Origin of the sequence: Serratia sp. Res13-Sevr-LER1-36-b, from assembly GCF_015673035.1 — a bacterium.
GTDB lineage: Bacteria > Pseudomonadota > Gammaproteobacteria > Enterobacterales > Enterobacteriaceae > Chania > Chania fonticola_C.
Window position 1 is genome coordinate 230,686 of the sequence record NZ_JADACK010000044.1, and the last position, 57,224, is coordinate 287,909.

General features: G+C 55.7%; 54 protein-coding genes. 17 read left to right on the forward strand and 37 right to left on the reverse strand.

The window, feature by feature from the left end:
• Positions 1–19: 19 nt before the first annotated feature.
• The 15 genes from IMQ33_RS24900 to IMQ33_RS24970 all read right to left on the reverse strand — a co-directional run bounded on the left by IMQ33_RS24900 (position 20) and on the right by IMQ33_RS24970 (position 16,026).
• A complete protein-coding gene (locus IMQ33_RS24900) occupies positions 20–1,231 on the reverse strand; it encodes an NAD(P)/FAD-dependent oxidoreductase (RefSeq protein ID WP_173408772.1) in 1,212 nt (403 codons plus the stop codon).
• Positions 1,228–2,169 carry a VOC family protein gene (locus tag IMQ33_RS24905; protein WP_065684510.1) on the reverse strand — a complete coding sequence of 314 codons (942 nt, stop codon included), beginning with the start codon at positions 2,167–2,169 and terminating at the stop codon, positions 1,228–1,230. The genes IMQ33_RS24900 and IMQ33_RS24905 overlap by 4 nt, the downstream gene beginning before the upstream one ends.
• A gap of 138 nt (positions 2,170–2,307) precedes the next feature.
• Complete coding sequence (locus IMQ33_RS24910) at positions 2,308–3,102, reverse strand: IclR family transcriptional regulator (RefSeq protein WP_021806232.1); 795 nt, start codon at positions 3,100–3,102, stop codon at positions 2,308–2,310.
• Positions 3,103–3,139: 37 nt separating this feature from the next.
• Positions 3,140–3,895 (reverse strand): SDR family oxidoreductase, encoded by a 756-nt coding sequence (locus IMQ33_RS24915; RefSeq protein ID WP_059201723.1) that lies wholly within the window; start codon positions 3,893–3,895, stop codon positions 3,140–3,142.
• Complete coding sequence (locus IMQ33_RS24920) at positions 3,892–4,935, reverse strand: aromatic ring-hydroxylating dioxygenase subunit alpha (protein ID WP_024484371.1); 1,044 nt, start codon at positions 4,933–4,935, stop codon at positions 3,892–3,894. Before IMQ33_RS24920 ends, IMQ33_RS24915 begins: the two co-directional genes overlap by 4 nt.
• A gap of 20 nt (positions 4,936–4,955) precedes the next feature.
• The gene (locus IMQ33_RS24925; RefSeq protein ID WP_024484370.1) at positions 4,956–5,264 is read right to left on the reverse strand and encodes a recombinase-like helix-turn-helix domain-containing protein; all 309 of its coding nucleotides are present in this window, start codon (positions 5,262–5,264) and stop codon (positions 4,956–4,958) included.
• 2 nt (positions 5,265–5,266) lie between these two features.
• Entirely contained in the window at positions 5,267–5,584 is a 318-nt protein-coding gene (locus IMQ33_RS24930) for a non-heme iron oxygenase ferredoxin subunit (RefSeq protein ID WP_021179759.1), read from the reverse strand.
• Between the two features lie 236 nt (positions 5,585–5,820).
• Positions 5,821–6,693 (reverse strand): 23S rRNA pseudouridine(2604) synthase RluF, encoded by an 873-nt coding sequence (rluF, locus tag IMQ33_RS24935; protein WP_065684511.1) that lies wholly within the window; start codon positions 6,691–6,693, stop codon positions 5,821–5,823.
• Positions 6,694–6,840: 147 nt separating this feature from the next.
• On the reverse strand, positions 6,841–7,761 hold the full coding sequence (gene speB / locus IMQ33_RS24940; protein WP_065684512.1) for an agmatinase: 921 nt from the start codon (positions 7,759–7,761) through the stop codon (positions 6,841–6,843).
• A 142-nt stretch (positions 7,762–7,903) separates the two neighbouring features.
• Positions 7,904–10,066 carry a peptidase domain-containing ABC transporter gene (locus IMQ33_RS24945; RefSeq protein ID WP_196062699.1) on the reverse strand — a complete coding sequence of 721 codons (2,163 nt, stop codon included), beginning with the start codon at positions 10,064–10,066 and terminating at the stop codon, positions 7,904–7,906.
• A 2-nt stretch (positions 10,067–10,068) separates the two neighbouring features.
• The gene (locus tag IMQ33_RS24950) at positions 10,069–11,325 is read right to left on the reverse strand and encodes an HlyD family secretion protein (RefSeq protein ID WP_370572923.1); all 1,257 of its coding nucleotides are present in this window, start codon (positions 11,323–11,325) and stop codon (positions 10,069–10,071) included.
• Between the two features lie 357 nt (positions 11,326–11,682).
• Positions 11,683–12,405, reverse strand: a complete 723-nt coding sequence (gene msrA / locus IMQ33_RS24955) for a peptide-methionine (S)-S-oxide reductase MsrA (RefSeq protein WP_196062700.1) — start codon at positions 12,403–12,405, stop codon at positions 11,683–11,685.
• Positions 12,406–12,425: 20 nt separating this feature from the next.
• A complete protein-coding gene (msrB, locus tag IMQ33_RS24960; protein WP_226906451.1) occupies positions 12,426–12,926 on the reverse strand; it encodes a peptide-methionine (R)-S-oxide reductase MsrB in 501 nt (166 codons plus the stop codon).
• A 227-nt stretch (positions 12,927–13,153) separates the two neighbouring features.
• Entirely contained in the window at positions 13,154–15,130 is a 1,977-nt protein-coding gene (gene speA / locus IMQ33_RS24965) for a biosynthetic arginine decarboxylase (RefSeq protein WP_024484363.1), read from the reverse strand.
• A gap of 749 nt (positions 15,131–15,879) precedes the next feature.
• The gene (locus tag IMQ33_RS24970; RefSeq protein ID WP_158006211.1) at positions 15,880–16,026 is read right to left on the reverse strand and encodes a hypothetical protein; all 147 of its coding nucleotides are present in this window, start codon (positions 16,024–16,026) and stop codon (positions 15,880–15,882) included.
• Here IMQ33_RS24970 and metK point away from each other — a divergent pair.
• The 3 genes from metK (at position 16,025) to IMQ33_RS24985 (ending at position 18,646) form a co-directional block, all read left to right on the forward strand.
• Positions 16,025–17,179, forward strand: coding sequence for a methionine adenosyltransferase (gene metK, locus IMQ33_RS24975; protein ID WP_021179751.1), 1,155 nt, complete (start codon positions 16,025–16,027; stop codon positions 17,177–17,179). The two genes, IMQ33_RS24970 and metK, sit on opposite strands and share 2 nt — an antisense overlap.
• Before the next feature lie 226 nt (positions 17,180–17,405).
• The gene (locus IMQ33_RS24980) at positions 17,406–18,326 is read left to right on the forward strand and encodes a LysR family transcriptional regulator (protein ID WP_196062701.1); all 921 of its coding nucleotides are present in this window, start codon (positions 17,406–17,408) and stop codon (positions 18,324–18,326) included.
• A gap of 122 nt (positions 18,327–18,448) precedes the next feature.
• The gene (locus IMQ33_RS24985) at positions 18,449–18,646 is read left to right on the forward strand and encodes a 4-oxalocrotonate tautomerase family protein (RefSeq protein WP_196062702.1); all 198 of its coding nucleotides are present in this window, start codon (positions 18,449–18,451) and stop codon (positions 18,644–18,646) included.
• 120 nt (positions 18,647–18,766) lie between these two features.
• Here IMQ33_RS24985 and IMQ33_RS24990 read toward each other — a convergent pair whose 3' ends face one another.
• The 7 genes from IMQ33_RS24990 to hrpB form a co-directional block, all read right to left on the reverse strand.
• Positions 18,767–18,922: a Hok/Gef family protein gene (locus tag IMQ33_RS24990; protein ID WP_080673338.1), complete on the reverse strand. Its 156-nt coding sequence runs from the start codon at positions 18,920–18,922 to the stop codon at positions 18,767–18,769.
• A 302-nt stretch (positions 18,923–19,224) separates the two neighbouring features.
• Positions 19,225–21,213: a Fe(3+)-hydroxamate ABC transporter permease FhuB gene (gene fhuB, locus IMQ33_RS24995; RefSeq protein WP_065684519.1), complete on the reverse strand. Its 1,989-nt coding sequence runs from the start codon at positions 21,211–21,213 to the stop codon at positions 19,225–19,227.
• Positions 21,210–22,115 carry a Fe(3+)-hydroxamate ABC transporter substrate-binding protein FhuD gene (gene fhuD, locus IMQ33_RS25000; protein WP_196062703.1) on the reverse strand — a complete coding sequence of 302 codons (906 nt, stop codon included), beginning with the start codon at positions 22,113–22,115 and terminating at the stop codon, positions 21,210–21,212. Before fhuD ends, fhuB begins: the two co-directional genes overlap by 4 nt.
• A complete protein-coding gene (fhuC, locus tag IMQ33_RS25005; protein WP_024484359.1) occupies positions 22,115–22,912 on the reverse strand; it encodes a Fe3+-hydroxamate ABC transporter ATP-binding protein FhuC in 798 nt (265 codons plus the stop codon). The genes fhuD and fhuC overlap by 1 nt, the downstream gene beginning before the upstream one ends.
• A 47-nt stretch (positions 22,913–22,959) precedes the next feature.
• A complete protein-coding gene (gene fhuA / locus IMQ33_RS25010) occupies positions 22,960–25,161 on the reverse strand; it encodes a ferrichrome porin FhuA (RefSeq protein WP_196062704.1) in 2,202 nt (733 codons plus the stop codon).
• A gap of 256 nt (positions 25,162–25,417) precedes the next feature.
• Complete coding sequence (gene mrcB / locus IMQ33_RS25015; protein WP_196062705.1) at positions 25,418–27,919, reverse strand: bifunctional glycosyl transferase/transpeptidase; 2,502 nt, start codon at positions 27,917–27,919, stop codon at positions 25,418–25,420.
• 220 nt (positions 27,920–28,139) lie between these two features.
• Positions 28,140–30,590, reverse strand: coding sequence for an ATP-dependent helicase HrpB (gene hrpB / locus IMQ33_RS25020; RefSeq protein WP_230326825.1), 2,451 nt, complete (start codon positions 30,588–30,590; stop codon positions 28,140–28,142).
• Positions 30,591–30,657: 67 nt separating this feature from the next.
• Between hrpB and thpR the strand changes: the two genes are divergently transcribed.
• From thpR to folK, 6 genes are all read left to right on the forward strand, one after another.
• Entirely contained in the window at positions 30,658–31,200 is a 543-nt protein-coding gene (gene thpR / locus IMQ33_RS25025; protein ID WP_065684523.1) for an RNA 2',3'-cyclic phosphodiesterase, read from the forward strand.
• Positions 31,197–31,904 (forward strand): DNA/RNA nuclease SfsA, encoded by a 708-nt coding sequence (gene sfsA, locus IMQ33_RS25030; RefSeq protein WP_196062707.1) that lies wholly within the window; start codon positions 31,197–31,199, stop codon positions 31,902–31,904. Before thpR ends, sfsA begins: the two co-directional genes overlap by 4 nt.
• Before the next feature lie 207 nt (positions 31,905–32,111).
• Positions 32,112–32,567 carry an RNA polymerase-binding protein DksA gene (dksA, locus tag IMQ33_RS25035; RefSeq protein WP_021179742.1) on the forward strand — a complete coding sequence of 152 codons (456 nt, stop codon included), beginning with the start codon at positions 32,112–32,114 and terminating at the stop codon, positions 32,565–32,567.
• Positions 32,568–32,640: 73 nt separating this feature from the next.
• The gene (gene gluQRS, locus IMQ33_RS25040) at positions 32,641–33,552 is read left to right on the forward strand and encodes a tRNA glutamyl-Q(34) synthetase GluQRS (RefSeq protein WP_024528316.1); all 912 of its coding nucleotides are present in this window, start codon (positions 32,641–32,643) and stop codon (positions 33,550–33,552) included.
• A 293-nt stretch (positions 33,553–33,845) separates the two neighbouring features.
• Positions 33,846–35,162: a polynucleotide adenylyltransferase PcnB gene (pcnB, locus tag IMQ33_RS25045; RefSeq protein WP_024484352.1), complete on the forward strand. Its 1,317-nt coding sequence runs from the start codon at positions 33,846–33,848 to the stop codon at positions 35,160–35,162.
• Entirely contained in the window at positions 35,162–35,656 is a 495-nt protein-coding gene (folK, locus tag IMQ33_RS25050; RefSeq protein ID WP_024528318.1) for a 2-amino-4-hydroxy-6-hydroxymethyldihydropteridine diphosphokinase, read from the forward strand. The genes pcnB and folK overlap by 1 nt, the downstream gene beginning before the upstream one ends.
• On the opposite strand, the gene qseC is transcribed toward folK, so the two are convergent.
• Together qseC and qseB are read right to left on the reverse strand one after the other, a co-directional pair.
• Positions 35,641–37,026 (reverse strand): quorum sensing histidine kinase QseC, encoded by a 1,386-nt coding sequence (qseC, locus tag IMQ33_RS25055; protein ID WP_065684525.1) that lies wholly within the window; start codon positions 37,024–37,026, stop codon positions 35,641–35,643. The genes folK and qseC overlap by 16 nt on opposite strands.
• The gene (qseB, locus tag IMQ33_RS25060; protein ID WP_098929829.1) at positions 37,023–37,685 is read right to left on the reverse strand and encodes a quorum sensing response regulator transcription factor QseB; all 663 of its coding nucleotides are present in this window, start codon (positions 37,683–37,685) and stop codon (positions 37,023–37,025) included. Before qseB ends, qseC begins: the two co-directional genes overlap by 4 nt.
• Positions 37,686–37,847: 162 nt before the next feature.
• Here qseB and panB point away from each other — a divergent pair, with 162 nt between their 5' ends.
• The 3 genes from panB to panD all read left to right on the forward strand — a co-directional run bounded on the left by panB (position 37,848) and on the right by panD (position 40,072).
• On the forward strand, positions 37,848–38,642 hold the full coding sequence (panB, locus tag IMQ33_RS25065) for a 3-methyl-2-oxobutanoate hydroxymethyltransferase (protein ID WP_186579084.1): 795 nt from the start codon (positions 37,848–37,850) through the stop codon (positions 38,640–38,642).
• Between the two features lie 58 nt (positions 38,643–38,700).
• On the forward strand, positions 38,701–39,555 hold the full coding sequence (gene panC, locus IMQ33_RS25070; protein ID WP_196062708.1) for a pantoate--beta-alanine ligase: 855 nt from the start codon (positions 38,701–38,703) through the stop codon (positions 39,553–39,555).
• A gap of 136 nt (positions 39,556–39,691) precedes the next feature.
• Complete coding sequence (gene panD / locus IMQ33_RS25075) at positions 39,692–40,072, forward strand: aspartate 1-decarboxylase (protein ID WP_024484346.1); 381 nt, start codon at positions 39,692–39,694, stop codon at positions 40,070–40,072.
• 32 nt (positions 40,073–40,104) lie between these two features.
• Here panD and IMQ33_RS25080 read toward each other — a convergent pair whose 3' ends face one another.
• From IMQ33_RS25080 to IMQ33_RS25090, 3 genes are all read right to left on the reverse strand, one after another.
• Positions 40,105–41,397, reverse strand: coding sequence for a polysaccharide deacetylase family protein (locus IMQ33_RS25080; RefSeq protein ID WP_065684529.1), 1,293 nt, complete (start codon positions 41,395–41,397; stop codon positions 40,105–40,107).
• Between the two features lie 175 nt (positions 41,398–41,572).
• Positions 41,573–42,343, reverse strand: coding sequence for an ABC transporter permease (locus IMQ33_RS25085; RefSeq protein WP_024484344.1), 771 nt, complete (start codon positions 42,341–42,343; stop codon positions 41,573–41,575).
• Positions 42,340–43,263, reverse strand: coding sequence for an ABC transporter ATP-binding protein (locus IMQ33_RS25090; RefSeq protein WP_024484343.1), 924 nt, complete (start codon positions 43,261–43,263; stop codon positions 42,340–42,342). Before IMQ33_RS25090 ends, IMQ33_RS25085 begins: the two co-directional genes overlap by 4 nt.
• A gap of 200 nt (positions 43,264–43,463) precedes the next feature.
• Between IMQ33_RS25090 and can the strand changes: the two genes are divergently transcribed.
• The gene (gene can, locus IMQ33_RS25095; protein WP_021179730.1) at positions 43,464–44,123 is read left to right on the forward strand and encodes a carbonate dehydratase; all 660 of its coding nucleotides are present in this window, start codon (positions 43,464–43,466) and stop codon (positions 44,121–44,123) included.
• 166 nt (positions 44,124–44,289) lie between these two features.
• Here can and hpt read toward each other — a convergent pair whose 3' ends face one another.
• Both hpt and cueO read right to left on the reverse strand, forming a co-directional pair.
• The gene (gene hpt / locus IMQ33_RS25100; RefSeq protein ID WP_071681992.1) at positions 44,290–44,826 is read right to left on the reverse strand and encodes a hypoxanthine phosphoribosyltransferase; all 537 of its coding nucleotides are present in this window, start codon (positions 44,824–44,826) and stop codon (positions 44,290–44,292) included.
• A 120-nt stretch (positions 44,827–44,946) separates the two neighbouring features.
• A complete protein-coding gene (gene cueO, locus IMQ33_RS25105) occupies positions 44,947–46,539 on the reverse strand; it encodes a multicopper oxidase CueO (protein ID WP_065684530.1) in 1,593 nt (530 codons plus the stop codon).
• 171 nt (positions 46,540–46,710) lie between these two features.
• Here cueO and IMQ33_RS25110 point away from each other — a divergent pair, with 171 nt between their 5' ends.
• The 3 genes from IMQ33_RS25110 to speD all read left to right on the forward strand — a co-directional run bounded on the left by IMQ33_RS25110 (position 46,711) and on the right by speD (position 48,896).
• The gene (locus IMQ33_RS25110; RefSeq protein ID WP_037375824.1) at positions 46,711–47,058 is read left to right on the forward strand and encodes a YacC family pilotin-like protein; all 348 of its coding nucleotides are present in this window, start codon (positions 46,711–46,713) and stop codon (positions 47,056–47,058) included.
• A 154-nt stretch (positions 47,059–47,212) separates the two neighbouring features.
• Positions 47,213–48,076 (forward strand): polyamine aminopropyltransferase, encoded by an 864-nt coding sequence (gene speE, locus IMQ33_RS25115; RefSeq protein ID WP_196062709.1) that lies wholly within the window; start codon positions 47,213–47,215, stop codon positions 48,074–48,076.
• 25 nt (positions 48,077–48,101) lie between these two features.
• Complete coding sequence (gene speD / locus IMQ33_RS25120) at positions 48,102–48,896, forward strand: adenosylmethionine decarboxylase (RefSeq protein WP_065684532.1); 795 nt, start codon at positions 48,102–48,104, stop codon at positions 48,894–48,896.
• Positions 48,897–48,932: 36 nt separating this feature from the next.
• Here speD and IMQ33_RS25125 read toward each other — a convergent pair whose 3' ends face one another.
• From IMQ33_RS25125 to yacL, 5 genes are all read right to left on the reverse strand, one after another.
• Positions 48,933–49,691 (reverse strand): DeoR/GlpR family DNA-binding transcription regulator, encoded by a 759-nt coding sequence (locus IMQ33_RS25125; RefSeq protein ID WP_065684533.1) that lies wholly within the window; start codon positions 49,689–49,691, stop codon positions 48,933–48,935.
• 13 nt (positions 49,692–49,704) lie between these two features.
• The gene (locus tag IMQ33_RS25130) at positions 49,705–50,718 is read right to left on the reverse strand and encodes a D-threonate 4-phosphate dehydrogenase (RefSeq protein ID WP_065684534.1); all 1,014 of its coding nucleotides are present in this window, start codon (positions 50,716–50,718) and stop codon (positions 49,705–49,707) included.
• Positions 50,678–51,949 (reverse strand): four-carbon acid sugar kinase family protein, encoded by a 1,272-nt coding sequence (locus IMQ33_RS25135; protein ID WP_196062710.1) that lies wholly within the window; start codon positions 51,947–51,949, stop codon positions 50,678–50,680. The genes IMQ33_RS25130 and IMQ33_RS25135 overlap by 41 nt, the downstream gene beginning before the upstream one ends.
• Positions 51,946–52,902 (reverse strand): 2-keto-3-deoxygluconate permease 1, encoded by a 957-nt coding sequence (locus IMQ33_RS25140; protein ID WP_065684536.1) that lies wholly within the window; start codon positions 52,900–52,902, stop codon positions 51,946–51,948. The genes IMQ33_RS25135 and IMQ33_RS25140 overlap by 4 nt, the downstream gene beginning before the upstream one ends.
• Positions 52,903–53,105: 203 nt before the next feature.
• Positions 53,106–53,468 carry a protein YacL gene (yacL, locus tag IMQ33_RS25145; RefSeq protein ID WP_021179705.1) on the reverse strand — a complete coding sequence of 121 codons (363 nt, stop codon included), beginning with the start codon at positions 53,466–53,468 and terminating at the stop codon, positions 53,106–53,108.
• A gap of 207 nt (positions 53,469–53,675) precedes the next feature.
• Between yacL and IMQ33_RS25150 the strand changes: the two genes are divergently transcribed.
• Positions 53,676–54,596, forward strand: a complete 921-nt coding sequence (locus IMQ33_RS25150) for a LysR family transcriptional regulator (protein WP_098929825.1) — start codon at positions 53,676–53,678, stop codon at positions 54,594–54,596.
• Here IMQ33_RS25150 and mdcH read toward each other — a convergent pair.
• The 3 genes from mdcH to IMQ33_RS25165 are packed head-to-tail and all read right to left on the reverse strand — an operon-like array spanning position 54,593 to position 57,117.
• On the reverse strand, positions 54,593–55,522 hold the full coding sequence (gene mdcH / locus IMQ33_RS25155) for a malonate decarboxylase subunit epsilon (RefSeq protein ID WP_196062711.1): 930 nt from the start codon (positions 55,520–55,522) through the stop codon (positions 54,593–54,595). The genes IMQ33_RS25150 and mdcH overlap by 4 nt on opposite strands.
• A complete protein-coding gene (locus IMQ33_RS25160; protein WP_186530209.1) occupies positions 55,522–56,145 on the reverse strand; it encodes a malonate decarboxylase holo-ACP synthase in 624 nt (207 codons plus the stop codon). Before IMQ33_RS25160 ends, mdcH begins: the two co-directional genes overlap by 1 nt.
• Positions 56,146–56,157: 12 nt before the next feature.
• The gene (locus IMQ33_RS25165; protein ID WP_024528335.1) at positions 56,158–57,117 is read right to left on the reverse strand and encodes an AEC family transporter; all 960 of its coding nucleotides are present in this window, start codon (positions 57,115–57,117) and stop codon (positions 56,158–56,160) included.
• Between the last annotated feature and the right edge of the window lie 107 nt (positions 57,118–57,224).

Below are 57,224 nucleotides of genomic sequence, written 5' to 3' on the forward strand. Positions count from 1 at the left end.
GCTCCCTTTGGGTCGGGCGTTATTTCAACGCCATCAGAGAAAATTCCACATCCGCCAGTTGCTGCGGATCCAGTACCCGGCCGCTGGCCAGCCAGCGTTTACCCAGCTTGATGGTGCGTGCGTCGTTAAACGCGACCAATTGCACCAGTTGCCGATCGGCATTCAGGGTGAAGAACAGTTGTGACTGCGGCGTGCGGCGCACTATCTGGTGAACGCCGCCGGTAGGAACGCCCAGGATTTGGATATTGGCGTCGTATTGATCCGACCACAGCCAGGCAACATCATCGTAAGGTGCGGCAAACGCATCCAACATGGCGCAAGCGGTGCTAATCGCCTGATTCTGTGCGTAGGCCCAGGATTGCAGACACAGGCCGAGGGTTGGATGGCGCGCAACATCGCCTGCGGCAAAAATGGCCGGATGGCTGGTACGCCCTTGTCCATCTACGACGATCCCGCCTTCAAGCTTCAGCCCTGCGCTGTGGGCCAGTTCCAGATTCAACTCAACACCGATACCGACAACCACCAGGTCGAAGGGCTGCACAGCACTGCTGGCACTGCCAATCCAGGCTTCACCATCGCGATCTTCAAGCGTGATCTCGCCGCAGTCGCAATGCACGGTGACGCCCTGCTGTTGATGCAATTCCAACAACGCCTGGGAAACGCTGGCCCCTACGCTGCGCATACACAACGCGGGTTGGCGCTCAAACACCGTCACGTCAACGCCCAACTTGCGGGCCGAGGCGGCAATCTCCAGCCCAATCCAGCCCCCCCCCACAATCGCCAGCTTTTGGCATTGTTGCAGGCCCTGGCGCAGGCGTGCCGCATCATCCCAGGAACGTAGGGTCATTACTCGCGGGTGCTTGGCCCAGTTGGCATCCGGCAGGCGTGGTCGGCCACCTGTCGCAATCAGCAGTTGATCGAACTGCAGTTGGCTGCCGTCGCTGAGCGTGACGATTTGCTGCTGTCCGTCGATGGCTTCGGCACGTAGCGGACGATGCCAATCGATATTCATCCCGGCCACCACTTCTTCACTGAACAGGCGGCTGAGTGGCGCACTACCATCCAACAGCGCCGCCTTGGAGAGCGGTGGGCGTTCGTAAAAATCATAAGGCTCGTCACTGATCACTGACAGCCTGCCGTTGTAGCCGCGATCGCGCAGCGTTTTCGCCGCCCAACCACCAGCTTGACCGCCGCCGATAATGACAATGCCTGCACGGGTTGGTTGGCTCATACCGCCCCCGGCTTCTTATGTTGGCGGCGGGTATCGTGATCGATACCGCCTTCGACCGCCCATTCGGTAAACGACACCAGCGAATGCTCCAGCTCACGCGGCTGCCAGTTTTCCGTCAGGTAGTCATCATTGGTGTAATACTCAAAGGCACCGCCGGTCGGGCTGTTGACGTACCAAAAATAGGCCGAGGAGATCGGATGGCGGCCTGGGCCAATAAAGGTGCTCCACTGCTCTTTATTCATCGCGATGCCGCCGCCGATCACTTCATGGATATCGCGTACGGTGAAGGCGACGTGGTTCAGGCCCCGTGGGCGGTTAGGCAGTTTCAGCAGGAACAGGTTGTGATGGCCACCGCGTGCCTGAGTGCGCAAGAAGACGGCGCGGTCGATATAGCGGTCGGAAACCTGGAAACCGAGCAGCTCGCAGTAGAAGCGCTCGGTAGCAGCCAAATCCTCAACGAAGAACACCACGTGGCCGATATTGACCGGCTCGGCTTTGGCATAAACCGGGCTTGGCTGGTCGATGCGGCGTACATCGCCCCATTGGTTGATCGGCGAAACGGGCAGTTCCACCGGTTGCTGCGCCGTAACGGCAAAACGCAGCGTCATACCGTTGGGATCGCGGCATTCCAGTTCTTCGCCAACGTGGCGAAAGCCTGGCATCTGCGCCAACAGGGGCTGCAACGCAGCCAGCGCCGCAGGGCTTTCAACCGCCCAGGTCATGCGGCGCAGGGTTGAACCCGCCTCAAACGCGGCCGGTAAGACCTCGCTGTCTTGCGGATACAGCACCACGCTAGCCCCGCTCAGCGTGGTAAATTCACGGCGCGGTTCGCCCCAATGCTGTAGCGTCGGTTGCAGACCGAAGTCCTGCATGAATTTTTCGCACGTTGGTAGATCTTCGACGCCAAATTCCAGCTTTTCGATTCCGGTTATGCTCATTATTGTGCCTCACGTTCTCGCTGAATGCGTTTTTCAGGCATGATCGACCCCGGCCCATGAAGCTCATGAGTCTTATCCCTGCCTGAGTGATTGGTAGTGGGCGAATAGCGTCGCCCAGATAACAAAGCGTTTGGCCGGTTAGCCGACGTTAGCCTGCGGTGGCGCGCCTAACAGGCCCGATATTTTCACTGCGGCATCCCGGACTTCCATACGCAACCGCTCACGATCCGCCTTTGGGATCTCATCGGACGGCACCATAATGCTGACCACCGCTTCCACCCGCTGTTCGCGGTTAAAGATCGGATAGACGATCGAGGAAATGCCGTGGCGGTAGAAGGATTCGCCAATCACATAGCCACGGGCCTTATCCTGCTGCACCATCTGCCACAGCGCTTCGCGATTGGCCGGTGTCCCCGGCGCCGCATCGGGCAAGGCTTCATGCGGGAACAGGCGTTCAAACTCTTCCCGGCTGGTGCTGGTCAGCAGCATCCGGCCAAGCGAGGTGCGGTGAACCGGTAAACGGGTGCCCACGCTGACCTGGTTGATCTGCGAGCCAGCCGCGCTGACGCGGGCGATATAGATCACGTCATGTCCATCGCGGATCGCCAGATGGCTGCTGCATTGGCTGCGATCGCGCAGCTGCTCGATCACCGGTTGGCCAGCCTGGGCCACGTCCAGCGAGGCGATATATTCAAAGCCCAGACGCAGTACTTTGATCCCCAACGCAAAAGTGTTGGTGCGTGGATTGCGCTCCAAAAAGCCCAGATGCTCCAGCGTTTGCACCACGCGGTAGGCGGTTGCCTTTGGCATATCGACCAGGCGATGTAATTCTGCAAAGGTCATTTCCTTATGCTGCTCGCCGAAGGCCAGCAACAGTTGTAACCCGCGATCCAGCCCCGGGATCAGATATTTACACGCTTGGTCGTCTGCCATGTGCTGCTCCTAAAATGTTTGCCTGTCCGTCAGGCGGTCAGTTAAACACGAAACCACCGTTGACCGGTATCAGTTGGCCGGTGACAAAATCCGCCAGCGGCGACAGCAGATAGAGCACGCTACCGGTCACATCGTCCGGATGCTGTGCACCTGCCAGTGCCCGGCCTTGCTCATACAGCTGATGCCGTTCGGCAGGGACATACTCAGTGGCTTCAACGCGCGTCAAGCCCGGTGCAATGGCGTTAACGCAGATCCCCTGCGGCCCCAGCTCACGCGCCATGGAGCGGGTCATCGAGATGATCGCCCCTTTGCTCGCCACATAGGCCATCAGTTTCGGCGCCCCCCACAAGGCGGTATCAGAGGCAACGTTGACGATTTTGGCATGCGGCGTTTGGGCCAATAATGGCACCGCCGCCTGGCTCACCAACCAGGTCCCCCGCACGTTGACCTGCATGACCTTGTCCCACAGTTCAATGTCGTATTCCATCATGGTTTTGCCACCGACACCGGTTGCCATCGCAGCGTTGTTCACCAGCCCGTCGATCGCGCCGCCCTTGGCAATCGCACTGAACGCCGCAGTGATGGATTGCGGTGAAGCCAGATCGATAACCTGAGCTTCAACCTGTGCCCCCTGCTCACGCAGGCTGGCGGCGCTGTCCTGCAACTCTTCCGCCAGGATATCGCACATCACCACGCTGGCCCCGGCCTGAGCCACCGCAGCGGCGAAGCTGCGCCCCAGCCCACGCGCCGCTCCGGTGACTACGATACGTTTCCCTGCCAGCAAGCCGCTCACTGTGCCGCCTCCAGCTCGCTAAGCGTTGCCAGCTGCTTTTGTGCCTCTTTCTGCATCATACGGCGCAGGCGGGAGAGGCCCACGTCATGTTGATACAGGTATTCACGACCACGCGCGTTCGGTGCCATGTTCTCCAGCACGATGCGATCCTGCTCCAGTACGTCCCAGTGCAGTTCTTCCAGACGGTTGCGGTACATAAAGCGCCATGCGTCACGCTGCCAGTCTTTCACTTTGCGGATACGCCAGAAGAATACCCGGCAGTGATCCTTATCTTCCGGCACCACCATGCCGATGATCCAGAAGTGGCCGCCTGGCCCAAAACGCTTTTTGTAAGGGATCGACAGACGCATCCAATAGGCACCGCTGCTACCAAATTCGACCCAGTCGAAGTTCACGCCAATCTGGCCGTTCTTTTTAAAGATGAAACCGCTGTCGGTGGGTTCCAGCGCCATATCGGCCTTGCGATCCCCTTCCGCCATCGAATGCGATGAGGAGTGCAGGTAGGTGCCATGCATCGGATCCATCACGTTTTCCAATGCGTATTGATAGTTACAGTCCCAGCTGGCGGTACACAGGAAGTTGCTGTAGTTGGCCTCATCCGCCAGCTCTTGCGGGAAGCTCAGTTCGGCAGGCTGTTCATCGGCAGTGACGCCGAAATACAGGAACACCGCGCCGTAAGCCTCTTTCGCCGGGTAGGATTTCAGGCATTTCTGCCCTACCAACGGGCAGCGGTCTACCGCTGGCACATCTTTAACCTCGCCATCGCCACCAACTTCAACGCCGTGATACCAGCAGGCAATGCGATCGCCAAGATTCCAGCCCATCGACAGGCGAGCGCCACGATGCGGGCAACGATCTTCCAGTGCGTGGATCGCCCCTTGTTTATCGCGCCACACCACGATCTGTTGTTCAAGACGGGTGATGCCCACGGGGTTGTTACCCACTTCCCAACTGGCCAATACCGGATACCACATACCGCGCAGGCCCTGATCCAGATAGTCTTGTACCGTCTGCGCGGAGGATGTTGTGTTTGCTGTCATTGTCCTTCTCCCTGTGCGGCTCAGAAACCGTTGACGTGTAGGAATTCGCGGAACGTGGCTTCATTCCATGGCTGACCACTGCGATCGAACAGGCGACGCTGATTGAGCGCACTGACGATCTGCTCCAGCTCCTCCGCCCCTTGCTCGAAGATCTCTTCCAGCGCGGCTACCAGTGAGGTTTCAAACCCGTCTGGCACGCGTGCCCGGGTTTGCCAGATCACATTCTGAAACTGGCCGGGTTGGTGGATTTGGCCGTTGCCTCCCTCACGCGCCGGGATCACCTGTTGGGTATCCGGCAGCCAAGGGTTGAAATCGGTAATGTGCTGCATGCTTATTCCTCCGCGATAAAGGTGATTTGGATTTGATTGTCGATCACCCGGGTAGGGTAGGTTTGCAGATCTCGGCCACCGGGTTCGCGCAGGCATTGGCCGCTACGCACATCGAACACCGCTTCGTGCAGTGGACACTCCACTTTTCCGTCATCGACAAACCCTTGGCTGAGCAAGGCATAGGCATGCGGGCAAACGTCTTCCAGCGCGTAATATTGACCGTCGATCAAATAGACGCCGACCTCTTTTCCCTCAATGTTGGCGGAGAAAGGAAAATCTTCTTTAACTTGAGACACTTCGCACACGTTCTTCCAGCTCATTGCTTCTGTCCTCTATCTGATTGTTTCATATATGAAACTCAGTTTCTTATTTAATACAGTCACTATAGATATGGCGAATCTTTCGTCAAGCCAGCAAAGGGAAGAATGTTAATGATTGGTTATTTTAAAGTTACAACTGCGGAGTGGATCACGAAAAAATGCAGCGGGGGTGAAAACAAAGCAAAACGGCCCCAGTCATCAAGACTGAGGCCGTTTAATTAGCAGAAAGCGCCGACTTAGCGCCCTTTCTTTTTGCGCCCCGGCTGAGCAAAACGCTTACGCGCCGGTGCGTGACTGCCCGCTTTATCCGCGGTTTTCTGCCCGCCGCTCGCCGGTTTTTTTACCGCAGGCTTGGGCTTGGCCGCTTTCTTCGCGGGTTTAGCCTCTGAAGACGAGTCTTCAATCAACTTAAACAGCTCAACCAGTTCATCGTCCGTCAAATCGCGCCATTCCCCTAACGGTAGCCCAGACAGGCCGACGTTCATGATGCGGGTGCGCTCCAGCTTGGTCACTTCATAACCGAAATGCTCACACATACGGCGGATCTGGCGGTTAAGCCCCTGTACCAGCACGATACGGAACACAAAGGGCGCTTCTTTCTTCACCTTGCATTTTTTGGTGACCGTGCCCAGCATCGGCACTCCGGCACCCAAACCACGAATAAAATCGTCGGTTACCGGTTTGTTGACCGTGACCAGATATTCCTTCTCGTGGTCGTTACCGGCACGCAGGATCTTGTTCACCAGATCGCCGTGGTTGGTGAGGAAGATCAGCCCCTGCGAATCTTTATCCAACCGCCCGATCGGGAAGACACGGGTGCTGTGGTTGACGAAATCGACAATATTGTCTTTCTCACCGTCTTCGGTGGTGCTGACGATACCCACCGGCTTGTTCAGCGCAATAAAAATCAGATTGTCTTCGTTACGGGGTTCAATAAGCTGCCCGTTAACCTTGACCACGTCGCCAGCGAATACCCGATCGCCGAGCGCTACGCGCTTACCGTTGATAAAAACATTGCCCTGTTCGATGTAACGATCGGCATCGCGACGCGAGCAGATGCCGCTCTCGCTAATATATTTGTTGAGGCGTATAGATGGTTTAGTCAGCACGGTTCCTCCGTAAACGCGAAATACACTTTATCTTCACGGCAATATTTTCATGATGAGTTGACGGGTAAGGGCCGCTGCCAAGCGGGCGCAGCATACCGCGCCCCTACGGTCGACTATGTGCGACCCCTACCCATTCAGCAAACTGATTTAGCCCTGCTTTTTGGCCGCTTGCAGATACAACATTTCCAGGCCCAGCGTTGCCGCTGCCAGTGCGGTGATCTCAGACTGGTCGTAAGCCGGAGCTACTTCTACCACATCCATACCGACAATGTTCAGCGATTGCATACCACGCACCAGTTTCAGGGCGCGATCGGAGGTCAGGCCGCCGATCACCGGGGTGCCGGTGCCTGGTGCGAAAGCCGGATCCAGGCAGTCGATATCGAAGGTCAGATAAACCGGCATATCGCCAACGATCTGTTTGATCTGCGCCAGCAGATCGTCCACGCCACGATCGTTAACCTGCGCAGCATCCAGTACGGTGAAGCCGTTGTCACGATCGAACTCGGTACGGATACCGATTTGCACGGAGTGATTTGGATCGATCAGGCCTTCGTTCGGCGCATGGAAGAACATGGTGCCGTGGTCAAACTTGCTGCCGTTGGCATAGGTGTCGGTATGGGCATCGAAATGCACCAGCGCCATTTTACCAAAATGCTTGGCATGCGCGCGCAGCAGCGGCAACGTAACGAAGTGGTCACCGCCGAAAGAGAGCATGCGCTTACCGGCTGACAGCAGTTTTTCTGCGTGCGCCTGCAGCTTGTCGCTCATATCCTGGGCATCACCAAAGTTAAATACCACATCACCGCAGTCGACCACGTTCAGACGATCGCGCAGATCAAAGTTCCACGGCCAGCGCGCCCCTTCCCATGCCAGATTGGTAGAAACCTGGCGGATCGCCGCAGGGCCATGACGCCCACCGGCACGGCCGGAGGTAGCCATATCAAAAGGAACACCGGTGATCACCCACTCTGCATCGCTATCGTAAGGCATAAAGTTCAGCGGAAAGCGCAGGAAACCAAAGGCGTTGGACACTAAGGAATTATCGGGCTGATGGCCTAAGGTACTCATATTTACCCTCATTTTTCAACGGTTCGCCCGTAGCCGGACGCTTGGGCGGTAGCAAAAAAAAATCCCTCCCGCGTCGTTAGCCCGACGAGAAAGGGATTTATTCGATGTCTGTTTCTATGGGTAGATTATCGCCGCAATTGGTTCACTCTTCAAGGTGCCCGTTGTCAGCAGATGCACAAGAAGGAACAACCAACCTGCCAGCATCGAGTTCGACTACGCGATCGGCAGAGGCTATCGTCTCAGGCCGGTGAGCAATCAGCAGGATGGTTAAGCCCAGGTTGCGCAAAGTGCTGCCGATCAGGATTTCATTGGTGACATCAAGATGGCTGGTTGCCTCATCCAGGATCAGTAACCGTGGGCGTTTATATAATGCCCGGGCCAACAGCAGGCGCTGCTTTTGGCCCCCAGACAGCGAATTACCCATTTCCCCAATCAACGTCTGGTAGCCCATCGGTAACGCGATGATATCCTCATGCAGCTGTGCCAGTTGAGCACAGTGTTGCGCCCAATCCAGATCGCTGTGTTGAGAGAAAAAGGTGATGTTGTCGAGTATTGCCCCACGGAATAGTCGATCCTCTTGCATCACCGCGCCGATCATTTGGCGAACCTGCCGATAGCCCGCATGATGATGATCGATGCCAAACACCTGCAACCGCCCAGCAGTTGGCGGGTAAAGCCCCAGCAGGATCTTCGCCAGGGTGGTTTTCCCGCAGCCAGAGCGCCCTACCAGCGCCACCACCTCTCCAGGCATGATTCGCAACGCCGCTTCTGCCAAGATATCGTTACCTCCCTGGCCGTAGCGGAAGGTGATGTTTTCCAGTTCCACAACTGGGCGATCCTCTCTCTGCTTGGGGAAAGCTACGGTAAGAGATTCTGCCGCCTGAGCACCGCCCTCCTTCTGGGTCAGCACAATATCTGCCAGCCGTTCGTTATAAACATCCAGCATTCGCCAGGCAAATGCCTTATCGATCAGGCCATTGATGCTGGCGGAAAAACGCCCTTGAAATGACATATACGCCACCAGCATGCCGATCGAGAACGAACCCGACAGCACCGCATTGGCACCAAACCACAGCACCGCCGCCCCCACCAGGCTACCAATGATCTGGTTAATGATGTCGTAGCCGATGGCCAGTTTATGCTCACGCAGTTGGCTATTGCGCCTGGCGATATTCAGGTTACGCCAAGCTGATTCCCGCTGGGCCAACGCTCCGTTAACCCGCAGGCTGAGTATGCCATGCAGCGTTTCCAGAAAGTGGCTTGATTCCAGAGTGCCCGCCGTCCAACTGTCCTCTGCCGCCCGGCGCAGGGTGCGAAACCATAGCACGCGTAATAAGCCATAAATCAGCGCTGCGCCTAGCGCCAGCATGGATAACGACACGCTGTAGAGCAACATCATGCCCAAGGTACCGACCACCAGCAATACGTCCAGCATCGCCTCAAGGATGCTGGTGGTGAGCGTATCCTGAATGGTATCGACCGCATCAAACTTGGCGCTGACGTTACCAATGTCACGCTTTTCAAACCAGTCGATCGGCAAACGCAGCAGGTGATGGAACACGTTGGCCGTCCACTGCATATTGAAATTGACCGCCATGGTAATGGTCGCCCATTGCCGGGCCAGGCCAATCAACGTCTGGGTCGCACTCATCAGCAGCATGGCAATGACAATCAGCACCAACAGGCTATCATCCAGCGCCACCAGGACTTCATCGATCACGATCTGATTGATCAACGGGCTCAGCAAGGCCAAGACTTCCAACGCCAGGGCAAAGCAGAAAATGCGCGCCAGCGCAGCCTTCAACCCTACCGTCTTGCCAACCAATTCCGTTAGCCGCACTTTCTTGCGTTCGTCACGCGGCTCAAAGTCATGGGTTGGCGTCAGTTCCAACGCGACACCGGTAAAATGACGGTTAGCCTGTACCAACGACATGTTAACCGCCCCGCGTGCCGGATCGTGCAGTTCGATCTCGTTGCCACGTACCCGTTTAAGCACCACAAAGTGGTTGAGATCCCAGTGTAAAATGCAGGGTACGGTCAGTTGGCTAAGCTCCTCCAGCTCTAAACGTACCGCACGACCTGTCAATTTCAGGATCTGAGCGTATTCCATCAAATGCACGAAAGTCATGCCCTGCGTCGAAACACTGAATCTTGCACGCAGGCTGGGGAGGTCAATACGGTAACCGTGCCAACCGGCAACCATTGCCAGACAAGCCACCCCACATTCCGCCGACTCGGTTTGACGGATCAACGGCAAGCGGCGGCGCCAATGCAAATTCAGGTGCAAATGCTCAGTCCATTCCATGGCTATATTTTTCCTTGCAGGCTCCATAACGGTTCCAGCAGCCATTCGTATAGCCGCCGCTTGTCCAGCTCGATATCTGCGGCCACCACCATCCCGGTGCGCAGTAATTCCTGGCGGCCATACACGGTCACGCTGGGTTTATCCGGCATGACAATCACCCGGTAATGCCCCTCATTTTCTTTCCACACCACCGGGTTATGTGGCATGACATCTGTCGGGCTGAGGCTGATGCGGGTCACCTCCCGCGTCGTGCCATACTGCACGCCAAATTTTTCATAGGGATAGGCCGCGAAACGCAAGCCAACCCGCTGATGGGGCTTGATAAACCCAACGGACTTGCTCGGCGCATACAGCTCAATCTGCATTTGGGCCGCCAGTGGCACCAGCGTTAACAGCGGCTCATTTTGGTTGACCGCTTGCCCCGCCTTGACCAACACCGCAGCAACACGCCCTGCCACCGGGGCAACCAGCGTGCTTTCCTCCTGCGATTGCAGCTCGATCTGTTGCTGCCGGATCCCTTGTAATAACCGGTCCAACTCCACCCGGCGGCTTTGCCCCTGCTGCAACAAACTCCCCTGATCCGTTTCAACCGAGGTCAACTCACGCTTCAGGCGCTGTTGTACCTGCCGCTGGTTTTCGACATAACCTTCCGCGGCCGCCAGTTCGATCTGCTTTTGCTGAAACTCAAGCTCGGAGACATACTTCTGCCGCACCAAACGTTGATAACGCTCCATCATCGAGCGGGTTAACTCCGCCTGGCGCAACGTGAGTTTCAGTGCCTCATCGGCGCTGCGCAATTCCTCTTTCAATTGGTCAACCCGCTGCCGTAATCCCTGTATTTGCATGTTATTGGCGGCAACTTCCTGATGCTGTTGCTGCACCAACATCTGATACTGCTGCGCCAGGGAGTTTTTTAGCGTCGCCAAGGTGGCCAAACCCTTGCCGTCATAGCGTTCACCACTTAGCCGATAGAGTAATTGGCCTGCTGCAACCTCATCGCCTTCGTTAATCAGCAATGCTTCAACCCGTCCTTGCGTACGCGCAACCACTTTGACTACTCCGGTTGAAGGCATCACGACACCTTCCAGTCGGGCTTTACGGGTATATTCACCACCGATTAAAAAAGCGATTAATGCAGCCACCAAGAGCACACTGGCACAGGCATAAAGCGTCATGTTCGGGCTGGGGGAAATCAAAATCCCCCCTTCGGCTCGCGTGGCCTGGGCGGCAAAATAGGCCTGGCGGTAGAGACGCGTCACGTGATTGGATCAGCCAATTTAATCGTCTTGACGGCGATATAACGTTGTTCTGGCAATCTATTATTAACCATATATATTACCGCTCCCTGTAAATGAAGTTAATAGCGATGATTACCAATCGACACTTGAGCATTAGTTATTTAATTAAAGGTGACAGACTGTTATTTACTTGATTTTCGAACAGAGATTTTCTTTAACAAAGAAATTACCAAAATAAACAGAATAACTCAACAATATCGTCAACCATTATTAATTGATTGATAACGTAAAATAAATAAGTAAAAGCCATCTCCGAGGAGATGGCTTGGGGCTATTGGCAAAACTCCACTGCCTAATATATTACAGCAAAGACTCTTATTAATTAACCAGCACCGGATCTGCACGATATTGCGTTGGGAACAGCTGCTGTAGCTGTTTTACCTTTGGCAAGTCATTCACCACGATGTAGGGTTGATCCGGGTTAAGCGTGAGATAGTTTTGATGGTAAGCCTCGGCAGGATAAAAATGACCATTGTCCTCAATGCGGGTCACCAGCGGTTTGGCAAAGCGCTTACTGGCATCCAGCTGTGCAATATAAGCCTTGGCAACCTGCTGTTGTGATTCCGTCAGAGGGAAAACGGCTGAGCGGTATTGTGGGCCGCTGTCCGGCCCCTGGCGATCGAGCTCGGTTGGGTTGTGTGCTACCGAAAAATAGATTTGCAGCAGTTGCCCATAGGAAATCTGCTGTGGATCAAAGGTGACCTGCACCGACTCCGCATGGCCGGTATCCCCTCCGCTGACGGCCTCATAATTAGCCGTTTGTGCCGCACCTCCGGTATAACCGGATATGGCATTGGTCACGCCTTTAACGTGCTGGAAAACCCCCTGCACGCCCCAGAAACAACCGCCGGCAAAGATCGCGGTTTCCGTACGCGATGTCGTCGGCGCTTCGTCTTTTACCGGCGCAGGGATCGCTACCGCCGCCTCAGCCTCACCCAGTGGCCAGGCAACGCTTTGCAAACAGAACCCGGCAGCAACCAATATCGCGCCCCATATACCGTATTTACCTAGCGATGGCAGCGTTTTGTCTACGTTTCTCATGTTATTCCTCACTATTCTGGTTAGGCCGAGCTTGGCGTGAACAGCATGGCGATGCCATTCATGCAGTAGCGCAAACCGGTGGGTTGTGGGCCATCGTCAAATACGTGCCCCAAATGCCCGCCGCAGCGGCTGCAATGCACCTCTTCGCGGACCATGCCCAGCGTTCGATCCTTACGCGTCGCCACTGCCTGTTCGAGGGGTTGCCAGAAACTGGGCCAGCCGGTATGGCTGTCAAACTTGGTGTGGGAAGAAAACAGCGCCTGCTGGCAACCCGCACAGGCAAACTGACCATCGCGGTGCTCATCGTTAAGCGGACTGCTGTAAGGAGGTTCCGTACCTTCCTCGCGCAAAACAGCATATTGGCTGGCTGAAAGCCGTTGCCGCCATTGTTCTGCCGTATAGTTGACGGCAAACGACTCCGCCATCGCCGAACGAGAGAAAAGTGCAGGCAGCAGGCCTACGGCATAGGCCACAGAGAGTGCTCCACCACCCAGAATAAAATACCGTCTGTTGATCATCATCGTTACCTCTGGTGCTATTCACCGACAATGACAAACTACAGAGAAAGTCGTGACCAAATCCTCACGGAGAGTTCACAAATTTGTGATAACTGAGAACACGGCATTAAGACGTTGAAAGTTTAAATGGAATTTCTAATTTGGCGGGGTACGGGCTAAGAGGGAAAAATGAAGGGGCGCAGCCTCTGCCGCGCCCCTGGATAGGAAGTATGTCAGACTATCGGAATAGCTTACTCATCTTCTAAATAAGTATAGCCATACAGACCGGCCTCAAACTCTTCGACAAATTGCGCCTGCAACTCCGCGTCAAGATCGGTTTCTTTCACCTGATCGCGGAATTTCGCCAACAGCGCGATCGGATCGAGCTGCACGTATTCCAGCATGTCGGCTACGCTATCGCCTTCATCAGACAGTTCGGTTTCTACGCTGCCATCAGGGAATACAAACACATCCACCGAAGCCGTATCGCCAAACAGGTTGTGCATATTGCCCAGGATTTCCTGATAGGCACCAACCATGAAGAACCCAAGCAGAGGTGGGTTTTCCGGATCGTACGGAGGCATCGGCATGGTGGTGGCTACGCCGTCACCATCAATATAGTGATCGATGGTGCCATCGGAGTCACAGGTGATATCCAGCAATACCGCACGGCCTTCCGGCGGCTTGTCCAAGCCTTCCAACGGCAAGACCGGGAACAGTTGGTCGATACCCCAGGCATCCGGCATCGACTGGAACAGTGAGAAGTTGACGTAGAACTTGTCCGCCATCCGCTCCTGCAATTCGTCAATGATTGGCCGGTGCGCTCGATTGCTTGGATCGAGCTGTTGCTGGATCTTGTTGCAGATGTTCAGATACAGCTGCTCAGCATAGGCACGCTTGGTCAGATCCAACATGCCATGAGCATATTGGGTATGCACATCGTGCAGATCCATCTGGCTATCGTGCAGCCATTCACGCAACGAACGACGGTTTTCCGGTTCGTTCATTTCCTGCCAGGTTTCCCACATGCTTTCCAGCGCGCGAGGTGCATCTTCGACCGGAGGAACCGGCTCACAGAATTCGTTGCGCTCAACGCCAATGACGTTGGAAACCAGCACCGTATGGTGGGCGGTTACGGCACGGCCAGACTCGGTGATCACCGTTGGATGCGGCAGGCCATGCTCATTACAGGCATCACCGATCCCCCAAATCACGTTGTTGGCATATTCATTCAGGCCGTAGTTGACCGAACAGTCGGACTGCGAACGGGTGCCTTCATAATCCACACCCAAACCGCCACCCACGTCGAAACATTGAATGTTTACGCCCAGCTTATGCAGCTCGACATAGAAACGCGCAGACTCACGAACGCCAGTGGCGATATCGCGAATGTTGGCCAACTGAGAACCCAGGTGGAAATGCAGCAGTTGCAGGCTATCCAGGCGGCCCGCTTCACGCAGGGTTTCCACCAGCTTCAATACCTGAATGGCTGCCAGACCGAACTTGGATTTTTCGCCACCGCTCGACTGCCACTTACCTGCCCCTTGTGAGGCCAGGCGGGCACGTACGCCAAGGCGTGGGATCACATTCAGGCGTTCAGCCTCTTCCAGCACCATCTGGATTTCCGACATCTTCTCGATCACCAGGTACACTTTGTGCCCCAGCTTTTCACCGATCAGCGCCAGACGAACATATTCACGGTCTTTGTAGCCGTTACAGACGATCACCGAGCGGGTCATACCGGCATGGGCCAGTACCGCCATCAGTTCCGCCTTGGAACCCGCTTCCAGCCCCAGTGGTTCACCGGAGTTGACCAGTGATTCAATCACGCGGCGATGCTGGTTAACCTTGATCGGGTAAACCAGGAAGTAGCCACCTTCATAGCCGAAGGATTCACGCGCACGTTTGAACGCGGCGTTAATGGAACGCAGGCGATGCTGCAAGATCTGCGGGAAGCAGAACAAGGCTGGCAGGCGTTGGCCATCTTTTTGGCGCTCTTTCACCAACTCGGCGAGATCGACGCGCGCATGCGGAACGTCTGGGTCCGGGCACACGCTGATGTGGCCCAGCTCATTGACGTCAAAGTAATTGTTGCCCCAGTAGGCGACGTTATAAGTGCGCAGCATCTTGCTGGCATTACGATCATTCATGGCAACCTCCTGCATGGAGCGTAAAGATAAATTATCACCCGCTACTGACGGGCGTTGGATCGGCATATCTTCAGACATTACTCGCCTCACCTTGCATACTGACGATATAGTCAGCCACTATCGCAGCTACAACCCGCGAGAACAACCCGGAAACACCCCATTTTAGCAGTGAATTCACCTGCCGTTCGTGGTCAGCGATCGGTTTATACCCAATAGATTTATTGTAAGACACCCTGTTCAAACCTCGTGAATCGGGTAAAGAATCATCCCACTGTTGGCTGCAGGCTACCCTTGTTCAGTGCTTCAGACAGCCGTTAACCGGCCCGAGGATCCTGAGTAGCGCCCAGAGGTGTGTAACATCGGGTAGATGGTGTAGAGACAAGACGGGAAATAGCACAAGAATGCGCGCCAGAACGGCACTGCTGTTGAGAACCAACAACCAGTAGACAACGGATCATTAATCCAACCACCTCCACGCATGCCGCTCGCGATGAACGACAAAGCCTCTATATAGTATAAGAACGTGAACGTTCAATGAAGCGGCGGCCCCATTAGTGGGTACCTACGGTAGATCATGGCGCGGCGTTGCCGGGGTTTACAGAAAGTTTCAATTTTCTGCAACACGCTGTGCACCAAATGAACCGCGCGCGCAGTTTATACCGGACCCCCGGGCAAAATGCAAAATGAAAATTCGCCAGAAACTGTTTCAAGCGATGAAAATGGCGGCAAGCGGTTTGCCCAAAAGAGCGTTAGGGCAAAAAATTACTGGCAATCCGGCTAAAGGCTGACCTAAAATAGACGTCCAGATGTTAATCCATCTATACCGATTAACTGATAAACTGCTTAACGGCTTTGCCTGAGGGGCGTTGCAGGATGCATCTCGCCATCAGCGGAAGACCCTTCGCTTTGATGCCCGGATCTCCAGCGCTGTGCAGTAATTTCCAACCCGTCTTTTGCAAGGTAAAGAACACCATGGCTAAACACCTCTTCACGTCCGAATCTGTTTCAGAAGGACATCCGGATAAAATTGCCGATCAGATCTCGGATGCCGTTCTTGATGCCATCCTGGAACAGGATCCAAAAGCCCGCGTAGCCTGCGAAACCTACGTGAAAACCGGCATGGTGCTGGTTGGCGGCGAGATCACCACCAGCGCCTGGGTCGATATCGAAGAAATCACCCGCAAAACCGTGCGCGAGATTGGCTACATTCATTCCGATATGGGCTTTGATGCCAACTCCTGTGCCGTATTGAGCGCCATCGGTAAACAATCACCGGATATCAACCAGGGTGTTGACCGTAGCGATCCGCTGGAGCAAGGTGCTGGCGATCAGGGCCTGATGTTCGGTTATGCCTCTAATGAAACCGACGTGTTGATGCCTGCACCAATCACTTATGCCCACCGTCTGGTTCAACGCCAGGCCGAAGTGCGTAAAAATGGCACCCTGCCTTGGCTGCGCCCAGATGCCAAAAGCCAGGTCACGTTCCAGTATGACGATGGCAAAATCGTCGGTATTGATGCCGTGGTGCTGTCTACCCAGCATTCCGATGATATCGCGCTGAAAGATCTGCAAGAAGCGGTGATGGAAGAGATTATCAAGCCGGTACTGCCAGCCGAGTGGCTGACCGCAGGCACCAAATACCACATCAACCCAACCGGCCGTTTTGTTATCGGTGGCCCAATGGGTGACTGTGGTCTGACCGGCCGTAAAATCATCGTTGATACCTACGGCGGCATGGCCCGTCACGGTGGCGGCGCGTTCTCCGGCAAGGATCCTTCCAAGGTTGACCGCTCTGCCGCTTATGCGGCGCGTTACGTGGCAAAAAACATCGTTGCCGCAGGCCTGGCAGATCGTTGTGAGATCCAGGTGTCCTACGCTATCGGCGTAGCGGAACCGACTTCCATCATGGTGGAAACCTTCGGTACCGAGAAGATCTCAACCGAGCAACTGACCCTGCTGGTGCGTGAGTTCTTCGATCTGCGCCCATATGGCCTGATCCAGATGATGGATCTGCTGCAACCGATCTACCGTGAAACCGCAGCTTACGGCCACTTTGGCCGCGAACACTTCCCATGGGAAGCGACCGACAAGGCAGCCCAGTTGCGTGAAGCGGCTGGCTTGAAGTAAGCCTGGGCGGTAGACCTAACAACGGCGAGCCTGAGGCTCGCCGTTTTCGTTTGTAGACTAAACATAGTCAACCGGATCGATAACTCACGGAGTCTTCTGAACTGCACCACTCAAGGTTAACTGTAAATTTACTTTCATGTTATCCGAGGGAGAAAAATGAGCAACGCTGTTTTGAATAACGGCTTTGCGCTACAGTAGCCCTCCAATTTCCAGCCGGATGGATAACATGCCAACCGTGATTTCTACCGAATCTTTCAGCAGCATCATCCATTTTGTGACGGCTGCAAATTCAAGTAGCTTTACTCAAGCTGCGGAACAGCTAGGTGTGTCCAAATCAGCAATTGGAAAAAGTATTCAGCGTCTGGAACATAACCTCGGTACTCCTCTATTCCATCGCACCACGCGGAAAATCAGCCTTACAACAGAAGGAGAAGCATACCTGGCAAGCTGCCAGAGTGCGCTAGAGACATTACAGATGGCCGAGATGGCGTTACGTTCGAAACTAACGGAACCCGTAGGCACAGTAAGAATTGATCTTCCTGCTGCCTTTGGCCGTTCGGTCATGATGCCGGTGTTGATGGACATGACGAAACGCTATCCCCACCTGAAACTGACCATTACCTTTAATGACCGGATCATCGACCCTCTGGATATAGGTTTTGATCTCGCCATTCGTTTCGGGGCGGTTAAAGATACCACCGACCTTGTAGCCCGCAAGCTGAATGAGCAGCACCTGATTATCTGTGCATCGCCAGCCTATCTTTCTGCCTATGGCACGCCTGAAACCTTAGCCGAACTGAGTATCCATCGCTGTATTTTAGCCTGGCGCGGCGGAGCACCTTTAAGCTGGTTGATTCGGAATGGTGAAGGGAAAGACGTCAGACTTAAACCCGCACCTTTTCATCAAATCAGTGATGGCGACGCTATGATAGATGCCTGTATCGCCGGAGCCGGTGTGATTCAATTTCCGGAGGCGTTACTAAGACCGCATATACAGAGTGGTAAATTAGTGCCAATACTTGAAGCATATAACCCCTCACCAACCGAATTGAATGTCATATGGCCTCGAGCCCGTCATCTGCTACCAGGAGTACGCTTTATCATTGATGAATTAATCGCGTTAGCCTCACAAAAAACCTTCGGCTAATTGTAGATTTTTATTCTACGCTGTGTGCTCTTTTAGACAGTTTATCCACTTTCTCTACCCTAGTAGGATCCCTCCAACGTCAGATTACCTGACATATCATCCATTCTTATAGGGGTTCTAAAATGCCAGTAGTCAATATTCAGATGTTCGAGGGCCGTGACGACGCTAAACCTGCAATTGCTAAAGCGGTAACCGACGCTATCGCCACACACGCAAAAGTTGATCCGCAGTATGTGTATGTCATTTTCAATGACGTAAAGACAGACAACTGGGCAATTTCCGGTGAACTCTTTTCCGAAACGCTTAAAAAGTTGAGCTGATAGTTACTGTTATAAACGACGGGCCAGAAGCCCGTCGTTTTTGTTTGTAGAGAATGGGTGCTCATAGATCTGCACGCTTACAACCAACGGGCGGGAGCAGGCCCCCGCCGTTGGGTTGCCTTACCGTTCGGATTCGTAGGCCAAAATGGCCGCAACCTCCGTGTTGCCCGATCGAATACGCAGCTCGCAAAGTTTGCTGCGCGTTATCCATACCAACAAGATAACCGTGGTACAGATAATGACCAGTTTTACGATATCTCCTCTGTTTGGCATCATGCCTCCTTATCCTTGCCTCGCGGCGAGTAAGAAGCTAACCTAACGTTGTGGAGCGTTAGAGTTGGCCTCGGGTTGATATTATCGACTCGGGGCTTTTCTCTTTGTACCTTTCGCATTGGCTCCAGATACAAAGATCCAGAGCACCCATCCGCAGTATATTCACCTCTCCAGCCCGACTGGCGGCTGTTTAACGTCTAAAAACCAACTTTGCGCAATGCCACGCAATGCTTTGCAACTGCCTGAAAAACCAAGGGCCCAGCAATGCTGAGCCCTTGGTGGCAATGGTGGTAACCCGAGATAGTCTACGAAGTTTGCTTACGCAGCAGATAGACAAAGTACGGCGCGCCAATAAAGGTCGCCAGCAGCCCTGCGGGGATTTGGTAAGGGAACATCACCATCCGGCCACACCAGTCCGCAAACACCATCAGCAGGCCGCCTAGCAGCGCAGCAATCACCATCTGCGGCAGCGCCCGGCGGAATCCCAACATCCGGGCCATATGCGGTGCCATCAGGCCAATAAAACTCAGCGGCCCGACGGTTAGCGTCGCCATCGCCGTCAGCGTTGCCGCCAGCAGCAAAATGCTCAGCCGGGTCGGCGTCAGGGCAATCCCTACGGAGCGTGCTGTAGCGCCGCCCAACGGCAGAATTGTCAGCCAACGTCTACACAGCGGGGCCAAGACTATCAACACGCCAGCAATCGCCGCCGTACGTATTGCCTGCGGAGCATCCACCGAGTAGGTAGAGCCGGAGAGCCACACCAACAGCCCTCCCATGCGGGGATCGCCACTGGCCAACAGCAGGAAAATGGTCGTGCTAAAGGCGGTGCTGAGGGCGATACCCGCCAACAGCATGCGTTCGGTAGAGAATCCGCCACGTCCAGCCGCAATCATGATGATCAACAGCGTAGCCGCCGCCCCCAGACTCCCGGCGGGTAACAACCACATAAAAGCATCACCAGGGACGATAAACAGCATCATTACCACGCCGAAAGCCGCGCCGGAACTGATCCCCAGCACTTCCGGGCTGGACATCGGGTTACCGGTCAGTTTCTGGATCAGCGTTCCGGCTACCGCCAGCATCATCCCGGCCGCCAGGGCTGAAACCACTCGTGGCCAGCGCCAAGGCATCAGCGCCTGTAATTCACTGCCCACGCTCCAGTGCCAGCCGTGGGGGTTTTGCCCAAACATCAGCGCCACCGCAATCCCGGCCAATAGTAAAACGCTCCCCAGCAGGATCCATATCGGCAAGCGGCCACGTTCGACAGGCACTTTGTCGCCCAAATCCATCGGCGGCGGAGTTGCGCTGCTGCGTAAGCGTGGTAACAACCAAAGCAGCAACGGCGCACCAATCAGTGCCGTCGCCGCGCCGGTTGGGATTTCACGCCACACCAGCGTCAGCCAGATCATCACCTGATCGGTCAACCAGAGCAGCAATGCCCCCAATAGTGGAGCCAACATCATGCGGTGCGCCAGACGGCGGGCTCCTAGCATCTTGGCCATCAACGGGGCAAATAGGCCGATAAAACCGATCACGCCGACCGCATTGACCAACATGGCGCTGAACACAATCGCCACCGCCAACGCCGCAAAGCGCGACAATGCCAGGCCCAGGCCCAGATTACGTGCCACACCGTCGTCCAGCCCTAACAGCGTTAATGGGCGGATCAATAAGGCGGCCAGCACGGCAACCAACAGCAAGCGCGGCAGGATAAACTGCACGGTCCCCCAATCCTGCTGGTTTAGCGCACCAGTGCTCCACAGGAACAGGCCTTGCAGCTGATCGTAATTGAACAACGCCAGCAGGCTATTGACCGCCCCGCAGTACAGCCCAAGTACCAGACCGGCCAGAATCAACGTCACGGGCGACATCCGTTTGCCCCAGGCAACGCCGAACACCAGCCCACCGACCACAATGGCACCAACCATCGCCGCCAGCTGTCGGGTCAATTCGCCCCCAGGCAGCATCCACAGCGTGGCAATCGTCAAGCCTAGCTGAGCCCCGGCAGCCACGCCGAGCGTGGCGGGTTCCGCCAAAGGATTACGTAATACCTGCTGGAACAGTACGCCGACCAATCCCAACCCTGCTCCCACCAGCAACGAGACTGACAGGCGTGGCAACAGGCTGTAGTGGAACAACATCTGATCGACATTGTCGATGTCTGGTTGTACCAACGCCTGTGACCACTGCTCCCACGGCAGTTGATGCAGCAGGTTGAAGAGCGTCAGGCCCCCCGCCGCTGCCAGCAGTAACAGAATCAGCGCTATCGGCAAGATACGCAGGCGTGCACTCATGAGCGGGTCTCCTGCGCCTGCGCCAGCAATCGGCAAAAACGCATGGCCGAAAGCGTAGCCCCGTAGAACCACACCGCTGGCACCTGCCGCAGTTGGCCCTGGCGGATAAACGGCAAGGCCTGCCACAGCGGCGTCTTGCTGACCTTATCCATCATGGCTTGATTACCGTGATCGAGATAAATCGCGCGCGCATTTTTTATTGTCGCCAGGCGTTCGATCCCCACCACCGAGGTCCCCCAGAAGTTGGTTTCCCCCTGCCAGGCATTCTCAATGCCTAGCTGATCCATCACTTCCTGAAACAGGCTCTTCTGGCCAATCACCAACACGTGCCGAGGATCGAGCAAAGAAAACAGCAGCAGCGGCTGTTGCCGATACCCCGCCAGGCGGTTACGCGCCTCCAGCATGAAAGCATCAAACTGTTGCAGATGCTGGGTAGCCCGCGCCTCCAGACCTATCCGTTGTGCCAGCTGAAGCAACGAGTTTTTGCCCACGGTGAGCGGCTTACCGCTGCCGTCGTTAAAGCCAAACTCCATGGTCGGGCCGATAGGCTGCAGTTTTTGTGGCGAAGGGCCATAGCCTTTGGAAAGCAGGATCAGAGAAGGTTTGATCTGTTGCAACAGCTCCAGATTGGGTTCGGTACGTTGTCCGACATCGATCACCGAGTCCGGCAACCGAGGATCTTGCACCCACAGGTTGTAGTTGTGGATATCGGCAACCGCTTGCGGCATCACGCCCAGTGCGATCAGCAGCTCGACCGGTAGCCACTCCAATGCCGCGATACGGGTGATATCGGGCAAACCTGTCGCACGCGACGGTAAAGAGAACAACAGAGGCGATAATGCCATCGCCGTTAATAAACGCCGGCGCAGCGGATCATGATGAAAATCGGCAGAGGTAGGCATTAATAAACGAAGCTCACTGGTGCACCGCCACTTGGATGCGGCAATATGCCCATCGGGATGCCGTAGATCTGTTCCAGCACCGGCCCTTGCATCAGTTCGAGCGATGACCCTTGGGCAATCATTTCGCCGCCGCGTAACGCCACCAGATGATCGCAATAACGAGCCGCCATGTTGATGTCATGCAGCACTGCAATCACCGTCAGGCCACGCTCATGGCTCAGGCGTTGGATCAACGCCAGCACTTCAACCTGATGGGCAATATCCAACGCAGAGGTCGGTTCATCCAGCAACAAACAACGGCTATCCTGCGCGACCATCATCGCCAGCCAGGCCCGTTGACGCTCGCCGCCGGAGAGGCTGTCTACCAGGCGGTTGGCAAAGGGTTTTAACCCTACCAGCCCGATCGCCTCTTCTACCAGCTCGCGATCGCCAGCCTTGAAACGGCCTAACGCGCCGTGCCACGGGTAGCGGCCGATGGCGACCAATTCGCGCACCGTCATCCCTTCCGCTGCAGGCAATTGCTGCGGCAGATAGGCCACTTGGCGAGCAAAGGCTTTGCTATCCCATTGGCCCAGCGGTTGCCCATTAAGCAATGCCTGGCCAGAGGTAGGATTTTGGTGACGACCAAGGATTTTCAGCAGCGTGGATTTGCCGGAGCCATTATGACCAATCAATCCACACACTTTGCCTTGAGGAAAGGCCAATGACAGCGGCTGTAACAGCACCCGCCCTGGCACGGCAAAGCTCACGCGGTCGAGCTGGAACGTAGCATCGCGATTAAGGTGTTTATCCTGCATAGGCCCTGCTTGGCGGGGAGCGACCAAAGGCCGCTCCCGTTAGCCGATTAGAAACTGAAGGTTGCCGTGGCGACCACTTGACGTTCTGCCCCCCAGAAACAGCCATAGGTGGCGAAACAGCTAGAGACGTACTCTTTATCAAACAGGTTGTTAACGTTAAGCGCTACGGAAGAACCTGGCAGGTTGAAGCGCGCCAAATCATACTTGATCACGGTATTCCACACGGTGTAGTCCGGCACTTTGAAGGTGTTGGCTTCGTCGCCATAGGTTGAGCCGGTATAACGTACACCTGCGCCCAGCGTCAGGCCACTCAATGCGGTTTCGTGGAAGGTATAATCCCCCCACAAAGAGGCCATATGCTTAGGAATGATCGCTGGCGTATTGCCCTGGTTGGTGGTGTCTTCGGTGTATTCTGCATCGGTATAGGTATAGGACGCCAGCAGGTTGACGTTAGCCGTCAGCGCCGCTTTGCCTTCCACCTCTACCCCGCGAGAGCGGATCTCCCCGGTTTGCTGCTGGAACCAACCTTTATCGGCATGCTCAACATCCGTGACCAGGTTATTTGACTTGGTCAGTTGATAGAGGGCAATGGTGGCTGAGACAGGACGATCTTTTGGCATGTATTTCACGCCAGCTTCATACTGTTCGCCTTTGGAAGGCACAAAGGCCTTGCCGTCATACCCTGCGCCCACGTTCGGCTCAAAGGATTGCGCGTAGCTGACATATGGCGAGATGCCGTTGTCGAACAGATAGTTCAGGCCGATGCGATTGGTAGACTGGTGGTCTTTCTGCTCACTGTAGGGGATCGTAGCCATGTCGGTGCGATCCTCAACGGTGCTCTTAGCCCAGTCATAACGCGTACCGGCTGTCAGGATCCACTGGTTCCACTCGGCCTGTTCCTGCAGGTAAATACCCACCTGCCGTTGGCCATTGACCTTACTGGTTGGGTTTAACGTTCCCTTGGTATAATGACCAAACTGCGGGTTAGCCAGATCCAGTGGACTCGCCACACCCCAGCCGCCCTGAATATCGTTACTCATGCGCATAAAATCTACGCCAGCCAGCAACGTATGATCGACGCGGCCAGTAGCAAACTTGGCCTGGCCCTGGGTATCAACGCTGAAGTTATTCAGACGCTCATCCGAAGCGATATAGTTACGGTTCAGAGTCGTGTTGTCGGCGTTTACGCCGGTGCCATAGATATTGTTCTGGTTGGTATGCAACTGCATATAACGCAGGTTCTGGCGTACGGTCCAGGTATCATCGAAATCATGGGAGAAGCTGTAACCAAACATGCGCGTCTGGCGCGAATAGAAGTTACTCTTTTCACCTTCGTTGAAGCTGGTTGGCAGCTTGCCATAAGGCGCGTTGACCACCGTTCCCTGCATCGGCAACCAGCCGTAGTAGCCGAGGTTAGGATCGTTTTGCAGGTAAGAATACAGCGTCAGGTTGGTATGCTCATCGGGCTGCCAACTAAATGAAGGCGCAATGGTATAGCGTTTTTCCTTGGCCATCTCCTGCTGAGCGTCAGCGTCTTTGGCCAACCCGGTCAGGCGGAAGGAATACTTGCCGTCATCATCCAATGCATTACTGAAATCAAAGCCAGTCTGGAACAGGTTATCTGTACCCATTTTAAATTGGATTTCTTTCAGCGGTTCCGTGGTTGGGCGCTTGCTGATCAGCGAGATAATCCCACCTGGGCTGCTTTTACCGTAAAGCACGGAAGAAGGCCCGCGCAGCACTTCGGCCCGCTCAAGGAAATAAGGATCGATTACGGCCTCGTTAAAATAGTCGCCTTGCAGCTTCAAACCATCCAGATAGATATTCTGGTTGACCGAGCCAAAACCACGAATATAAACCGCATCATAGACGTTGGAGCTGCCGCGGCTGCCCACCATCACACCGGGGGTGAAGCCTAACGCTTCTTTCACCGAGGAAGGCTGCATAACGTCCATTTGTTCACGCGTGACCACCGATACCGATTGAGGGGTCTTCACTAGCGGCGTATCCGTTTTGGTGCCGGTCGCGCTGCGTTTCGCCACGATGGTGCCAACTGGGCCCCAGGCGCTTTCCTGTGAAGCACCGCCGTTGCCGCCCCCTACCACCGTAATAGTATCGGCATCCGCGGCAGCCGTCGTCTGGGCTGCAACCGCAGGTAAGGTTAGCGTAGCCGCGATCGTGGCAGCCAAAACGCTTACGGGGAACAAGCCTGATTTGGCCGGTGATGGGGAATAACGCTTGGTCGGCATGTCTGGTTTCTCTGATGTGGTTTGATAACGAATGTGAACGATAATAATTATTATAAGCGCGGCATTTTATGCAGAAGGCTAATGGAACTGCAAGCGTATTTCGGCCGTAAAAAAGCTATGGGATTGGCGCGGTAACCGCATTAACAGAGTGGAAATAAAACCAACAACAAAGAAAGGAAAGCCCGTAACAGAACGCTACGGGCTTGATAACACAGTAAAATCAAATGATAAATATGCTTAACATAACGGTTGGGGGTTATTTGCCAAACATATCTTTTATCCAGCCAGCAACGCCGTCAGCATCTTTCTGTTCTCCGGCTTGCTGTTGCTGAGTTTGTTGCTGCTCGGCCTGGCTTGCCTGACATAGACCTTGCGGGTTTTCAGTCCAAACCGGGATGGTGCGCCAACTGCTGCCACCACAGATAAAGTTACCGGCAGAATCAATACCCATCTGGCTAATACCTTCCGGTTGTTGCAGCTTCAGTACCAGCGGCGTCTGGTTTTCCAGATAGCGGCGATACAGCGTCAAGGCACCGTTGGCACCGGTCAGTTTGGCCGGGCCGTTATTGTCACGCCCTACCCAGGCAATCGCCACTTCCTTGCCGTCGATACCGGCAAACCAGCTGTCTCGCAGATCGTTAGTGGTACCGGTTTTAGCGGCCAGGTTGTAATTAGGGAACTTGACCGACAGCGAACGGGAAGTCCCGCGTGCCACACCCTGCTGCATAGCATACAGCGTCAGGTAAGCCGCCTGTGCAGGCACCATGCGTTCCGCCTGCGGGAAGCTCTGATACAACGCGGTACCGTCTTCCGCAATCACCGAACGTACGGCAGACAGTGGCGCACGGTTACCTCCGCTGGCGATGGTCTGGTATTCCTGTGCCACTTCCATCGGCGTCAGGCCGATGGCCCCCAGCAATATGGAAGGCACCGGAGTGATCGCCGATTTAGGAATACCCAACTTTTGCAGGGTAGCGCTGATCTGATCCAGCCCCACCGACATCCCCAGGTTGACCGTTGGCACGTTGAGCGAGTTGGCCAACGCATCCACCAGCATCACCCGGCCACGGAACTGGCGATCGTAGTTATTCGGCTGCCACGAACTGCCATTCGGCAGTTTGATTGACAGCGGCTGATCGGCCAGCCAGGTATTGAGCCGATACTTATCCGGTTCCGACAGCGCGGTCAGATAGGTTGGCGGCTTGGCCAGTGACCCTACCAGACGGCGCGCCTGCAGCGCACGGTTAAAGCCGGCAAACTGAGGATCGGCACCGCCCACCATGGCACGAACCTCTCCGGTAAAGCGGTCGACAATCACCATCGCCGCTTCCAGATCGTTCAGGTGACGCGCAGCACGCAGCGCCGGGATACCGTCTTCCACCGCCTTCTCGGCCGCATCCTGTGAAACCGGATCCAACGTAGTGAAGATCTTCACCCCGGAAAGATCGTTAACCTTGTCACCCAGCTTGGCCTGCAACTCCTGACGCACCAGTTGCATAAACGCAGGCTGCGGTGAAATCACCCCACCTTTCGGCTGTACGCCCAGCGGGCGAGCACTCAGCATGTTGTACAGCTCAGCGTCGATCACCCCCTGGTTCTGTAACAGCTTGAGCACCAGGTTACGACGCTCCAGCGCCAACTTTGGGTTACGCCAAGGGTTGTACAGCGAGGCCCCTTTCACCATGCCCACCAGCAGCGCCTGCTGATCCAGACTCAGTTCATCGACCGGGCGACCAAAGTAGTACAGGCTGGCCAACGGGAAACCACGGATCTGATCGCTACCGCTCTGGCCGAGATACACCTCGTTCAGATACAGCTCCAGAATACGGTCTTTGCTATAACGGTAATCCACCAGCAAAGCCATGTAGGCTTCGTTGACCTTACGCCACAGCGAACGCTCGTTGGTCAGGAACAGGTTTTTTACCAGTTGCTGAGTCAAGGTACTGCCGCCCTGCACCGCACGCCCGGCTGTCAGGTTAGCCACCACGGCACGGCCAATGGAGTAAAAGCTGATACCATCATGCTCGTAGAAATGGCGGTCTTCGGTAGCGATTAGCGTGTCGACCAGCAGATCAGGGAAACCAGAGCGCGGCACAAACAGGCGTTGCTCGCCATTCGGCGATTGCAGCATGGTGATCAGGCGCGGATCGAGGCGGAAGAAGCCAAAGTTACGCTGATTTTCCATGTTGACGATTTTCGCCAGGCCATTGTTTTGGAAATCGAGGCGAGCGTGGATCTGGCCTTCTTTGCCATCCGGGAAATCAAACGGGCGGCGCAGCATCTCGATGCTGTTGGCCTGCACGGTAAACTCTCCAGGCCGGGTCATGCGGCTGACCTGGCGATATTGCATCCCTTCCAGCAGGGCAATCATTTCTTTCTTGCTGTAAGGCATACCCGGCTCAAGGTTGACCATACGGCCATACACCGCCGCCGGTAGCTGCCAGACTTTGCCATCGATGCGGCTACGGATCTGGGAATCCAGATAAACTCCGTAGATCGCCAGCAGCACCGCAATCACCAGGAACAGTTTTATCAGCAGGCCGAGCCAACGGCGCTTTTTACGCGGCGACTTCGCTTTTACCTTGGGCGGCATGCGTTGTTCCTCTTCGTCGTCATCGTACTCATCATCGTCATACTCATCCTGATACTCGTCTTCTTCATAATCGTCGTCACGCTGACGACGCGCCGGTTTACGCGGCTGATTACGTTTTGGTTGTTTGCCTTTGCGCCCGATGGGCTCGCGGTCATCCCCAGCCATTGCGGTTCTTCTCCACGCTTGCAGCACTCTATACCCTATGGATTTCAAGCTGTAGCTAGGCGACAAGCTATCTCATCCCCAGGAGCTTACTTTTGGGTAAGTGACTGGGGTGTGATAGCGCAGGTAACAACGCTGCAGCTTGAAAGACGACGGGTCCGTTATTTTGTCGCTTAATCTGTCCCTAAGCCATCTGGCTGAACAGAAGAAACATCTGAATTCGTTACTGGTATTTCTTGGTGCGCCGGGTGGGGGCGGTATTGGCCGGGTCGTCTGGCCATACGTGCTTGGGATAGCGCCCCTTCATTTCCTTTTGCACCTCGCGGTACGCGCCTTGCCAGAAGGCGGCCAGATCGCCGGTGATCTGCAATGGCCGGTGCGCCGGAGAGAGTAACTCAAGCACCACCGGGATGCGACCCTCAGCCAACGTTGGGCTACGCTGTTCACCAAACATCTCCTGTAAACGCACCGCCAATACCGGCGGTTTATCGGCATCGTAGCGGATCGGCAAACGGCTACCGGTCGGCACAGCATAATGAGTTGGCAGGGCATTATCCAGCCGTTGCTTTTGCTGCCAGTCTAACCGGCGGGCCAAGGCTTCAGCGATATTGACCTGCTTTAATCCGCGCAGATCGCGTACGCCGCTCAATGACGGTAGCAACCAACTTTCCAGTGTGTCGAGCAACGTCTCGTCATCCACTGGCGGCCAGTCGGCCTCTGGCAACCAACGCTGGGCACAGTGTAAACGCAGGCGCAACTGTTCGGCAGCGATATCCCAATTAAGCACTGCCAATCCCTGGGCGCGGACCCAATTTATCAGTGCCTGTTGCAGTTCCTCTTCCGCCGGTTTGGCCAGCGGCTGAGCCCGCAGCGTTAAGCGGCCAATCTGTTGGCGCTTCCAGGCCCGCAGGGTGCCCTTTTCTTCATCCCACTCGACGGCGGTCTGGTTGCTGACAATCTCGGGCAACCTCGCCACCAGCGCATCAATTTCGATCGGTAACGCCAGCAGGATACGGGCATCCGGGCTGTTATGGCCTTGCAACAGGCTGGGAATAATCAACCAGGCAGCCCTGGAGAGCGCTTCGTCCTGATCCATCGCTGCGCCCAGGCCATTGGCCAACAGATAGCGCCCATCCTGCCCGCGCCGTTGGGCGATACGATCGGCAAATGCCTGCGCCAGCAAAGGAGCGGCCAGATCGGCATCAATCTGCCCACTTTTTTGCGGTAAGCGCTTGCTCAGCTGTGCCGCCCGGCGTTGCCAATGCGGCTGTGGGCGGCCTAGCCAATAGCCTATATCCATCTGCCCGCTGCGTGGCGGTTCCTCCAGCAAGGCAGCCAACATCGCCGCAGTGGCTAATCCATCGGCCCCCATCTTGGCACCGGCACACAGCATGGCCGCCAGCCTTGGTTCGCAACCTAATCCGGCCATTTGACGACCAATGGCTGTGAGCTTCTCACCGTCATCGATAGCCGCCAGAATATGCAATAAACGGCGGGCAGCAGCTAATGCGGCCAACGGCGGCCGATCGAGCCAGGTAAGTTGATCCACATCCACGCAGCCCCATTGCAGCAGCTCTAGCCAGAAGCTGGCCAGATCGCTTTGCAGGATCTCCGGTTCAGCATGTTCCGCAGCGCGCTCCGCCTGCTCTTTGGCAAACAGATGCCAGCAAATTCCGGGCTCCAAGCGCCCGGCACGCCCAGCGCGCTGGATCATCGAAGCCTGGCTGATGCGCTGGGTGACCAATCGCGTCAGGCCATTACGGACGTCATAACGCGCTACGCGCTCCAGCCCGCTGTCGACGACCAGGCGGATGCCTTCAATGGTCAAGCTGGTTTCGGCAATATTGGTCGCCAACACCACTTTACGCCGCCCGTGCTGCGCCGGTTGGATCGCCTTTTGCTGCTGTGCCAACGGCAATGCGCCATACAGCGGGCAGAGATCGGTATCCGCTGGCACCTCGCCAATGAGCCGTTCCTGCACGCGGTTAATCTCCGCCACGCCGGGCAAGAATAACAACAGCGAACCTGATTGCTCAGACAACAAGCGCTTCACCGCAGAGGCAACGCCATCTTCCAACCGCTGGTGACTAGGTAATGGCTGGTACTGCCGATCAACCGGGTAGCTGCGCCCTTCCGACATCACCACCGGCGCTTGCGGCAGCAGTTGTGACAGCCGCGCATTATCCAGCGTCGCCGACATGATCAGCAATTTCAGATCGTCACGCAGCCCCTGCTGAACATCCAGCAGCAGGGCCAACGCCAGATCGGCCTGTAAACTTCGCTCGTGGAATTCATCAAGAATAATCAGCGAGACGCCCTGCAGTTCAGCATCCTGCTGCAACATGCGGGTGAGAATGCCCTCGGTCACCACCTCCAGCCGCGTCTGTGGCCCGCTTTTGCTCTCGGCACGCATGCGATATCCCACGGTCTGGCCCGGTTCTTCACCCAGCTGTTGCGCCAAGCGATAAGCGACGTTTTTTGCCGCCAGCCGCCGTGGTTCCAGCATGATGATACGCCCCGGCAGCCCGGCTTTTGCCAGGATCTGCAACGGCAGCCAGGTGGATTTCCCGGCACCGGTGGGGGCATGCAACAACACCTGCGGGGCAGATTGCAGTGCGGCAAGCAGCTCATCAAGAACCGCGCTGACGGGCAGTGAGGACACAAAACTCTCCATGGGGTAGTTAATGGACAGCGCACATTGTAGCATTAGGCTCAACATTTCATTCATTTACCGGGGTTTCATGTCCAGCTCGCGCCGCCTGTTCTTCGCCTTGTCGCTACCCAATGCCTTGCAGCAGCAGGTGATCCGCTGGCGTGCCGAGGCATTTAAACCCGAAGATGGCCGCCCGGTAGCCGCCGCCAATCTGCATCTGACGCTGGCCTTTCTCGGCGAGGTCAGCGCACAGAAAGAACAGGCACTAAAAACGCAGGCAGGGCGTATCGCACAGACGGGTTTTAGCCTCAATCTGGACGATCTTGGCCACTGGCCGCGCCCCGGAGTGGTGTGGTTGGGCAGCAAACGCCCCCCACGCGCGCTGTTGCAGTTGGCAGAGTTGTTGCGTTCGCAAGCGGCCCGCAGCGGCTGTTATCAAAGCCCGTTGCCATTTCATCCCCATATCACGTTATTGCGGGCAGCAACCCAACCGGTCGCTATTCCTCCTGGCACGCCGGGGTGGCCGTTCAACGCCAACCATTTCTCTCTCTACCAATCGTCGTTTGAACAGGGCCGCACCCGCTATCACGAATTAGCGCAGTGGCCACTCGGCCCACAGGATAAATCATGATCTTTGACCCACCACTAAAACCGGCCACGCTCATCAAGCGCTACAAACGCTTTCTGGCCGATGTGATCACCCCTGAAGGCGAAACCTTTACCCTGCACTGCGCCAACACCGGTGCCATGACCGGCTGTGCTACGCCAGGGGACACCGTGTGGTACTCCACTTCGGGCAACGCCAAACGCAAATATGCCCACAGTTGGGAGCTGACGCATACCCTGGCTGGCGACTGGATCTGCGTCAACACCCTGCGGGCCAACACTCTGGTTCGTGAAGCCATTGAACAGAATATAATCAGTGAATTATCCGGTTACAGTAAAATCACCGGCGAAGTGAAATATGGCGGCGAAAACAGCCGTATCGATTTGTTATTACAGGCAGAAAACCGGGTTGACTGCTATATTGAAGTTAAGTCAGTCACACTATTGCAACATCAACAGGGCTACTTCCCCGATGCCGTAACGCTGAGAGGGCAGAAGCATCTGCGTGAGTTGCAAAACGTGGTTGAACAAGGGCAGCGGGCGGTGCTGTTCTTTGCCGTGTTACACAGCGGCATCGATCGGGTCACCCCAGCAAATCATATAGATGAGCATTATGCGGTGCTACTAGCGCAGGTTCAGCAGTTGGGAGTGGAAGTTGTTTGTTACGGGGCAAAATTATCACCTGACGGTATCTCGCTAAGCGCTAAGTTACCGTTTTTTATTGGCTAGCGGTGCCGGGCACAAATAAATCGACAACCGGATATTGCTTCGCCAAATACGCCTTCCTTCACACCATTGTCAAGCAGGCGACAGGAATAATTGCCATCCCTCTTCCCTTCTGTTATTTATAGCGGCCTGTTTTTCCCCCGTATTGGGGATTCGACATACCCTACTAGCATTAAAGGGTATAGTGCGTGTGTATGTAGGAGAAGCAATATGCAAGAAGGGCAAACCCGTAAAACCTCGTCCTTGAGCATTCTCGCCATCGCTGGGGTGGAGCCGTATCAAGAGAAACCGGGCGAAGAGTACATGAACGACGCCCAGTTGACGCATTTCAGGCGCATCCTTGAAGCATGGCGCAACCAACTCAGGGACGAAGTCGATCGTACCGTGTCGCATATGCAAGAAGAGGCAGCTAACTTCCCCGATCCGGCAGACCGTGCCACTCAGGAAGAAGAGTTCAGCCTCGAACTGCGTAACCGTGACCGCGAGCGCAAACTGATCAAAAAGATCGAGAAAACGCTGAAGAAAGTAGAAGACGATGATTTCGGCTTCTGCGAGTCTTGCGGCGTGGAGATTGGCATTCGTCGCCTTGAAGCGCGTCCGACTGCCGATTTGTGCATCGACTGCAAGACGTTGGCCGAAATCCGCGAAAAGCAGATGGCCGGCTAAGCAGTTGTTACCTCCTGCGGCGCGTGCCAATAACGCGCGCCGCACAGAGTTAAGGGAAGCAATCCCTTCAGATATGCTAGCAAGTCACTATGTGGGGCGCTTTGCCCCATCGCCTTCCGGGGATCTGCATTTCGGTTCGCTGATTGCCGCTCTGGGAAGCTACCTCCAGGCTCGTGCTCAACGCGGGCAATGGCTGGTACGTATTGAAGATATCGACCCTCCGCGCGAAGTCGCCGGAGCTGCCGGGCGTATCTTATCCGCACTCGAACACTATGGTCTCCACTGGGACGGCCAGGTCATCTATCAATCCCAACGCTCTGAAGCTTACCGTGCGACCCTTGATTGGCTACAACGCCAGGATCTCAGCTATTACTGCACCTGTACCCGCAGCCGCATCCAGCAGATCGGCGGTTTGTACGATGGCCATTGCCGCCAGTTACGGCTTGGCCCGCAGGGTGCCGCGATCCGCTTACGTCAATCAAACCCGGTATATGCCTTCCACGATCGGTTGCAGGGCGAGCTTCGGGCCGATCCAGCGCTGGCACAGGAAGATTTCATCATCCGCCGCCGCGATGGCCTGTTTGCCTACAATCTGGCGGTGGTGATCGACGATCATTTTCAAGGCGTGACCGAAATCGTCCGCGGTGCCGACCTGATCGAACCCACAGTGCGCCAGATTGCGCTGTATCAGCAACTACAGGCACCGGTTCCCACCTATGTGCATTTGCCACTGGCGCTGGGGAACAACGGCATTAAACTGTCGAAGCAAAATCACGCCCCCGCGCTGCCCACTGGCGATCCACGGCCAGTACTGGTTGCTGCCCTGAAGTTTCTGCGCCAACCGCTGCCGGAAAACTGGCAAGATCTTGATCTGCCGTTATTATTGAGCTGGGCGGTTGAGCATTGGCAGTTGGCAAATGTGCCACGTCAGCAAGCGATCCCGCAGTGTGAAAACACAACGGCATTCTCAAAACAGCTGGGGTAAGCTATGATTAGCCGCTATTTTTTTGTTAGCGCCATTTTTATCCGTCACTATCGAGGTGTACCATTTTTACCCGAGTAGCCAATTTCTGCCGTAAGGTACTAATCCGCGATGACAAGTTGACCCGCGAAGATGCGCCGGCCAGCGATAAAAACCAAGTCCGCGAAGAAAGCGCGCCTGCAGAACCGTTAGCCACAACGCCACCGCGCTCCACCGAGAGCGGCAGGGAGACACCTGCCCGCCGTCCAGCGCCGCGTAAACGCCCGCCATTTGTAGCCGCAGAGGGAACGCGCTCAATGACCGTTATCCCCCGCGATCAACATGCGATCTCGCGCAAAGATATCAGCGAAAATGCGCTGAAAGTGCTGTATCGCCTGAATAAATCCGGCTACGAAGCCTATCTGGTCGGCGGCGGTGTACGCGATCTGTTGCTCGGCAAAAAGCCGAAAGATTTCGACATTACCACTAACGCCACTCCAGAGCAGGTGCGCAAACTGTTCCGCAACTGCCGCCTGGTCGGCCGCCGTTTCAGGCTGGCGCACGTGATGTTCGGGCCGGAAATCATCGAAGTCGCCACCTTCCGTGGCCACCACGAACAGAGTCAGGAATCTGACAAGAACTCCTCCCAGCAGGCCCAGAACGGCATGCTGCTGCGCGATAACATCTTCGGTACCATCGAAGACGATGCCCAGCGCCGTGATTTCACCATCAACAGCCTGTATTACGGCGTAGCCGACTTTGCCCTGCGTGATTACGTCGGTGGCTTGCGCGATCTGCAACAGGGCGTGATCCGCCTGATCGGCGATCCGGAAACCCGCTACCGCGAAGATCCGGTGCGGATGCTGCGCGCGGTGCGCTTTGCCGCCAAGCTGGATATGACCATCAGCGAAGAAACCGCCGAGCCTATTCCACGCCTGGCCTCGCTGCTGCACGAAATCCCACCTGCACGCCTGTTTGAAGAGGCGCTGAAGCTGCTGCAAACGGGTTACGGTTACCAGACCTACCTGAAGCTGTGTGAATATCAGCTGTTCCAGCCGCTGTTCCCATTGATCGCGCGCAACTTCACGCCGAATCACGACACGCCGATGGAGCGCATTCTGGAGCAGGTATTGAAAAATACCGATCACCGCCTGCAAAACGACAAGCGCGTCAACCCGGCGTTCCTGTTTGCCGCCATGCTGTGGTACCCACTGCTGGAGCACGCACAGAAACTGGCGCAGGAAAGCGGCCTGGCCTATTACGACGCCTTTGCGCTGGCCATGAACGACGTGCTGGACGAAGAGTGCCGTTCACTGGCAATCCCCAAACGAATCACTACACTGGTACGTGACATCTGGCAACTGCAGTTACGCCTGTCCCGTCGTCAGGGCAAGCGTGCGCACAAGCTGATGGAACATCCTAAATTCCGTGCGGCGTATGATTTGCTGGCACTGCGTGCCGAAGTGGAAAACAACCCGGAGATGCTGCGTCTTGCCGAATGGTGGGATGAGTTCCAGGTGGCCACCGCGGCCCGCCAGAAAAACATGTTGAGCACGCTAGGCGAAGATCCGGCACCGCGTCGGGCTCGTCAACGCCGCCCACGCCGCAGGTCTCCAAATAACGAAGGAGCATAATGATCCGCGTTTATATCGCGCTGGGTAGCAATCTGGCGCAACCTTTGCAACAGGTGAATACCGCGTTGGAGGCGTTGGAGCATATTCCACGCACCCGTCTGATCGCTTGTTCGCCGCTGTACCGCACCAAACCGCTGGGGCCACAGAACCAGCCGGATTATCTCAACGCGGTGGTGGCACTGGATACCCAGTTGCCACCGGAACAACTGCTCGATCACACCCAGGCGATAGAACGTAATCAGGGCCGAGTGCGCAAAGATGAACGCTGGGGCCCTCGCACGCTGGATCTGGATATGATGCTGTACGGCGATCTGGTGATCGACACCGATCGTCTCACCGTGCCCCATTATGGCCTGAAACAACGTGAATTTATGCTCTACCCGCTGGCGGATATCGCTCCGGACCTGGTCTTCCCAGATGGTGAAACGCTGGCAGAATGCCTGCAACGTGTGCCAAAAAACGGCATGACGCTGTGGCATCAGCCCAAGGCTTGAATACCGTTCCCAGACAAGGTTATCGTTGCGATAAACCCACCCTCCTGCCGATTGGCAAAGCTAACACGTAGCCCATGCAGGCTGGCAATCCGCTGCACAATAGACAAGCCCAGCCCGCTTCCCGTCTGTTCTTGCCCCGGTGGGCGATAAAAGCGCTCCCCCAGTCTTTCCAGATGCTCAGCCGTGACGCCAGGACCATCGTCCTCCACCGTCAGTTGCCGCTGGCTAAGCGTGACCGTAACCGTGCCACCGGCCGGAGTGTAACGTACCGCATTGTCCACCAGATTGCGTACCAACAGCGATAACAGCAGCGGCTGGCCCGATAATGCAGGAGGTTCGCCCTGCTGCTGGTAACGCAGTGTGATCCCGGAGGTATGCGCCTGTCGATCCAGCTCCGCCAGGGTCATCGGCACCAATTGGCACCAGTCGACCAAGGCCAGATCGTGCAAATCGGCGAGCGAGTCCAGCCGGGACAAGGTGAGCAGTTGATCCACCAGGCGCGTGGCTCGATCGATACCTAGCGTCAGGTTGTTCACCGCATGTTCACGCATGGGCACATCGTCTCCCGCCAGTTGCACCACCTCGGTCTGTACCCGCAATGCGGCCAATGGGCTGCGCAACTCATGGGCAGCATCCGAAGTAAACCGACGCTCACGCACCAACAGGCTATTAATGCGCGTAAACAGCGTATTCAGCGCCTCGACCAGCGGACGCACCTCGCTAGGTACCTGGTGTACATTCAGCGGCGTAGCGTCGTCTGGGGCTCGTTTACGCAGGCTGGCGGCCACCTCACGCAGCGGTCTTAGCTCGCGGCCTACCATCAGGGCAATCAACAACATCAGGATCGGCAACGTCACCAGCCAGGGCAGCAACTGCCCCATCACCAACCCCAACGCCATATCATGCCGATAATCCCATTCCTGGCCGACCACAATGCGGTAACGTCCATCCGGACTGGTGAGCCATAGCAACCGCCAGCTGTCGCTATCTCCTTTGCGTTGACCATCGACAAACCCTTGCCGCTCACCGTCAAACTGAAAATCCTCACCGTTCTCACCGTCATTGAGCAGCATGCGTCCATCGTGGGAAAAGATGGCGAACGCCAACGCATCATCGTCCTGCTCTCCGCGTTTACCGTGGTTCAGCATCTTCTTGGTTTTCGGCAGACTGCGCACTTGCTGATTAGCCAGTAAATCCCCCAGATCGGCAGTCGCCAGCCGTTTGGCAAACAACATCTGCTGGGTGTCGAACACTTCGTTGATATTGTGGCGCGTCATCATCCACGCCACTACGCTGGCGGAGGACCAGGTCAGCAATGCCAGCAGGCTGAAGATCAGGATCAGCCGCAACCGCAAACTCAATGACTTCACGGCTCATCCCCCAGCGTGTAACCCACGCCATGTACGGTGCGGATAAAGCCGTTACCCAGCTTGCGCCGCAGATGATGGATATGAACCTCAACCGCGTTACTGCTCACATCATCATCCCAGTTATACAGTTTTTCCTGGATCAGCGGCCGTGCCAGCACGCGCCCCTTGTTGTGCAGAAACAGTTCCAGCACCGCCAGTTCGCGCGGGGTCAGCGTCACGGGCTCACCGTTGCAGCTCACGCTGCGCGATGCGGCATCAAACACCAGGTTGCCGTGGACCAGTTGGGGCGTCAGTTGCCCATGGCGGCGGCGGATCAACGCCTGTAAACGCGCGGCAACCTCCGTCAGGGCAAAAGGCTTGCACAGGTAATCATCGGCTCCGCTCTGCAACCCGTTGACACGCTGTTCCAACGCGTCACGCGCGGTCAGGATCAGCACCGGCACATCCTGCCCGGCCTGACGCCACTGGCGCAGCAAATCCAACCCGTCCAATCCTGGCAAGCTGAGATCGAGGATCACCGCATCATAAGGTGCACTGTCCAGGGCGTTCTTACCGACGATGCCATCGGTGAACCAGTCGAGGTTAAACCCCAGCTTGGTCAAGCCCGCCTTGATGCCATCACCGATCAGTTTATCGTCTTCAATCAACAGAATTCTCATGGGCTCTCCCTCTAGACAGACCATTACATCATAAGCTTCTTAAGAACATCTTAACCATCAGCATCGGAGCTACCCACCCCTGAAGGGTTACAGTAGAATGACAGCACTTTTTACCACCGTGCTACGGATCCAGGCTGCGCGGATATTTCAGGAGACGTCGTGATGAAACCTACCACCGTGAGCCATTTACGCCAGTGGAAGCAGGAGCAGCGCAAGTTTGCGACTATTACCGCCTACGATGCCAGCTTTGCCCAGCTGTTTGAAGAACAAGGTATTAAAGTATTGCTGGTCGGCGACTCGCTGGGGATGACGCTGCAAGGGCATGACTCAACGCTGCCGGTAACCGTGGCCGACGTGGCTTACCATACCCGCGCGGTACGCCGTGGGGCACCAGCCAGCCTGCTGTTGGCCGACCTGCCTTTCATGAGTTACGCCACGCCAGAGCAAGCCTGCCAAAGCGCGGCCGAGGTGATGCGCGCCGGGGCCAACATGGTCAAAATAGAAGGCGGCAGTTGGCTCTGCGATACGGTGAAAATGCTCACGGAGCGCGCCGTCCCCGTCTGTGGCCATCTCGGCCTCACGCCACAATCCGTCAATGTATTTGGCGGCTACAAGGTGCAGGGGCGCGATGAGTTGGCGGCCAAGCAACTGCTGATCGACGCCCAGAATCTGGAGCTGGCCGGTATGCAACTGCTGGTGCTGGAGTGCGTACCGACCGAACTGGCCCGCCAGGTTACTGAAGCCTTGTCGATCCCGGTGATCGGTATTGGTGCCGGCAATGCTACCGATGGCCAGATCCTGGTGATGCATGACGCCTTGGGGATCACCGGCGGCCATACCCCTAAATTTGCCAAAAACTTTCTGGCGCAGGGCGGCGATATTCGCGGCGCCGTGCAGCTGTATATTCGGGAAGTCGAGCAAGGTATTTATCCCGACGAAGAGCACTCGTTCAACTGAGTGACCGGCCACGATTGATAGCTAACTAGTTTATCCCTCAACACCGAGGAGTTATGGAATGGTAATTATCGAAACCCTGCCACTGCTGCGCCAACAGATCCGCCGCTGGCGGCAAGAAGGCAAGCGCGTTGCGCTGGTGCCCACCATGGGCAATCTGCATGAAGGCCATATGACGCTGGTGGAAGAAGCCCGCGCCCGTGCCGACGTGGTGGTAGTGAGCATTTTCGTTAACCCGCTGCAGTTCGAACGTGCAGACGATCTGGAGCGCTATCCGCGCACCTTGCAGGAAGACTGTGAAAAGCTCAATCGCCGTAATGTCGAGTTGATCTTCGCCCCTGCCCCGGCCGAAATTTACCCCAAAGGGCTGGAAGAGCACACCAGCGTCGATGTACCGGTGATCTCCACCATGTTGGAAGGCGCCAGTCGTCCGGGCCACTTCCGCGGTGTCTCCACCATCGTCAGCAAACTGTTCAATCTGATCCAGCCAAATCTGGCCTGCTTTGGCGAGAAGGACTATCAGCAGTTGGCGTTAATCCGCAAGATGGTGGCGGATATGGGCTATGACATTGATATCGTTGGCGTGCCGACGGTGCGGGCCAAAGACGGGCTAGCGCTAAGCTCTCGCAACGGCTATCTCACCGCAGAAGAACGCAAGATCGCGCCACAGTTGAGCAAAATCATGAACGCCCTGGCAGAGCAGCTCGGCAACGGCGAACGCCACATTGAAGAGTTGCTGGCGCAGACGGCCGAAAAGCTGCGCGCAGCAGGTTTCACCCCAGACGAGCTGTTTATTCGCGATGCAGACACGCTGCAACCGTTGGGCGTAGAAAGCCGCCGGGCCGTGGTGCTGATGGCCGCCTGGTTGGGTAAAGCTCGCCTGATCGATAATCAGCAGGTCGATCTGACGCAGTAAGCCATTTATTATACAGCCGTTGTCGTTCTTACCCGGTTGGCAGTAGACTGGCCGGGTTTTCGGTGACGATAAATAGTGCAAGGAAGCAGTTCTTCTTCAGCCGCCTGAAAAGGCCGATATTCAGTTAGGTAACGCTATGATACGTACTATGTTGCAAGGCAAGCTGCATCGGGTGAAAGTGACTCAGGCTGACCTGCACTACGAAGGCTCCTGCGCCATTGACCAGGATTTTCTGGAAGCCGCCGGGATCTTGGAATACGAAGCGATTGATATTTACAACGTGGATAACGGCCAACGTTTCTCCACCTATGCCATCGCCGCCGAACGCGGTTCGCGCATTATCTCGGTCAACGGTGCGGCCGCCCGCTGTGCCTGTGTGGGTGACAAACTGATCATCTGTTCTTACGTGCAGATGAGCGACGCCGATGCCCGCCAGCACCACCCCAAAGTCGCCTACTTCGAAGGTGACAACCACCTGCAACGCAAGGCAAAAGCCGTCCCCGTTCAGGTTGCCTAAAAAATCGGGCGCTTTCAGCGCCCGTCTTCTCTCTATTCTGTTACCGTCACACCCGGTAACGCGCCAGGCTTGTTGGCTATCCGCTCCGCCATGGTGGGGATGGAGTCAGTGCGCAGGATATACAGCCGTTTCAAAGTATATGGATTATCACCCGGCTTCACTTTCCCCTGCACCGTGGTCACGGCCAAATGCAGCCCGGCATCTTTTGCCGCCTGGATCGCCTTTTGGTTATAACCACCAAATGGATAGGAAAGGTACAGCACATGTGGATTAAACTGCTCTAACGCCCGTCTTGAGCGCTCAAAGTCGAATTCGATATTGTGCAGTGAACGGCTGAGCAGGATCGGCCGACGGTTGCCATCGGTACGATGTAGGAAATGGGTGTGTGACTGGATATCAAACACATCCTGGATCTCTTTCAGCTCTGAAATGCTCATAAACTGCAGTGAATCCGGATTCCATTTCTGCGGATGACGTTTGATACGCGAAGAGATGATAAACGCCGTAGCGCGGAAACCGTAATCCTTCAGTACCGGATAGGCATAGCGATAAACCGACTTCAACCCATCATCAAAGGTCAGCACCACCACTTTGCCCGGCAGGTTGATTTGATTATTCAGGTAGGCTTCCAGCTGATACATCGAGATGGTGTCATAACCCGTCTGCTTCAAATAGGTCATCTGGTTGCTGAAGGCCACGTCCGAGGTGGTGGTTGAAGTATTACGGAAACGTTTGTTCTCTTCGTTTTTCAGCAGGTGATGATAAGTCAGCACCGGAATGCCGTTGTCGACTTCGCAGTCCAACTCGCTGACAAATCCCAGACGATCGCCGATATTGACCTCATACCAGGTATTATTCAGCCGATCTTTCAGCTTGCCGATAATCGGATAGCGCAGGTTCTCTTCCAGTACGCCAAAGATTTCACTTTTGTTATCCGCCGCCGTATAGACGTTAATTGCACGCTGGGTGATCAGATTCTGATTGGTCAGCGGTTTGTTCAGATCCCCCAGATCGTCCTTCACCTTACGGGTTTTGCTGATGGCGCGAACGTCGTTTTTATCGATAAAGCCGGTGCCATAGCCAAACTTAAGCTCGTAATATTCCGCATCCGCCGGGAACATCTGGATCAGTTGCCCTTTTTTCACTTCACCGACCGGGATCACATGCTCACCGATCAACGAATAAACCTCGCTGTTACGCTGCACTTCCATGTATTGGGCTTGAATAGCGCTGTCTTCTGACAGCAAATCCGCCAACGCCGCCGGTGCCAACAACGACATAACAATGCCGAGTAGCCCTGCTGCTATCTTATGTTGAGGCTGCATGGTTTGTTCTGCTTACGAGTGCGTCATGAAAAAATGAAGAAAATGTGGAGCGCCAGCATAGCACGATTTAAATCGCCGGGAGAAAGGGCTTATTACCTTAATTCTATGGATTTAAGTGATGTATGTGCTAAATCAATAAACTCCCTCCCCCGGCAACGGGGGGAGGGAAATGACATCATGAACGCAAGCCGCGGCCACGTTCAATCAGATACCAGGCCAACCCGTAGAACACCGCAATGAACGCCACCAGCACCAGCATGGTCAGCGCTAACGGCACGTCGGAAATGCCCAGGAAACCGAAGCGGAAACCGCTGATCATGTAGACGATCGGATTCAGCTTGGAGACCGCCTGCCAGAAGGGTGGTAACAGCGTCAGCGAGTAAAATACCCCGCCCAGATAGGTTAGCGGCGTCAGCACAAAGGTCGGGATCAGGCTGATATCGTCGAATGTGTTGGCAAACACGGCATTAAGCAAACCGCCTAGCGAGAACAGGATCGCCGTCAATAGCAGCGTCACCGCGATCACCCACCAGGAATGGACTACCAGGGGAACGAAGAACAGCGAGATCACTGTCACCAGGATCCCCACACAGATACCACGCGCCACGCCACCGCCAACATAACCGGCAATCACCACGTGCGTCGGCACTGGTGCCACCAGCAGCTCTTCAATATTGCGCTGGAACTTGGCACTGAAGAACGACGCCGCCACGTTGGCGTAAGAGTTGGTGATCACCGCCATCATGATCAGGCCCGGCACGATAAACTGCATATAATCAAAACCGTGCATCTCACCAATACGCGACCCAATCAGGTTGCCAAAGATGATGAAATACAAGGTCATGGTGATCACTGGCGGTACCAGCGTCTGGATCCAGATGCGGGCGAAGCGGTTGATCTCTTTGGCCCAGATGCTTTTCAAGGCCACCCAATACAAATGCATCATGCTTGTTCTCCATTGCCGTTCACCAGGTTGACGAACAGCTCTTCCAGCCGGTTGGCCTTGTTACGCATACTCAGGACCTGGATCCCCTGCGCGCTCAGTTGGGTGAACAGACCGTTCAGACCTTGCTCACGCATCACTTCCACTTCCAGCGTGGAGGTGTCCGTCAAACGGCTGTGGTAACCCTCAAGATGGGGCAATGGGCTTTTTGCCGCCAGATCGAGGATGAAGGTTTCGGACTTCAGCTTGGCCAACAGCCCCTTCATCGAGGTGTTTTCTACCAGCTCACCGTTCTGGATGATGCCGATATTGCGGCACAGCATTTCTGCTTCCTCCAGATAGTGCGTAGTCAGGATAATGGTGGTGCCCTGGGCGTTCAGCTCTTTGAGGAAGCCCCACATCGAGCGACGCAGTTCGATATCCACCCCGGCAGTCGGTTCGTCGAGGATCAGCAGTTTGGGTTGATGCATCAGCGCACGGGCAATCATCAGGCGGCGTTTCATCCCGCCAGACAGCATACGCGCCCGCTCGTTACGTTTACCCCAGAGATCGAGCTGATTGAGGTACTTTTCTGCCCGCGCCATCGCCTCGCGGCGTTCCACGCCATAATATCCCGCCTGGTTGACCACAATCTGCAGCACGGTTTCAAACGGGTTAAAGTTGAATTCCTGCGGCACCAGCCCGAGCTGACGCTTGGCGTTAACGATATCCTTATCGATATCGTAACCAAACACTCGCACCGTGCCCGCCGTCTTGTTGACCAGCGAACTGATAATGCCGATGGTGGTGGATTTCCCGGCGCCGTTCGGCCCCAGCAGGGCATAAAAGTCCCCTGCCTCCACGTTCAGATTGATACCGCGCAATGCCTTGACGCCACCCGCGTAGGTTTTGGTCAGCTGCGCTATTTCCAGTGCATAATTCATAAGTTATGAGAGTACCTTGTGATGGAGTTGGCTGCCGAACTTGTCTAAGAGGGAGTTTATCATCAGCGGCCCGATTACCGAGTTGAATCCGTGCGCATATCCATAGGGCAGAAAATTGCTTAACTGTTCCGATTTCCAAATTGTGACGCTTGCCATATATTACATCAACGCAATTCGTTCATAACAGGCCAATAACCGCCATGCAAGAAATCGAAAGGCTTATCGCCAACAACCAAGCCTGGTCCGCTAACATCAACAAGGAAGATCCCGGCTTCTTTGAACGTTTGGCTCAAGCGCAAAAACCGCGATTCTTGTGGATCGGCTGCTCAGACAGCCGCGTGCCCGCCGAGCGCCTGACCGGCCTGGAGCCGGGTGAGCTGTTCGTTCACCGTAACGTCGCCAATCTGGTGATCCACACCGATTTGAACTGCCTGTCAGTGGTGCAATATGCCGTCGACGTGCTGGAAGTCGAACATATTATCATCTGTGGTCACCTGGGCTGCGGTGGGGTAGAAGCGGCAGTAGAGAACCCGGAACTGGGGTTGATCAACAACTGGCTGCTGCACATTCGCGATCTGTGGTACAAGCACAGTTCCCTGCTCGGCGAGTTGGAACCGGAACAACGTCTGGACGTACTGTGCGAGATCAACGTGATTGAGCAGGTGTATAACCTGGGGCACTCAACCATCATGCAGTCGGCCTGGAAACGCGGCCAGAAAGTGATGGTCCACGGTTGGGTGTACGGGATCCAGGACGGTCGTCTGCACGATCTGGAAGTCACCGCCACCAGCCGTGAGAGCCTGGAGATGGGCTACCGCAAAGCGATAGCCACACTCAAGCAAGAGAAAGGCCTGTTCTAGCGCCTTATATACCCTATGGATTTCAAGCTGCAGCTAGGCGACAAGCTTACTCATCCACAGGAGCTTACTATTGTAAGTGACTGGGGTGGGTAAGTGCAGGTAACAACGCTGCAGCTTGAAAGACGACGGGTATAGGGGTTCAGCGCCCTGCTGACCCCCGGCCGGATTATTCGTCCAGCATCACCACTTTGCCGATGTAAGGCAGATGGCGATAACGCTGGGCGTAATCGATGCCATAACCCACCACGAACTCGTCCGGGATCGGGAAGCCGACATATTCCACCGGTACTTCAACTTCACGGCGCTCAGGCTTGTCCAGCAGCGTACAAATCGCCAAAGACTTCGGCCCACGCAACGCCAGGATCTCGCGCACCTTGTTCAGGGTATTGCCGGAATCGATGATGTCTTCGACGATCAATACGTCTTTACCACGGATGTCTTCATCCAGATCTTTGAGGATTTTCACGTCGCGGGTGGTAGACATGCCGCTGCCGTAGCTGGAAGCGGTCATAAAATCGACCTCATGCGGCACCTCAATGGTGCGGCACAGATCGGCCATAAACATGAAAGAGCCACGCAGCAACCCGACCAGCACCATGTCACTGCCGCTGTCGCGGTAGTCTTCGGTGATCTGGCGGCCAAGTTCAGCAATACGGGTCTTAACTTCCTGCTCGGAAATCATTACTTCTACAGTGTGTTTCATAGTTTTCAGGTCAGTTGCCGGAAGAAGGGCGCAGAGTTTAGCATAGCTGGCGGGCGGTGGCGACGCGAGCGCGTCACCACTTTACACGCTGCGGCGTGGTTAGCCGCAGCCTGGGATAATTTAATCGGCTACGGTAAAGCCTAGCATCATCCCTGTATCTTCATGTTCCAGCAGGTGGCAGTGGGCCATATAGGCCTGATCGGCACTGGCCAGATGATTGAAGCGCACCAGCACTTCGCTGCGCCAACCTTCTACCAGCACCGTATCTTTCCATCCTGCCCGGTGGGCCGCCGGTGGCTTGCCGTTTTCCGACAGAATGCGGAACTGGGTGCCATGGATATGGAACGGGTGCAGCATCATGTCGCCTTCGCCGGAAATGGTCCATTTCTCGTATTTGCCACGCTTGGCCTCAAACGCGGGCTTGGTCATATCGAAGGCTTTGCCATTGATGGTGTTGGCATGGCTGAAATCAAACGGCTTGCTACCATGATCCATCTTGCTGTGGTCCATTCCCGCCATATTGCCGTGGTCCATACCTGCCATGTTGCCAGCGGCATTGCCGTGATCCATGCTCATCCCAGCCATCGCCTGGTGACCATAGCGATCCATCAGAGCCTGCATCCCCAGCATATCCAGCTTAGGATCCATCATCAGTTGCAACCAGCGTTCCTGCACCCCGGCCAGCGATGGCAGCGCAGGCAATTTCACCAGGCTGTCCGGCATGGATTTCACGCCCAGCGCCAACGAGGGCTGAATATGCAGCACCGGCAGCGGCTGGTCGAACGGGGCCAGCGTCATGCCCATCTGCTTCACCGGTAAGGTAACGATATCGAACGGTTTGCCATCGGAGGCATCGACCAACACTTCAAAGCGCTCGCCCATCAGCATCGGCAGTTCGGTCAGTTTCACCGGTTCGCCCAGGAAGCCACCGTCACTGGCAATCACGTATAATGGGCGATTGTCGCTGGTGGACAGGTTAAGCGAGCGGGCATTACAGCCGTTCAGGAAACGCAGACGCAGCCAGCCGCGTGGCGCGATGTGTTGCGGATAGGCAGCACCGTTGGTGAACATACGGTCACCAAACCAACCCACGGCCGCGCTCATGATGTCCAATTGATATTCGATTTGGCCGTCTTTGCCCAGGCGCTTATCTTGCAGGATCACGGGAATATCATCTGTTCCCCAGGTTTTCGGCAAGGGCAGTTGGCTGCTTTCTTCATCTTCCAGCAGCACCAATCCGCCCAATCCCATCATCACCTGCTGGCCAGTCTTGCCATGCGTATGAGGATGGAACCAGCAGGTAGACGCTGGCTGATCGGCAGTGAAACTCACCGTGCGGGTGGTGCCTGGTTGGATCAAGGCTTGTGGGCCACCGTCGACATTGCCGGGGATCTCTAAACCGTGCCAGTGTACCGTGCTGGCCTCTGGCAGTTTATTACTGATATCCACCGTCACCGGCTTACCCCGTTGCAAACGGACCGCTGGGCCAAGCAACGCACCGTTGATCCCCCAGGTGCGGGTAGCCATGTTAGGCAACCAGTTCATCTCACCGGTTTGCAGCGCCAACGCGATCTTTCCTTGCGCATCTGGCGTCAAAATCGGTGGGATCGGCAAGGCTGGGCGATCGGCTGCCCAGGCGGCACGGCTCCATAATGGCAAGGCGCTTGCGGCACCTATTGCGGCGGTCAGTTTGATAAAATCACGGCGTAACATCGCTGGTTCCCTTTTCTCAGTGATCGAAAGCTTAAGATCCGCAGCCTAAACCCTCCCCTTAGTGGAAGGTCAAGAGCTACTATTAAGGTATGTTAAGCCCACATAATTAATTTGGTGCCTTTACAGTCAAGTGTGGTAACGTCAGCAGATATTGAACAGGTCTATTTCATGATGAAAAAAACAACGTTGTTAATGCTATTGCTGACTATGCTGGGCTTTTCCAATGCCAGCCTGGCGCTAAATGAATCCGAAGCGGAAGATCTCGCCGATCTGACCGCAGTGTTTGTCTATCTAAAAAACGACTGTGGCTACAATGATTTGCCTAACGCGCAAATCAAACGCGCCATCGTGTACTTCGCCCAGCAAAACCGTTGGGATTTGACTAATTATAATAGCTTTAATATGAAATCCCTGGGTGAAGACAGCTACCGCGATCTCAGCGGCATCGCTATTCCTACCCCCAATAAGTGCAAATCTCTGGCGCGCGACTCCCTGAGCCTTCTGGCCTACGCCAACTAACTTCCCCCTGCTTTCTCTCAGCCTTGCCAACGATAGCTGGCAGGGTTTGCTATCGCCTATCTGTTGCCCTGCCGACAATGCTGTAATTTGCCACACGGAGGGTTTATGATGTTGCGCTCATTTTTCATGGTTGTTATTACGGAGTAACCCGCACATGACCCAGAAAGAGATTTGGTATGAAACGCTACATGCCAACTTTGGCCAGTACTTCTCAGTAGAGCAGGTGCTTTACCGTGAGAAAACCGAGCATCAGGATCTGGTGATCTTTGAAAACCCGGTGCTGGGCCGCGTGATGGCTCTCGATGGCGTGGTGCAGACTACCGAACGCGATGAGTTTATCTATCACGAAATGATGACCCACGTGCCGTTGCTGGCCCATGGCCAGGCCAGGAAAGTGCTGATTATCGGCGGTGGCGATGGCGCTATGCTGCGTGAAGTTTGCCGTCATCAGGACGTTGAACAGATCACTATGGTTGAGATCGACGCGGGCGTGGTGGAATTTTGCCGCCAATACTTACCTAATCACAACGCCGGTGCCTATGACGATCCTCGCTTCAAACTGGTGATCGACGACGGCGTCAATTTCGTCAGCCAGAGCGACGAAAAATTCGACGTGATTATTTCTGACTGTACCGATCCAATCGGCCCCGGTGAAAGCCTGTTTACCTCGGCGTTCTATGAAGGTTGCGCACGCTGCCTCAACGAGGGTGGCATCTTCGTAGCTCAGAACGGCGTCTGCTTCCTGCAGCAGGACGAAGCGGTCAACAGCCGCACCAAGCTCAGCCAGTATTTTAACGACGTCAGCTTCTATCAGGCAGCGATCCCGACCTATTACGGCGGCATCATGACCTTTGCCTGGGCCAGCCAAAATCCGGCTTTGCGCCAGTTGGATGTCACCACGCTGCAACAACGCTTTCATCAAAGTGGCTTAGACTGCCGCTACTACAATCCGGCAATTCACGCTGGCAGCTTTGCCCTGCCGCAGTATTTGCTCAATGCACTGAACGTTTCACGTTAAGCGAGAAGATAGGGGCTAAATCTAATTGCAAAAGATCAAACTGCACGGCTTCAATAACCTGACCAAAAGCCTGAGTTTTTGTATTTACGATATTTGTTATGCCAAAACCGCAGACGATCGCGATGGCTATATCGCCTACATTGACGAACAGTACAATGCCAACCGCCTGACCGAGATCCTCAGTGAAACCTGTTCGATCATTGGCGCCAATATTCTCAACGTCGCCCGCCAGGACTACGAACCACAAGGCGCCAGCGTCACCATTCTTATGAGCGAAGAGCCGGTCGATCCGAAAGACGTGGATACCTCTGAGCACCCAGGGCCGCTGCCAAAGACGGTGGTAGCACATCTGGATAAAAGCCATATCTGTGTTCACACCTATCCAGAAAGCCACCCAGAAGGTGGCCTGTGTACCTTCCGGGCCGATATTGAAGTCTCTACCTGCGGCGTGATTTCACCGCTCAAAGCGCTGAACTATCTGATCCACCAATTGGAATCCGATATCGTCACCATGGACTATCGCGTACGCGGTTTCACACGCGATGTAGCCGGTGTGAAGCATTACATCGATCATGAGATCAATTCGATCCAGAACTTTATGTCTGAGGATATGAAAGCGCTGTACCACATGATGGATGTGAACGTGTATCAGGAGAACATCTTTCACACCAAGATGCTGCTGAAGGATTTCGATCTGAAGCACTATCTGTTCAACGCCAGGCCGCACGAACTGAGCGAGGCGGAACGGAAAAGGATCACCGATCTGCTGTGGAAAGAGATGCAGGAGATCTACTACGGGCGCAATATTCCGCACCTGTAATGTTGAGATACAGGGCAGCCGAGGCTGCCCTGTCAGTCACACCAGATGCAAGGCTGCGGGTAAATCTGCCAATTGCTGCTGTGCTGTGGCAGGTAGCGCCTTATCGGTGACGATATCCGTCAGGCTGCCAAGCGGCGCCACACAGAATAACGAGTAGGCAGCGTATTTACTGCTATCAGCCAACAGCACCCGCTGGCGGGCATTGGCCATCAGATCCTGCTTCAGGCCCGCCTTTTCTTCGGTTGGGGTGGTAATACCGTTCTCAAGACTCCACGAGTTACAGCTGACAAACGCAATATCCGGGTAGATCCCTCGCAGCAACCTGCGCCCATGATCGCCGACGCAGGACTGGCTGCTGTCATCAATACGGCCACCAATGATGGTCACTTCGATCTGTTTAAATCCTGAGAGAAACAGTGCGATATGCAGATCGGCGGTGATCACCCGTAGCGGGAGGTGAGTCAAGTGCCGCGCCAGTTCCAGCATGGTGGTGCCTGCGTCCAGCACCACTGCGTCACCGGCTTTAACCATCGTGGCCGCATACAGGGCGATCGCCCGCTTCTCCTGCGGGTTACGCAGCTGCTTTTCGTTAGTGGTGGGCTGTGCGGGGATAAAACGGTTGAGGGCCACGCCGCCGTGGCTGCGATTGATGATCCCCTGCTCATCCAGCTTGATCAGATCGCGCCGGATGGTGGCAGGAGAAGCATCGATAGCGCTGACCAATTGCTCAACGGTGACCAGATTATGAGCTTTCAAGTATTCCAGAATCTGGTCCTGGCGAGTTTGTGGCTTCATGACGTCCGTGGTATCACGCCAACTGAGTGGCTAATTTAATCGAGATCGCCATGCTCTCAGACTTGGCTTTACCTGTCCAGGCAATATCAAACGCGGTGCCGTGGTCGGCAGAAGTCCGGATAAACGGCAGGCCCGCCGTGATGTTAACCCCATCGTAGAAGCCCAGCAGCTTGAGGGGAATATGCCCCTGATCATGATACATGGCGACCACCATATCGTACTGGCCTTCATAAGCCTGCAGGAAGACGGTATCCGGGGGGCACGGGCCTGAAACATCAATCCCACGCTGTTTTACTGCCGCAATCGCCGGGCTGACGATGTTGATCTCTTCATCGCCAAACAGGCCATGTTCACCCGCGTGGGGGTTAACGCCCGCGACCGCGATCCTTGGATGTTTAAAACCGACGCGCTTGAGGAAGGTATCCGCCATCGTCACCACCGTTTCGATCCGCTCGGCATTCAGCGTATCAAGGAATTTGCGCAGGGCGATGTGGGTGGAAACATGGATCACCTTCAGCTTATCGGTGTACAGCACCATCGCATAATCCCGGCTGTGGGTCAGTTTTGCCAACAACTCCGTATGGCCTGGATACAGATGCCCGGCCAGATGCAGCGCCTCTTTATTCAGCGGCGCCGTGGCGATGGCCATTACCTCACCCGCCATGGCCAGTTCGGTGGCACGCTTTACGCATCGGTAAGCCAGATCGCCCGCTTGTGCCTGCACTTTCCCTGGTGTCAGCGCTGCGGGGTCCTCTAGCGGCTCATCAATCACGTTGATAATACCGGGCGCGAAGCGTGCCTCCGAAACCTGCTGGATCGGCCTCAACTCGACCTTTGGCACGATCCCCAATGCCTGAATACGTTGCAACGTTTGCAGACAGCCCACCACAACCGCTGGCGTTCCCGCCAACTCACCTTCAGACAGCGCCTTAATGATAATTTCTGGCCCAATGCCTGCCGGATCGCCCATGGTGACCGCAATCGTGTTATTTGCCACTGTACATCTCCTCAATAAAATAAAGTGCATCCCGCAACGTTGAAGCACCGCCAAATCCGCCGGCCTTGGTGATCACCGGCAGATCGTCGATCTCGCTGTTGACGAAAGTGCCACAGGGCACACAAGGAACAACCTCACTGGTAATACGGTAACCTTCCGCCCCCAGCGCTCTCGCAACCGCAATGGCGATGTCGCCGCCGGTCAGGAACAAGCCACCAATCTGAGCCTGATTGATAATCGCCAAGGTGATGGAGCCTAATGCCTGGCTGATTTTGTCCCCCAACTGCTGGCGCGAAAGGTCATGCTTTTCGCACAACGTATCGATCATCCGGCGATCATCGGCATCTCTACAGGTGCGTAGCACGCAGTGCTGCCGATCCCGCAGGACGCTGGCTGCCTGGCGGATAATTTCGTCTACCGCAGCTTGGCTGTTCGGTTGCAACAAGGCTTCGACATCAATATCTAAAATACCCAGTGACTTCTCTTCTGCGGCAAACACAATCTGCTGCCGGGTGGCTTCACTCATCGAACCGGCAACCACCAGCACGGGCAGGCGTTGGCGAGCGGCCAGGTAGCTGCTGGCTGGCAACGCATTTGCCAATCCGGCCGCGCCCACCAGTAAATAACGGCAACTGAGTTGCTGGACGGCCTGCGCCAACTGTGCCAGATCGCCATCCGTCTCGGCATCCACTACCACAATCGCTGGCCCGTTGTGGCTCAGGAGCGGCAACTCGCGGCCTAGCTCGCCACTGCGTACACTCTGCAAATCCAACTCGTGGATCGGATAGGCCGTCTGTAAACCAATCAAGGTCTTGATATGAGAAGACACGATCGGCGTTTTCGGATCGCTGGCAAACTCGGTTTCCACCAGCGGGACGCCGTGAACCCGGCATTCGCCATTCAGCGTTACCCGACCCGCCGCGGGGATGGCAGCGGCCACGATAGCCAACTGCGCACCGCTGGCGACCATCGCCGCCTCGATCTCTGCCCCCACGTTACCGCGAAAGGTCGAGTCGATTTTTTTATACACCAGGGGCGGCGTATCGCTCTGGCAATACGCCCGCAAAGCATCACTCACCTTGGCGCTGGCCATTGCAGGAGATAACGCCCGGCTTTCGGTATTGATCACCAGCACATCCGTGCGCCGGGTAGACTGCGGTAGTTCGCTGAGCACCACGTCGGTACGCGCACCCTTTTTTGCCAATTGCACGCCGGTATCGTTAGCTCCGGTAAAATCATCGGCAATCACGATCATCTTCATGCTGTCTCCTTCAGCGCGACGCCCTTAGCGGCATTACGCTTCGCCACCCAAGAACTGAGAATCGGGGTCAGTATGGCGGTGGTGATCACCGAAGCGGCAATCAACGGGGCCGCAGCAGCCGCGACGCTAGCTAACGAAGGGTCCGCCTGGGCAATCGCCAATGGCGTCGCCACCGCATTTCCGGCAGTGCTCGATGCTGCCGCACCGGCAATACCTGAGCCCCCCACCAGTCGATCGGCGCGAATATTAAAGAAACCGCCGACAAAAGTGGTCAACACGCCAAGCAGAACCCCGGCCATACCGCCTTGCAGTAACATTTCCAGATTGATGCCAGCACCGAGCGCGAAGGCAAAGAATGGGATCAGGATTGGGCCACCCTTGGTGAGAAAGTCGCGCATCTGATGATCCAGATTACCCAACATCATCCCTACCAGCAGGGGAACCAACACCGCCACCAACGCCATCAATGGGATATTCGCCATACCTGCCGCACCCAGCGCGATCATGGTGAAGAACGGCCCGTCATTCAGGGATAGGATCGAAATCGCCCCTACGTCCCGCTCATTACCAAACTCGCCGACCAACGCCGCATACAGGCCACCGTTGGAGTTGCTCATTGCGGCAATGATCGCCACGCCGGTCAGGCCAAAAATACCTTCCGCCCCAAACAGATGCTCAACGCCTAGCCCCAGGGCCATGGCAACCAACAGTTTGGTCAAGGTAATGGTGCCGCCTTGCAACAGTGCCTGCGGAGCCGCCTTGAAGCTGATACCGGCCCCCATACACAGCAGGAAAGCACCAATCAGTGGAGCCGCACCGTTTTTGAACAGTGCCGTGGTGAAGCCGCCAATATCCAGCGCCTGTGGAGCAAAGGTGTTGATCATTGCGCCAAGCACCAGCGGGACGACCATCATCCCCCCAGGGATTTTCTCTATTGTCGCCTTAATTTTCATCCTACCCTCGTCATTGTGATTTATTTTAATCAAAATGATTATATAAAATCAAAAAAGAAAAAATCGGCGCTGTGTCGCAGATTAAAAAATCAGTAACATGATTATTTGATTTTATTTAATCATTACAGAAGGGAGGAAAGGCGGCAGAGAGTCGGCCACCTGGGACTCACAAGGGGAGCAGCATCCTGCCCCCGTCTGGATAATCAGTAGTTGAGCATAAACGAGCGGTAGGCTTTCAGCACCGTCAGGAAGTCTTCGATACCGCAGAAAGAGAGGCTCTCTTCGTCGTAGTAGTTCATCCCCTCTTCCATTTCGTCGCCTTCGAACTCCAACTGGTTGGCGCGGATCATCACCTCTTCACCGTCCATCAGCAACGTGTATTCATGGCCTTCCAACTGCCACTGACGCTCACTGCCCTTGACCCCTGCCGCACCGGCTTCGATACGGTCCAGCAGGTTAAAATCACCGTTGAGCTCTTCATTAATCCAATGGCCGATGGCCTCATGCCCCATCGAAAATCTGACCACCACCTGACCGGTTACGTCACGCAGAAATTCGTAATCCATAGCATGCCCTCCTGAGCTTTTTTATAAGTGTAACCCTTAATTCGCCACTATCTCAGTGGGCGCTCGCAAAGTTGATCGATTGGGCCAAATAAACTGCGGCGCAATATAACGGTTTATCCTTGGGCTTGGGAAGGCTCTCTGTGCCTGCTATGGACGGGCAATTGTTGTTATCATGGCTCTCATTAGCCCTTACCCAAGCCTGAGCCGATGATCGACAGCGAAATCACCCTGAAAAAATTGGAAATCTTTCTGGCGTTTATGGAGAAGGAAAACATCGGCCGAGCCGCAGAACAGCTTGGCTTGAGCAGCGTTAGCGTGCATCGTGCGTTACATACTCTGGAAGAGGGGTTTCGCTGCCCGCTGTTTATTCATAAAGGACGTAACCTGCTGCCCCTGCCCGCTGCGCAAACGCTGGCAGAATACGCCCGCGATATCGTGGATCTCACCTACAAAGGCATCGAAGAAACTCGGCTGAAGGCGGGGTTTGGCCAGCAACGCATGCGTATCGGCACGCTCTACTCACTGACGCTGGAAACCATTCCACGGTTGATCATGGGGCTGAAGGTACGCCGCCCGGCCATGGAGATCAGCCTGACGATGGGATCGAATGAGGATCTGCTGGCCCAGTTGGAGAACCAATTGCTGGATGCCATCCTGATTTCGGTTTCGGACAGCCAAATCGATCCGCTGCGCTTTGAGATCCTGCCACTGTTTGAGGATGATATCTATCTTGCCGCACCGGCAGCCTCGGCGCTAAACAGCGATGGCACGGCAGACCTGCAAGACTTTCGCAGCCAGAAGTTTGTCTCCCTGACCGAAGGCTTCGCCACTTATCACGGCTTTAGCGAAGCGTTTCAGATTGCCGGTTTTGAACCGGAAATCGTCACCCGGGTGAATGATATTTTCTCAATGCTCAGTCTGGTGCAGGCCGGGGTGGGCTACACGCTGGTGCCAGGGCGAATGAAGAAGATGTATGAACACACGTTGAAATTACTGCCGCTGTGCGAACAGTACCAAATGCGTCAAACCATCGCGCTGGTGTTCAACCGTAACCAGCAGCAGGATCCGAACCTGCTGGCGTTGACGGCGGAAGGCCGTATGTACGCACGCGGTGAAGGGCCGGTTTAATAGCGCCGATATTTGGCCACAATGCCGCAGACCGCGTTCAGCCCCAGTTGGCAACGGGACAGCGCTTCCCCCTGCTCCATGACTTTTTTGGTCAAGCCGGTTAATACCGCGCCCGGCGGCATTTCGATCGCCAGACGGACTTCCCGTTCGTAGGCCGCCACCATCGCCTCATGCCAGCGCACGGTTCGGGCCATATTGAAGGCCAGATCGTCAGCAATCCGCTCCGGCTGCCATAACACGCGCCCGCTACTGCCGCTGAGATACGCAACCTGCGGCCGATTGATGGTTACCTGCTTCATAGCCTGCGCCAGCTTTTCCGCCGGTTGTGCCAACAAGGCACAGTGGGAAGGGACGCTCACCGCCAAACGCTGGGTTTTCGCCGCACCGGCGGTTTTCGCCAACGCCATGACCTGCACCATTGCGGCTTCGCTACCCGCGATCACCAATTGGTCTTCGGCATTGATATTGGCCAGATAGACCGGTAGCTCAGCGCTGTTGACCTCTGCTATCAGCCTTTCCACCTGGCGCAACGGCAAGCCGACAATCGCCGCCAAACCATATCCCGCGGGGTAAGCTTCCTCCATTAGCTGGCCACGTAACGCCACCAACCGGACAGCATCGGAAAATGCCAAAGCCCCGGCGACCACCGCAGCCGGAAAAGCACCGATGGATAAGCCACTGACAAAGTCGGGTACGACCCCGTGCTGCTGTAATTCCCGCGCGTAGGCCACACCGGCTATCAGCAGGCACAGCTGTACTGCCCGGGTTTTCTGTAAGGCTTCGGCGCTGTCCAACGCCAATACGTCCTGGTCAAGAACAGCGCAAGCCTCGCTTAACAACCGCTGGGTAGTTTCATTGGCAGGCAGTTGGTGCAGCATTTGCGGCACCTGCGGCCCCTGACCGGGAAAGGTAAATAAAATCTTCATCAGATCTCCTGAGAGCTGGCCCATGGATCCGTCGTCACCAACGGCCCCTCAGCGGTTTTCAGCATCGCTCGTCCATCCCGCAGCCATTCGCTCAGGGCAAAGCCGCCGAGCGGTGTTTCTATTTGGGCATCGGCGCGGCAAGGCAGCGCCTGCAACCACTGCGCCAGCCGCTGCAACTCATCAAGGCTGGCAGGCTGCGGACAGCGAACCAACAGATCCAGATCGCTGTCGGCATGCATCACCGGGATTTCGGTCGCCAGCGCATAACCACAGCTGCCGGTCACGCCCCAGCCCCGCGGCCAAGGCCGTTGAGCCAGCATTATGAGCGCCTGCACCGGAGGCTGGGAAACAAAGCTCGAGTGCAGCAACGCCAGCGGGTCGCTCACCAAAGACTCTGGCGTTACTACGCGCCGGATAGCCTCTGCGCTAACCCAGGCTGCCGCGCGCTGGCTGCGTTTCATGCCCCGGATCCCCACCGGGATCCGCCCGTTGCCCTGAACATCGCGCCGCACCACCAGCGGTAATGAGGTGCGCCACTGCTGGCTCACCCACTCCGGCAACGCCTGGTCGGCGCTGAGGGCAGAACGGTCACTAATCCAAATCAGGTCATGCGGGCGAATCATCGGTTGCTCCAGTTACATCCCTGAGGTCAGGGTGATAAACAGCGGTAAGGTAATGATACACAACACGGAACTGATCAGTAACGTGGCTTCGGCATCCGGCGACTGCACGCCAAAACGGTTACCAAAGACGATACCGAAGAAACCGGCAGAAAGGGCGATCATCAAAATAGCGGTGATGGCCACGCTACCGTGCAGGCCCAATGCCAGCACCAACCCCCAGGCAATAAACGGTTGGATCAGCAGTTTGGTTACGCTCGACAGCAGCACCGGTCCGTTGATCTGCAACTTACGGGCAGACAGGATCACGCCGGTCAGGAACAGCGCCGTCGCCGTCGCCGACAGGCCAAGCGGTTTGATCGCAGCCAGCACCATTTCAGGCATATGAACGCCTATCGCCGACAGCACCACCCCAAGCAGCGGCCCCCAGACGATCGGTTTTTTTACCGAGCGCCACATCAGCACCGGCAACATGCCCAGGCTGGAACCCTGAACCCCACCGGCTGTACGGGCCTTCTCACGCTCAAGGATCAGCAGGCAAAACGGTGTCATCAATACCGAACCACAGGCGATAGCCACCGCCACGGACAGTGAGGTTCCCGGCGTTTCCCCCAGCACGCTACCGAGGATCGGCAGGCCCAGCGCGGCATAGTTGGGCAACGCCACGGTGAGCGTCAACACCGCGGCATCCTGCGGAGACTTATGGAAGATCCCGGTGCAGGTAAAATAGATCGCCGCATAGGTGATCCACATCGCCAGCACCAACACCACGATCAGCGGCGACTGCTCAACGATCCCCGCCCAAGGCGTTTGTACGGTGGCACCGAACAGGGCCGCTGGCAGTGCAAAATCCATCACGAAGATGTTGAGTAATGAAACGTTCTGGTTATCGACCATTTTTGCCTTACCGGCAAAAAAGCCCAGCAGCATAATGACAAAAATCGGTGCCAAGGCATGAATAATTACGTATGTCATAAATCACCTGTTAAAAAGAAAAAATCAGTCAGATCAGGTGCGATGGTGTTAGTTATATTGTTATATGCAGGTGAAGCTTTATGCCGGGTCGGAACGCATCACATGCG

Excerpts from the sequence above, each read along its gene's own strand:
- metK (WP_021179751.1), top strand. The coding sequence starts at position 16,025 with ATGGCTAAACACCTCTTCACGTCCGAATCTGTTTCAGAAGGACATCCG.
- qseB (WP_098929829.1), bottom strand. The coding sequence starts at position 37,685 with ATGAGAATTCTGTTGATTGAAGACGATAAACTGATCGGTGATGGCATC.
- speE (WP_196062709.1), top strand. The coding sequence starts at position 47,213 with ATGACCCAGAAAGAGATTTGGTATGAAACGCTACATGCCAACTTTGGC.
- mrcB (WP_196062705.1), bottom strand. The coding sequence starts at position 27,919 with ATGGCTGGGGATGACCGCGAGCCCATCGGGCGCAAAGGCAAACAACCA.
- fhuA (WP_196062704.1), bottom strand. The coding sequence starts at position 25,161 with ATGCCGACCAAGCGTTATTCCCCATCACCGGCCAAATCAGGCTTGTTC.
- gluQRS (WP_024528316.1), top strand. The coding sequence starts at position 32,641 with ATGCTAGCAAGTCACTATGTGGGGCGCTTTGCCCCATCGCCTTCCGGG.
- panD (WP_024484346.1), top strand. The coding sequence starts at position 39,692 with ATGATACGTACTATGTTGCAAGGCAAGCTGCATCGGGTGAAAGTGACT.
- IMQ33_RS25110 (WP_037375824.1), top strand. The coding sequence starts at position 46,711 with ATGAAAAAAACAACGTTGTTAATGCTATTGCTGACTATGCTGGGCTTT.
- speB (WP_065684512.1), bottom strand. The coding sequence starts at position 7,761 with ATGAGTACCTTAGGCCATCAGCCCGATAATTCCTTAGTGTCCAACGCC.
- IMQ33_RS25080 (WP_065684529.1), bottom strand. The coding sequence starts at position 41,397 with ATGCAGCCTCAACATAAGATAGCAGCAGGGCTACTCGGCATTGTTATG.
- fhuB (WP_065684519.1), bottom strand. The coding sequence starts at position 21,213 with ATGAGTGCACGCCTGCGTATCTTGCCGATAGCGCTGATTCTGTTACTG.
- IMQ33_RS25165 (WP_024528335.1), bottom strand. The coding sequence starts at position 57,117 with ATGACATACGTAATTATTCATGCCTTGGCACCGATTTTTGTCATTATG.
- IMQ33_RS25130 (WP_065684534.1), bottom strand. The coding sequence starts at position 50,718 with ATGCACTTTATTTTATTGAGGAGATGTACAGTGGCAAATAACACGATT.
- IMQ33_RS25125 (WP_065684533.1), bottom strand. The coding sequence starts at position 49,691 with ATGAAGCCACAAACTCGCCAGGACCAGATTCTGGAATACTTGAAAGCT.
- IMQ33_RS24990 (WP_080673338.1), bottom strand. The coding sequence starts at position 18,922 with ATGATGCCAAACAGAGGAGATATCGTAAAACTGGTCATTATCTGTACC.
- IMQ33_RS24980 (WP_196062701.1), top strand. The coding sequence starts at position 17,406 with ATGCCAACCGTGATTTCTACCGAATCTTTCAGCAGCATCATCCATTTT.
- IMQ33_RS24930 (WP_021179759.1), bottom strand. The coding sequence starts at position 5,584 with ATGAGCTGGAAGAACGTGTGCGAAGTGTCTCAAGTTAAAGAAGATTTT.
- cueO (WP_065684530.1), bottom strand. The coding sequence starts at position 46,539 with ATGTTACGCCGTGATTTTATCAAACTGACCGCCGCAATAGGTGCCGCA.
- pcnB (WP_024484352.1), top strand. The coding sequence starts at position 33,846 with ATGACCGTTATCCCCCGCGATCAACATGCGATCTCGCGCAAAGATATC.
- IMQ33_RS24900 (WP_173408772.1), bottom strand. The coding sequence starts at position 1,231 with ATGAGCCAACCAACCCGTGCAGGCATTGTCATTATCGGCGGCGGTCAA.
- fhuC (WP_024484359.1), bottom strand. The coding sequence starts at position 22,912 with ATGCAGGATAAACACCTTAATCGCGATGCTACGTTCCAGCTCGACCGC.
- IMQ33_RS24985 (WP_196062702.1), top strand. The coding sequence starts at position 18,449 with ATGCCAGTAGTCAATATTCAGATGTTCGAGGGCCGTGACGACGCTAAA.
- msrA (WP_196062700.1), bottom strand. The coding sequence starts at position 12,405 with ATGAGAAACGTAGACAAAACGCTGCCATCGCTAGGTAAATACGGTATA.
- thpR (WP_065684523.1), top strand. The coding sequence starts at position 30,658 with ATGTCCAGCTCGCGCCGCCTGTTCTTCGCCTTGTCGCTACCCAATGCC.
- IMQ33_RS24905 (WP_065684510.1), bottom strand. The coding sequence starts at position 2,169 with ATGAGCATAACCGGAATCGAAAAGCTGGAATTTGGCGTCGAAGATCTA.
- IMQ33_RS25085 (WP_024484344.1), bottom strand. The coding sequence starts at position 42,343 with ATGATGCATTTGTATTGGGTGGCCTTGAAAAGCATCTGGGCCAAAGAG.
- IMQ33_RS24920 (WP_024484371.1), bottom strand. The coding sequence starts at position 4,935 with ATGACAGCAAACACAACATCCTCCGCGCAGACGGTACAAGACTATCTG.
- IMQ33_RS24945 (WP_196062699.1), bottom strand. The coding sequence starts at position 10,066 with ATGGAATGGACTGAGCATTTGCACCTGAATTTGCATTGGCGCCGCCGC.
- dksA (WP_021179742.1), top strand. The coding sequence starts at position 32,112 with ATGCAAGAAGGGCAAACCCGTAAAACCTCGTCCTTGAGCATTCTCGCC.
- panB (WP_186579084.1), top strand. The coding sequence starts at position 37,848 with ATGAAACCTACCACCGTGAGCCATTTACGCCAGTGGAAGCAGGAGCAG.
- mdcH (WP_196062711.1), bottom strand. The coding sequence starts at position 55,522 with ATGAAGATTTTATTTACCTTTCCCGGTCAGGGGCCGCAGGTGCCGCAA.
- IMQ33_RS24925 (WP_024484370.1), bottom strand. The coding sequence starts at position 5,264 with ATGCAGCACATTACCGATTTCAACCCTTGGCTGCCGGATACCCAACAG.
- panC (WP_196062708.1), top strand. The coding sequence starts at position 38,701 with ATGGTAATTATCGAAACCCTGCCACTGCTGCGCCAACAGATCCGCCGC.
- hpt (WP_071681992.1), bottom strand. The coding sequence starts at position 44,826 with ATGAAACACACTGTAGAAGTAATGATTTCCGAGCAGGAAGTTAAGACC.
- hrpB (WP_230326825.1), bottom strand. The coding sequence starts at position 30,590 with ATGGAGAGTTTTGTGTCCTCACTGCCCGTCAGCGCGGTTCTTGATGAG.
- IMQ33_RS25160 (WP_186530209.1), bottom strand. The coding sequence starts at position 56,145 with ATGATTCGCCCGCATGACCTGATTTGGATTAGTGACCGTTCTGCCCTC.
- can (WP_021179730.1), top strand. The coding sequence starts at position 43,464 with ATGCAAGAAATCGAAAGGCTTATCGCCAACAACCAAGCCTGGTCCGCT.
- msrB (WP_226906451.1), bottom strand. The coding sequence starts at position 12,926 with ATGATGATCAACAGACGGTATTTTATTCTGGGTGGTGGAGCACTCTCT.
- fhuD (WP_196062703.1), bottom strand. The coding sequence starts at position 22,115 with ATGCCTACCTCTGCCGATTTTCATCATGATCCGCTGCGCCGGCGTTTA.
- IMQ33_RS25140 (WP_065684536.1), bottom strand. The coding sequence starts at position 52,902 with ATGAAAATTAAGGCGACAATAGAGAAAATCCCTGGGGGGATGATGGTC.
- yacL (WP_021179705.1), bottom strand. The coding sequence starts at position 53,468 with ATGGATTACGAATTTCTGCGTGACGTAACCGGTCAGGTGGTGGTCAGA.
- IMQ33_RS25150 (WP_098929825.1), top strand. The coding sequence starts at position 53,676 with ATGATCGACAGCGAAATCACCCTGAAAAAATTGGAAATCTTTCTGGCG.
- folK (WP_024528318.1), top strand. The coding sequence starts at position 35,162 with ATGATCCGCGTTTATATCGCGCTGGGTAGCAATCTGGCGCAACCTTTG.
- IMQ33_RS25090 (WP_024484343.1), bottom strand. The coding sequence starts at position 43,263 with ATGAATTATGCACTGGAAATAGCGCAGCTGACCAAAACCTACGCGGGT.
- speA (WP_024484363.1), bottom strand. The coding sequence starts at position 15,130 with ATGTCTGAAGATATGCCGATCCAACGCCCGTCAGTAGCGGGTGATAAT.
- IMQ33_RS24970 (WP_158006211.1), bottom strand. The coding sequence starts at position 16,026 with ATGGTGTTCTTTACCTTGCAAAAGACGGGTTGGAAATTACTGCACAGC.
- sfsA (WP_196062707.1), top strand. The coding sequence starts at position 31,197 with ATGATCTTTGACCCACCACTAAAACCGGCCACGCTCATCAAGCGCTAC.
- IMQ33_RS24910 (WP_021806232.1), bottom strand. The coding sequence starts at position 3,102 with ATGGCAGACGACCAAGCGTGTAAATATCTGATCCCGGGGCTGGATCGC.
- IMQ33_RS25135 (WP_196062710.1), bottom strand. The coding sequence starts at position 51,949 with ATGAAGATGATCGTGATTGCCGATGATTTTACCGGAGCTAACGATACC.